The 53,654-nt window shown below is 57.9% G+C and carries 63 protein-coding genes (1 of these 63 running past the window's edge); 26 read left to right on the top strand and 37 right to left on the bottom strand.

The annotated features are described in order from the left end of the window. On the bottom strand, positions 1 to 486 hold the 5' portion of the coding sequence (locus AC2FFF_RS16235; RefSeq protein ID WP_281973577.1) for a L,D-transpeptidase. The gene continues 114 nt to the left of window position 1, outside the view; 486 of the gene's 600 nt are visible here — the first part of the coding sequence; its start codon is at positions 484 to 486; its stop codon lies off the left edge, out of view. Positions 487 to 654: 168 nt separating this feature from the next. Between AC2FFF_RS16235 and dalA the strand changes: the two genes are divergently transcribed. Beyond that, entirely contained in the window at positions 655 to 1,170 is a 516-nt protein-coding gene (gene dalA, locus AC2FFF_RS16230; protein ID WP_142638285.1) for a divisome-associated lipoprotein DalA, read from the top strand. A 48-nt stretch (positions 1,171 to 1,218) separates the two neighbouring features. Here the strand turns inward: dalA and AC2FFF_RS16225 are convergent, their stop codons facing one another. The 7 genes from AC2FFF_RS16225 to AC2FFF_RS16195 form a co-directional block, all read right to left on the bottom strand. Then, on the bottom strand, positions 1,219 to 1,683 hold the full coding sequence (locus tag AC2FFF_RS16225; RefSeq protein ID WP_281973576.1) for a PTS sugar transporter subunit IIA: 465 nt from the start codon (positions 1,681 to 1,683) through the stop codon (positions 1,219 to 1,221). 60 nt (positions 1,684 to 1,743) lie between these two features. Then, the gene (gene hpf, locus AC2FFF_RS16220; protein WP_271950796.1) at positions 1,744 to 2,307 is read right to left on the bottom strand and encodes a ribosome hibernation-promoting factor, HPF/YfiA family; all 564 of its coding nucleotides are present in this window, start codon (positions 2,305 to 2,307) and stop codon (positions 1,744 to 1,746) included. Between the two features lie 252 nt (positions 2,308 to 2,559). Then, positions 2,560 to 3,318, bottom strand: a complete 759-nt coding sequence (lptB, locus tag AC2FFF_RS16215; RefSeq protein WP_142638291.1) for an LPS export ABC transporter ATP-binding protein — start codon at positions 3,316 to 3,318, stop codon at positions 2,560 to 2,562. After that, on the bottom strand, positions 3,318 to 3,770 hold the full coding sequence (locus tag AC2FFF_RS16210) for an LptA/OstA family protein (RefSeq protein ID WP_142638458.1): 453 nt from the start codon (positions 3,768 to 3,770) through the stop codon (positions 3,318 to 3,320). Before AC2FFF_RS16210 ends, lptB begins: the two co-directional genes overlap by 1 nt. A gap of 42 nt (positions 3,771 to 3,812) precedes the next feature. Beyond that, a complete protein-coding gene (locus AC2FFF_RS16205; protein ID WP_142638293.1) occupies positions 3,813 to 4,412 on the bottom strand; it encodes an LPS export ABC transporter periplasmic protein LptC in 600 nt (199 codons plus the stop codon). A gap of 11 nt (positions 4,413 to 4,423) precedes the next feature. Beyond that, positions 4,424 to 5,392, bottom strand: coding sequence for a KpsF/GutQ family sugar-phosphate isomerase (locus AC2FFF_RS16200; protein WP_281973575.1), 969 nt, complete (start codon positions 5,390 to 5,392; stop codon positions 4,424 to 4,426). Continuing rightward, positions 5,389 to 6,003, bottom strand: coding sequence for a ribonuclease D (locus AC2FFF_RS16195; RefSeq protein WP_271950800.1), 615 nt, complete (start codon positions 6,001 to 6,003; stop codon positions 5,389 to 5,391). Before AC2FFF_RS16195 ends, AC2FFF_RS16200 begins: the two co-directional genes overlap by 4 nt. Before the next feature lie 161 nt (positions 6,004 to 6,164). Here AC2FFF_RS16195 and AC2FFF_RS16190 point away from each other — a divergent pair, with 161 nt between their 5' ends. From AC2FFF_RS16190 to AC2FFF_RS16160, 7 genes are all read left to right on the top strand, one after another. After that, positions 6,165 to 7,484 (top strand): MFS transporter, encoded by a 1,320-nt coding sequence (locus tag AC2FFF_RS16190; protein ID WP_142638299.1) that lies wholly within the window; start codon positions 6,165 to 6,167, stop codon positions 7,482 to 7,484. A gap of 55 nt (positions 7,485 to 7,539) precedes the next feature. Continuing rightward, positions 7,540 to 7,968, top strand: coding sequence for an Lrp/AsnC family transcriptional regulator (locus AC2FFF_RS16185; RefSeq protein WP_142638301.1), 429 nt, complete (start codon positions 7,540 to 7,542; stop codon positions 7,966 to 7,968). Positions 7,969 to 8,041: 73 nt separating this feature from the next. Further along, positions 8,042 to 8,740, top strand: coding sequence for a lytic transglycosylase domain-containing protein (locus AC2FFF_RS16180; RefSeq protein ID WP_142638303.1), 699 nt, complete (start codon positions 8,042 to 8,044; stop codon positions 8,738 to 8,740). Positions 8,741 to 8,809: 69 nt separating this feature from the next. Continuing rightward, positions 8,810 to 10,837 (top strand): flagellar biosynthesis protein FlhA, encoded by a 2,028-nt coding sequence (flhA, locus tag AC2FFF_RS16175; protein ID WP_496882997.1) that lies wholly within the window; start codon positions 8,810 to 8,812, stop codon positions 10,835 to 10,837. Continuing rightward, positions 10,834 to 11,607 (top strand): flagellar biosynthetic protein FliR, encoded by a 774-nt coding sequence (locus tag AC2FFF_RS16170; protein ID WP_281973573.1) that lies wholly within the window; start codon positions 10,834 to 10,836, stop codon positions 11,605 to 11,607. Before flhA ends, AC2FFF_RS16170 begins: the two co-directional genes overlap by 4 nt. Next, positions 11,604 to 12,689 (top strand): flagellar type III secretion system protein FlhB, encoded by a 1,086-nt coding sequence (flhB, locus tag AC2FFF_RS16165; RefSeq protein WP_281995583.1) that lies wholly within the window; start codon positions 11,604 to 11,606, stop codon positions 12,687 to 12,689. Before AC2FFF_RS16170 ends, flhB begins: the two co-directional genes overlap by 4 nt. After that, positions 12,689 to 13,075 (top strand): hypothetical protein, encoded by a 387-nt coding sequence (locus AC2FFF_RS16160; protein ID WP_281995582.1) that lies wholly within the window; start codon positions 12,689 to 12,691, stop codon positions 13,073 to 13,075. Before flhB ends, AC2FFF_RS16160 begins: the two co-directional genes overlap by 1 nt. A gap of 17 nt (positions 13,076 to 13,092) precedes the next feature. Here the strand turns inward: AC2FFF_RS16160 and AC2FFF_RS16155 are convergent, their stop codons facing one another. Genes AC2FFF_RS16155 through AC2FFF_RS16115 form a run of 9 tightly spaced genes read right to left on the bottom strand, consistent with a single transcriptional unit; the run spans position 13,093 to position 17,643 of the window. Then, positions 13,093 to 13,602, bottom strand: a complete 510-nt coding sequence (locus tag AC2FFF_RS16155; protein WP_282022185.1) for a flagellar basal body-associated protein FliL — start codon at positions 13,600 to 13,602, stop codon at positions 13,093 to 13,095. 12 nt (positions 13,603 to 13,614) lie between these two features. Continuing rightward, positions 13,615 to 14,346 carry a flagellar basal body L-ring protein FlgH gene (gene flgH, locus AC2FFF_RS16150; RefSeq protein ID WP_425595610.1) on the bottom strand — a complete coding sequence of 244 codons (732 nt, stop codon included), beginning with the start codon at positions 14,344 to 14,346 and terminating at the stop codon, positions 13,615 to 13,617. Beyond that, positions 14,346 to 14,762, bottom strand: coding sequence for a flagellar basal body P-ring formation chaperone FlgA (gene flgA, locus AC2FFF_RS16145; RefSeq protein ID WP_281973569.1), 417 nt, complete (start codon positions 14,760 to 14,762; stop codon positions 14,346 to 14,348). Before flgA ends, flgH begins: the two co-directional genes overlap by 1 nt. Beyond that, complete coding sequence (gene flgG / locus AC2FFF_RS16140) at positions 14,762 to 15,547, bottom strand: flagellar basal-body rod protein FlgG (protein WP_142638319.1); 786 nt, start codon at positions 15,545 to 15,547, stop codon at positions 14,762 to 14,764. Before flgG ends, flgA begins: the two co-directional genes overlap by 1 nt. A 21-nt stretch (positions 15,548 to 15,568) precedes the next feature. Then, positions 15,569 to 16,279 (bottom strand): flagellar hook-basal body complex protein, encoded by a 711-nt coding sequence (locus AC2FFF_RS16135; RefSeq protein WP_281973568.1) that lies wholly within the window; start codon positions 16,277 to 16,279, stop codon positions 15,569 to 15,571. Next, complete coding sequence (locus AC2FFF_RS16130; protein WP_142638323.1) at positions 16,279 to 16,551, bottom strand: flagellar biosynthetic protein FliQ; 273 nt, start codon at positions 16,549 to 16,551, stop codon at positions 16,279 to 16,281. The genes AC2FFF_RS16135 and AC2FFF_RS16130 overlap by 1 nt, the downstream gene beginning before the upstream one ends. Before the next feature lie 3 nt (positions 16,552 to 16,554). Next, the gene (fliE, locus tag AC2FFF_RS16125) at positions 16,555 to 16,845 is read right to left on the bottom strand and encodes a flagellar hook-basal body complex protein FliE (RefSeq protein ID WP_142638325.1); all 291 of its coding nucleotides are present in this window, start codon (positions 16,843 to 16,845) and stop codon (positions 16,555 to 16,557) included. A gap of 11 nt (positions 16,846 to 16,856) precedes the next feature. Next, positions 16,857 to 17,243: a flagellar basal body rod protein FlgC gene (gene flgC / locus AC2FFF_RS16120; RefSeq protein ID WP_281973567.1), complete on the bottom strand. Its 387-nt coding sequence runs from the start codon at positions 17,241 to 17,243 to the stop codon at positions 16,857 to 16,859. A 13-nt stretch (positions 17,244 to 17,256) separates the two neighbouring features. Next, positions 17,257 to 17,643: a FlgB family protein gene (locus tag AC2FFF_RS16115; protein ID WP_496678568.1), complete on the bottom strand. Its 387-nt coding sequence runs from the start codon at positions 17,641 to 17,643 to the stop codon at positions 17,257 to 17,259. 87 nt (positions 17,644 to 17,730) lie between these two features. On the opposite strand from AC2FFF_RS16115, the gene AC2FFF_RS16110 reads away from it, so the two are divergent. The 6 genes from AC2FFF_RS16110 (at position 17,731) to AC2FFF_RS16085 (ending at position 24,973) form a co-directional block, all read left to right on the top strand. Next, positions 17,731 to 19,068: a FliI/YscN family ATPase gene (locus AC2FFF_RS16110; RefSeq protein WP_496882995.1), complete on the top strand. Its 1,338-nt coding sequence runs from the start codon at positions 17,731 to 17,733 to the stop codon at positions 19,066 to 19,068. Between the two features lie 85 nt (positions 19,069 to 19,153). Next, positions 19,154 to 19,993: a flagellar motor protein MotB gene (locus tag AC2FFF_RS16105; protein ID WP_496697349.1), complete on the top strand. Its 840-nt coding sequence runs from the start codon at positions 19,154 to 19,156 to the stop codon at positions 19,991 to 19,993. Positions 19,994 to 20,091: 98 nt separating this feature from the next. Next, positions 20,092 to 21,387, top strand: a complete 1,296-nt coding sequence (locus AC2FFF_RS16100; protein WP_282022188.1) for a flagellar hook protein FlgE — start codon at positions 20,092 to 20,094, stop codon at positions 21,385 to 21,387. Positions 21,388 to 21,420: 33 nt separating this feature from the next. Beyond that, complete coding sequence (gene flgK, locus AC2FFF_RS16095) at positions 21,421 to 22,872, top strand: flagellar hook-associated protein FlgK (protein ID WP_281973563.1); 1,452 nt, start codon at positions 21,421 to 21,423, stop codon at positions 22,870 to 22,872. Beyond that, complete coding sequence (locus tag AC2FFF_RS16090; RefSeq protein WP_496751022.1) at positions 22,872 to 23,882, top strand: flagellin; 1,011 nt, start codon at positions 22,872 to 22,874, stop codon at positions 23,880 to 23,882. Before flgK ends, AC2FFF_RS16090 begins: the two co-directional genes overlap by 1 nt. Next, positions 23,879 to 24,973 (top strand): flagellar basal body P-ring protein FlgI, encoded by a 1,095-nt coding sequence (locus AC2FFF_RS16085; protein ID WP_281973561.1) that lies wholly within the window; start codon positions 23,879 to 23,881, stop codon positions 24,971 to 24,973. Before AC2FFF_RS16090 ends, AC2FFF_RS16085 begins: the two co-directional genes overlap by 4 nt. Positions 24,974 to 25,025: 52 nt before the next feature. Here AC2FFF_RS16085 and AC2FFF_RS16080 read toward each other — a convergent pair whose 3' ends face one another. The 9 genes from AC2FFF_RS16080 to AC2FFF_RS16040 form a co-directional block, all read right to left on the bottom strand. Next, positions 25,026 to 25,670, bottom strand: coding sequence for a DUF1523 family protein (locus AC2FFF_RS16080; RefSeq protein ID WP_281995572.1), 645 nt, complete (start codon positions 25,668 to 25,670; stop codon positions 25,026 to 25,028). Between the two features lie 10 nt (positions 25,671 to 25,680). Beyond that, the gene (locus AC2FFF_RS16075; protein ID WP_271950857.1) at positions 25,681 to 25,947 is read right to left on the bottom strand and encodes a hypothetical protein; all 267 of its coding nucleotides are present in this window, start codon (positions 25,945 to 25,947) and stop codon (positions 25,681 to 25,683) included. A 1-nt stretch (position 25,948) separates the two neighbouring features. Continuing rightward, positions 25,949 to 27,286, bottom strand: coding sequence for a DUF6638 family protein (locus AC2FFF_RS16070; protein ID WP_281995571.1), 1,338 nt, complete (start codon positions 27,284 to 27,286; stop codon positions 25,949 to 25,951). Between the two features lie 148 nt (positions 27,287 to 27,434). Continuing rightward, entirely contained in the window at positions 27,435 to 27,767 is a 333-nt protein-coding gene (locus AC2FFF_RS16065) for a hypothetical protein (protein ID WP_496882994.1), read from the bottom strand. After that, a complete protein-coding gene (locus AC2FFF_RS16060) occupies positions 27,764 to 29,692 on the bottom strand; it encodes an AAA family ATPase (RefSeq protein WP_496708157.1) in 1,929 nt (642 codons plus the stop codon). Before AC2FFF_RS16060 ends, AC2FFF_RS16065 begins: the two co-directional genes overlap by 4 nt. A gap of 22 nt (positions 29,693 to 29,714) precedes the next feature. Continuing rightward, on the bottom strand, positions 29,715 to 30,839 hold the full coding sequence (locus tag AC2FFF_RS16055) for a hypothetical protein (protein WP_281973556.1): 1,125 nt from the start codon (positions 30,837 to 30,839) through the stop codon (positions 29,715 to 29,717). After that, positions 30,832 to 31,104 (bottom strand): hypothetical protein, encoded by a 273-nt coding sequence (locus AC2FFF_RS16050; RefSeq protein ID WP_281973555.1) that lies wholly within the window; start codon positions 31,102 to 31,104, stop codon positions 30,832 to 30,834. The genes AC2FFF_RS16055 and AC2FFF_RS16050 overlap by 8 nt, the downstream gene beginning before the upstream one ends. Beyond that, on the bottom strand, positions 31,097 to 31,294 hold the full coding sequence (locus tag AC2FFF_RS16045) for a hypothetical protein (RefSeq protein WP_281973554.1): 198 nt from the start codon (positions 31,292 to 31,294) through the stop codon (positions 31,097 to 31,099). The genes AC2FFF_RS16050 and AC2FFF_RS16045 overlap by 8 nt, the downstream gene beginning before the upstream one ends. Before the next feature lie 2 nt (positions 31,295 to 31,296). Next, on the bottom strand, positions 31,297 to 32,376 hold the full coding sequence (locus AC2FFF_RS16040; protein ID WP_271950875.1) for a coiled-coil domain-containing protein: 1,080 nt from the start codon (positions 32,374 to 32,376) through the stop codon (positions 31,297 to 31,299). Positions 32,377 to 32,634: 258 nt separating this feature from the next. Here AC2FFF_RS16040 and AC2FFF_RS16035 point away from each other — a divergent pair, with 258 nt between their 5' ends. Next, positions 32,635 to 34,110 (top strand): NAD-dependent succinate-semialdehyde dehydrogenase, encoded by a 1,476-nt coding sequence (locus AC2FFF_RS16035; RefSeq protein ID WP_281973553.1) that lies wholly within the window; start codon positions 32,635 to 32,637, stop codon positions 34,108 to 34,110. A 122-nt stretch (positions 34,111 to 34,232) separates the two neighbouring features. Here AC2FFF_RS16035 and AC2FFF_RS16030 read toward each other — a convergent pair whose 3' ends face one another. The 6 genes from AC2FFF_RS16030 to AC2FFF_RS16005 all read right to left on the bottom strand — a co-directional run bounded on the left by AC2FFF_RS16030 (position 34,233) and on the right by AC2FFF_RS16005 (position 40,440). Then, complete coding sequence (locus tag AC2FFF_RS16030) at positions 34,233 to 34,700, bottom strand: Hsp20 family protein (RefSeq protein ID WP_142638359.1); 468 nt, start codon at positions 34,698 to 34,700, stop codon at positions 34,233 to 34,235. Between the two features lie 122 nt (positions 34,701 to 34,822). Next, positions 34,823 to 35,596, bottom strand: a complete 774-nt coding sequence (locus tag AC2FFF_RS16025; protein ID WP_246097254.1) for a trypsin-like serine peptidase — start codon at positions 35,594 to 35,596, stop codon at positions 34,823 to 34,825. A 38-nt stretch (positions 35,597 to 35,634) separates the two neighbouring features. Next, on the bottom strand, positions 35,635 to 36,426 hold the full coding sequence (locus AC2FFF_RS16020; protein WP_281973552.1) for a trypsin-like serine peptidase: 792 nt from the start codon (positions 36,424 to 36,426) through the stop codon (positions 35,635 to 35,637). A 116-nt stretch (positions 36,427 to 36,542) separates the two neighbouring features. Continuing rightward, a complete protein-coding gene (gene glcF, locus AC2FFF_RS16015) occupies positions 36,543 to 37,865 on the bottom strand; it encodes a glycolate oxidase subunit GlcF (RefSeq protein ID WP_281973551.1) in 1,323 nt (440 codons plus the stop codon). Positions 37,866 to 37,869: 4 nt separating this feature from the next. Further along, positions 37,870 to 38,970 carry an FAD-binding protein gene (locus AC2FFF_RS16010; protein WP_281973550.1) on the bottom strand — a complete coding sequence of 367 codons (1,101 nt, stop codon included), beginning with the start codon at positions 38,968 to 38,970 and terminating at the stop codon, positions 37,870 to 37,872. Between the two features lie 21 nt (positions 38,971 to 38,991). Then, positions 38,992 to 40,440 (bottom strand): FAD-linked oxidase C-terminal domain-containing protein, encoded by a 1,449-nt coding sequence (locus AC2FFF_RS16005; protein ID WP_281973549.1) that lies wholly within the window; start codon positions 40,438 to 40,440, stop codon positions 38,992 to 38,994. A gap of 82 nt (positions 40,441 to 40,522) precedes the next feature. Here AC2FFF_RS16005 and AC2FFF_RS16000 point away from each other — a divergent pair, with 82 nt between their 5' ends. The 3 genes from AC2FFF_RS16000 to AC2FFF_RS15990 all read left to right on the top strand — a co-directional run bounded on the left by AC2FFF_RS16000 (position 40,523) and on the right by AC2FFF_RS15990 (position 42,330). Continuing rightward, positions 40,523 to 41,233, top strand: coding sequence for a DUF599 domain-containing protein (locus AC2FFF_RS16000; RefSeq protein WP_142638369.1), 711 nt, complete (start codon positions 40,523 to 40,525; stop codon positions 41,231 to 41,233). Between the two features lie 424 nt (positions 41,234 to 41,657). After that, a complete protein-coding gene (locus AC2FFF_RS15995; RefSeq protein ID WP_271950893.1) occupies positions 41,658 to 41,792 on the top strand; it encodes a hypothetical protein in 135 nt (44 codons plus the stop codon). A 190-nt stretch (positions 41,793 to 41,982) separates the two neighbouring features. Next, positions 41,983 to 42,330 carry a hypothetical protein gene (locus AC2FFF_RS15990; RefSeq protein WP_142638371.1) on the top strand — a complete coding sequence of 116 codons (348 nt, stop codon included), beginning with the start codon at positions 41,983 to 41,985 and terminating at the stop codon, positions 42,328 to 42,330. A gap of 2 nt (positions 42,331 to 42,332) precedes the next feature. Here the strand turns inward: AC2FFF_RS15990 and AC2FFF_RS15985 are convergent, their stop codons facing one another. The 4 genes from AC2FFF_RS15985 to AC2FFF_RS15970 all read right to left on the bottom strand — a co-directional run bounded on the left by AC2FFF_RS15985 (position 42,333) and on the right by AC2FFF_RS15970 (position 45,211). Then, positions 42,333 to 42,818, bottom strand: a complete 486-nt coding sequence (locus tag AC2FFF_RS15985; RefSeq protein WP_271950897.1) for a flavodoxin family protein — start codon at positions 42,816 to 42,818, stop codon at positions 42,333 to 42,335. A 1-nt stretch (position 42,819) separates the two neighbouring features. After that, positions 42,820 to 43,290 carry a 23S rRNA (pseudouridine(1915)-N(3))-methyltransferase RlmH gene (gene rlmH / locus AC2FFF_RS15980; RefSeq protein WP_271950900.1) on the bottom strand — a complete coding sequence of 157 codons (471 nt, stop codon included), beginning with the start codon at positions 43,288 to 43,290 and terminating at the stop codon, positions 42,820 to 42,822. 44 nt (positions 43,291 to 43,334) lie between these two features. Next, positions 43,335 to 43,697, bottom strand: coding sequence for a ribosome silencing factor (gene rsfS / locus AC2FFF_RS15975; protein ID WP_142638376.1), 363 nt, complete (start codon positions 43,695 to 43,697; stop codon positions 43,335 to 43,337). Positions 43,698 to 43,858: 161 nt separating this feature from the next. Next, a complete protein-coding gene (locus AC2FFF_RS15970; protein ID WP_142638378.1) occupies positions 43,859 to 45,211 on the bottom strand; it encodes a mechanosensitive ion channel family protein in 1,353 nt (450 codons plus the stop codon). Positions 45,212 to 45,313: 102 nt separating this feature from the next. On the opposite strand from AC2FFF_RS15970, the gene AC2FFF_RS15965 reads away from it, so the two are divergent. From AC2FFF_RS15965 to AC2FFF_RS15940, 6 genes are all read left to right on the top strand, one after another. Further along, positions 45,314 to 45,412, top strand: coding sequence for an isopropylmalate isomerase (locus AC2FFF_RS15965; RefSeq protein ID WP_271950909.1), 99 nt, complete (start codon positions 45,314 to 45,316; stop codon positions 45,410 to 45,412). A gap of 52 nt (positions 45,413 to 45,464) precedes the next feature. Next, positions 45,465 to 46,868: a 3-isopropylmalate dehydratase large subunit gene (leuC, locus tag AC2FFF_RS15960; RefSeq protein ID WP_496697309.1), complete on the top strand. Its 1,404-nt coding sequence runs from the start codon at positions 45,465 to 45,467 to the stop codon at positions 46,866 to 46,868. Positions 46,869 to 46,905: 37 nt separating this feature from the next. After that, a complete protein-coding gene (locus tag AC2FFF_RS15955) occupies positions 46,906 to 47,460 on the top strand; it encodes an HdeD family acid-resistance protein (RefSeq protein ID WP_271950915.1) in 555 nt (184 codons plus the stop codon). A 42-nt stretch (positions 47,461 to 47,502) separates the two neighbouring features. Then, the gene (gene leuD / locus AC2FFF_RS15950; protein WP_142638386.1) at positions 47,503 to 48,108 is read left to right on the top strand and encodes a 3-isopropylmalate dehydratase small subunit; all 606 of its coding nucleotides are present in this window, start codon (positions 47,503 to 47,505) and stop codon (positions 48,106 to 48,108) included. A gap of 362 nt (positions 48,109 to 48,470) precedes the next feature. Further along, positions 48,471 to 49,301, top strand: a complete 831-nt coding sequence (locus AC2FFF_RS15945) for a hypothetical protein (protein WP_142638388.1) — start codon at positions 48,471 to 48,473, stop codon at positions 49,299 to 49,301. Further along, positions 49,298 to 50,326: an endonuclease/exonuclease/phosphatase family protein gene (locus AC2FFF_RS15940; protein WP_271950918.1), complete on the top strand. Its 1,029-nt coding sequence runs from the start codon at positions 49,298 to 49,300 to the stop codon at positions 50,324 to 50,326. The genes AC2FFF_RS15945 and AC2FFF_RS15940 overlap by 4 nt, the downstream gene beginning before the upstream one ends. A gap of 6 nt (positions 50,327 to 50,332) precedes the next feature. Here the strand turns inward: AC2FFF_RS15940 and AC2FFF_RS15935 are convergent, their stop codons facing one another. Next, positions 50,333 to 51,232 carry a sugar nucleotide-binding protein gene (locus AC2FFF_RS15935; protein ID WP_281973547.1) on the bottom strand — a complete coding sequence of 300 codons (900 nt, stop codon included), beginning with the start codon at positions 51,230 to 51,232 and terminating at the stop codon, positions 50,333 to 50,335. A gap of 86 nt (positions 51,233 to 51,318) precedes the next feature. Between AC2FFF_RS15935 and AC2FFF_RS15930 the strand changes: the two genes are divergently transcribed. Together AC2FFF_RS15930 and leuB are read left to right on the top strand one after the other, a co-directional pair. Beyond that, on the top strand, positions 51,319 to 52,212 hold the full coding sequence (locus AC2FFF_RS15930) for a LysR family transcriptional regulator (protein ID WP_271950922.1): 894 nt from the start codon (positions 51,319 to 51,321) through the stop codon (positions 52,210 to 52,212). A 141-nt stretch (positions 52,213 to 52,353) separates the two neighbouring features. Further along, on the top strand, positions 52,354 to 53,457 hold the full coding sequence (gene leuB / locus AC2FFF_RS15925) for a 3-isopropylmalate dehydrogenase (RefSeq protein WP_142638396.1): 1,104 nt from the start codon (positions 52,354 to 52,356) through the stop codon (positions 53,455 to 53,457). The last annotated feature ends 197 nt before the right edge of the window (positions 53,458 to 53,654 follow it).

The following is a 53,654-nucleotide window of genomic DNA, read 5'->3' as shown; positions in this document are numbered from 1 at the left end:
ATGGGTTCCGTGAATTCGGTAATATTTCCAGCTTAGATATAAAGCATGTGTTCCCAGAGGGTTATCCGGACCCGGCGGGATATAGTCTGGCCATTCCGGATTTCTTTTCTTCATCGAAGGTGTTGGCGACCAGCTTGGGCCCTCGACCTTGCGGATCACACTGGTCCGGCCGCGGCGCGTCAGCTCTTCGGTCAGGGGAACCGACGACGGGTATAGTTTGTACACCGATTGATCGTCAGACCAGTAATGCAGCGCCCGCGACACTGTATCGACAAGGATAGCGCCGTTTTTCGTGTTGGAAAAATAGGGCTGCCAGTCCAGCGCCCTGAAGCCAGAGATGTTACGGCGCACCGCGGGTTCGTCCTCGGGTGCGGGGCGCAGCGGGTCTCCGGGGGTGTATTGGGCAATCGCAGGCGAGGCGACCAGAGCCGAGACACCCGCGACGAATCCGCGTCGGGTTGTATGAGTAATGCTTTTCTTGACCATGATCGCAGGTCCTTTTCACAGAAAATCTAAAAATCCTGTGCATTTTATTGCCAGAATGCTTCAGTCGCAATTGAAACCGGCAGAATCACGCAGAACAAAGCCATTGTGCGTTTGCCCACAGCCTTCTGTCACGCTATGCCGTATGGCAACACAATAATCAGGTCGATCATGACGCGTATCATTTCATTACTGTTTGCTAGCTTTATTGCACTGGCCGCCTGTACGCCGGGTGGATCACCAACCTATGGGGCAGATGGGCGCCCCCTGCCAACGGTGTACAAGATCCGTGGCAATCCAGAAAAGCTGCAATTCCGGATGTTGGATTCGGTTAACGCCCTCCGCCAGGCATCGGGCCTTCAGCCGGTACAACTGAATGCTCAGCTCAATGCCGCGGCCGCCACCCATTCCAAGGATATGGCGCGACAGAATCGGCCCTGGCACTTTGGCTCGGACGGATCTTCGCCGTTGGATCGGGCGACGCGCGTCGGCTATTACGGCACCTTCCTCGGCGAGGCGATCTCGGAAACCTATGAGACCGAGACCGAAACGCTGGCCGCCTGGATGCAGGAACCCGGACCGCGAAATGTCATCATGGATGCCAAAGCCACCCAGATGGGCTTTGCCTGGCACCAGGAGAACGGCGGGAAGATCTGGTGGACCCTGGAAATGGGAACCGGTGGTTAAAACGCAAAAGCCCCCGAAAACCGGGGGCTATTTTTGCCTTTGGGGCAGTTAAGCCGCCTGGACCGACTGCGCCTCGGTCAAAATTGCATAGAGCTTGACCGGATCAGGATTGGCGCGCAGCTTTGCGCAAACCGACGTATTGCGCAGCGTTCTGGACACCAGCGCAAGCGCCTTTAGGTGGTCCACGCCCGCCTCTTCTGGGGCAAACAACGCAAAAGCGACATCAACCGGCTGGCGGTCTACCGCACCGAAATCAATCGGCTTTTCCAGCATTACGAAAACGCCAGCCACTTCGGCCAGATCACCCAGCCGCGCATGTGGCAGGGCGACTCCATGACCAACGCCTGTTGGGCCAAGGCTCTCCCGCTCGAGCAGGCCATCCACAACAACCTGCGCTTCAAGACCAAGGGCCCCCTCGGCAACATCGCCGATTTCCTGAAACAACCGCTTCTTGCTGGAAGCGGCGGACAATACACGTACTGCCTCGGGCTTCAGTATGCTCGAAAGCTCCATGATCACGCTCCATGGCCTTGCCCCTGCTTGCACAGGGGCTTGCCTTGCTATTCTTGCCTGTTACGGATCAATCCAGCCAATGTTGCCGTCCTCACGGCGATACACGACATTCAATCCGTCCTTGTTTTCATTCCGGAACACCAGCACCGGGGCGCCGGCTAGTTCCATCTGCATAACGGCTTCACCAACACTCAACGATGGGATCTTGGTTTCCATCTCAGCCACGATCATCGGCTGCAGCGTTTCAGGTTCATCAGCCGACTCTGATTCGTCAGAGGCGAGGATATAAGAGGAAGCACCAAAGAGTTCAACCGGCTCGGATCGGTCCTTGTGATGGTCCTTGAGGCGGCGCTTATACCGGCGCAACTGCGTTTCCATCTTGTCACAGCAGGCCTCGAATGCTGCGTAGATTTCGATAGCGTGGGCCTTGGCCTGCGCAGTCAGGCCGGTCGAAAGATGCACGGTGGCTTCGCAAACATACTCATGCGCAGAACGGGAAAAGACGACATTGGCGTCGGTCGGGCGCTGGGCATATTTTCCAACAACCTCCCCTAGCTCGGTCTGCACATGGGTCTGCAGTGCCTCGCCGATGTCGATCTGTTTTCCGCTAATTTGGTAACGCATGTGATCTCCTTCACAATTCACACCCATTTTGACGCTGCGTTACGCAGCGCACGTGTTTTTATCGGGTGGGGGATATCGGCATATTCCGCAGTTGCTGAGAAACGTACCCCTTAGCAAAGGTGCACCGCGATCCCGACTGGAACTGAAGAAATGCCATAACCCAATTGAGGCAAGAGACGGCGGCAGAGTCAATCAAAACAGGCGTGTATATACGTGATTTCGGCCATGCGCTGGGCGCAATTCCGCGCAAGCCTATGAAATACGGAAGTTTTCGCCCAAATAAACCCGGCGGACATTTTCGTTCTCGACGACTTCATCCGGCGTGCCCGACATCAGCACCTGACCATCATGCAGGATATAGGCCCGGTCCACGATTTCCAGTGTTTCGCGCACGTTATGGTCAGTGATCAGCACGCCGATGCCGCGCTTTTTCAGGTCCGCTACCAGATGGCGGATATCGCCGACGCTGATCGGGTCCACGCCTGCAAACGGCTCGTCCAGCAACAGATATTTCGGATCAGCCGCAAGACAACGGGCAATTTCGACACGGCGACGCTCGCCACCCGACAATGCCAATGCCGGGGCGCGGCGCAGATGTTCGATCGAAAAATCGGACAACAGCTCTTCCAGCCGCTCTTTCCTGCGATGGCTGTGCTTCACGGTGATGTCCAGAACGGCGGCAATGTTGTCTTCGACACTCATCCCGCGGAAAATCGACATTTCTTGCGGCAGATATCCGATCCCAAGCCGCGCGCGCCTATACATCGGCAGGGTCGTCACGTTTTGGCCGTCAATGGTCACAGTGCCAGCTTCGGGAAAGACAAGCCCGGCGACCGAATAGAACGTTGTGGTCTTGCCTGATCCGTTCGGACCCAACAAGGCAACCACCTCGGACCGGCCCAACGTCATCGAGACTTCGCGTATCACGGTCTTCTTACGGTATGATTTCCGCAGTTTCTCGATCCTGAGGCCGGAACCGCCTTCGGCCACAGACAAATTCGGACGCTCCATCAGTTGCTATCCGGATTCAGAATGGTTTTGACGCGGCCAGTCATCTTTGCCGTTCCGGTCGTCAGATTGGCATTCATCTGATCGCCGCTGATAACGCTGGGGCCTTGCGTCAAAAGCACATTTCCGCGCATCACGATTTCGCCCGAGTCGATTGTGTATTCGGCCCAGTCGCCTTCGGCTGCATCAGGCGGGCTGACAAGAACCACATCATTTGTCGCCTCCATCCGCTCGATTCCGGACCTGTCGGCGTTGTAGATGACCAAGACCCGCTCGGCGGTCAGGCGCATCTCACCCTGCACGATCAGGACGTTACCGATAAACTCGGCCGTGCCGTCTTCTTGATTGACGTTTAGGGATTCCGAGGTGACCTCGACCGGCTGGCTTGGATCCGCCTTGGCTGACCCGAAGGCGACCTGCGTTTCCTGTGCCGACGCCGAAAAGGCACCGACCATCAGCGCAAAACTAACAACAGCAAATCGCAAATCAATCACGGCTTATCTTTCTGTTTTTTCAGGCTCGTATACCAGCTTAACACCATCTGTAAAAAGAATATGGACCGGCCCATCCTTTTTTTCGGTTCCAAATGTCATGCGTCCCGCGGAAAAATCTCCGATGATGCCGGTGCCATCGACCTGACCCGGAGTGTCGCCGCGGATTTCATCCAGAGAGGTATTCAGAAGATCAGTTCTGACCTGAATTCCGTCTGTCGTCGTTATCAGGACGTCCCCAACAAACGTTGCGGAATTCTTGTCCGGGCGGATCATACCGGAATTTGAATCCATCGTTATGACGCCGCCATTCAACAATCCCAACCGCCCTCTAAATTCGGCAGTCGTGGGCAATGACCCTTCGCGCCCCTGGGTCGCTTGGGCCGCCTGAATTTGAACTTCCTCGCCTTTTCTGGTTGTTCCAAGATAATGGGGTTGGGTCACCACTTGGTCGGCCAGACGTTCATCTATGTCTTTTTGGGTAAACGGAACGGACACGCTGGTTTCGATGCTGCGTGACAGCAGGAAAACCGTCGACAGCAGCACAATGGCTGCCAAAGGCAGCAACACCTTCAGAAATTGCACCATCCGGGAATGTCCGTCCATCGAACGCCCCTCTACCCCAAACCAACGCGCAGGCAATCGTGGATATGTAGCACGCCCAGGGCCTGGCGATCACTGCCCTCTTCGACCACAAACAAAGAGGTGATCTTGCGGTCATTCATGATGGCCACCGCCTCTTCGGCCAACGCGCCGGGCGGGATGGTTGTTGGGTTCTGCGTCATCACCTGCTCGGCCGTTTTGCCCAGCAAGCCCTCCATATGACGCCGCAGGTCGCCATCGGTGATGATGCCCACCACCTGACCTTGCGGATCGGTAACCCCGGCAACGCCAAAGCCCTTGCGGCTGATCTCGATCAGCGCATCGCTCATGGGTGTTCCGACCGAAACCAGCGGCAACGCATCGCCCTTGTGCATCAGATCCTGCACCGTGCTCAGCTGTGCACCTAGTTTGCCACCGGGATGAAAGGCGCGGAAATCTTCGGGTTTGAAGTTGCGATACTTCATCAACGCTATCGCCAGCGCGTCGCCCATGGCCAAAGTCAACGTCGTGGAGATCGAAGGCACCATGCCATAGCCGCAGGCCTCGCCCAGTGACGGGATCAAAAGATGCACGTCTGCCTGTTTCATCAGCGTGCTTTCCGGCTTGCTGGACAGGCCAATCAGTGGAATGCCAAAGCGGCGGGTAAAAGCCAGCAGGTTGGCAAGCTCTGGCGCTTCGCCCGAATTCGAGATGGCCAGAACCACATCGCCTTTTGAAACCATGCCCAGATCGCCATGGCTGGCCTCGGCCGGGTGCACGAAATAGGCCGGTGTACCGGTGCTGGCCAGCGTGGCCGCGATCTTGTGCCCGATATGACCCGACTTGCCGATGCCGCTTATGATGATGCGGCCCGAGGCCTGCAAAATCAGCTGAACCGCTTGGGCAAAATGTTCATCCAGACCGTCGGCCAGTACCTCCAGCGCGCGGGCCTCGTCTGTCACCACCTGACGGGCGGTTCTCAGAAATGCTTCGGTATCAGTCATGAGTGCGCAAAAATATCCGTTTCTGGCCATCCGGCTAGATCGAGTTTCGCACGCATCGGCAAGAAGTCAAAACAGGCCTGCGCCATCTCGGTCCGGCTCTCTCGCGCCAGGCGCTTGTTCAACTCCTCCCGCAGGCGGTGCAGATACAGAACATCCGAGGCGGCATAGTCCAGCTGCGCCTCGCTCAACGTTTCGGCGCCCCAATCGCTCATCTGCTGCTGTTTCGAGATATCGACGCCGATCAACTCGTTGCACAGGTTTTTCAGCCCGTGCCGGTCGGTATAGGTGCGCACCAGACGGCTGGCGATCTTGGTGCAATAGACTGGCGCGGCTAACGCACCAAAGGCGTGATACATCGCGGCAATGTCGAAACGGCCAAAATGGAACAGTTTCAGCACATCCGGGTTTTCCAGCATGGCACACAAGTTCGGTGCCTCGGTCTGGCCCTTTTCGACCTGAACGATATGCGAATTGCCATCGCCGCCCGACATCTGGATCACGCAGAGGCGGTCGCGATGCGGGTTTAGACCCATGGTTTCACAGTCAATGGCCACCACCGGCCCCATATCCAACCCGTCCGGCAGGTCGTTTTTGTACAAATAGTTAGCCACCCGAGTATTCCTTTGCGCGGTATCGCCACCGAGATAGGCGCTTTATTCCCTAAACTCAACGCCATCCCTGTACGCCAGCCGGTTGCCGCTGTCGCAGTTGGTCAAGACCTAAATGAAGGTTTGGGGTGACAGAGTCTTTAGACTGCGGCAGATATCAATCAATGTTGAGCGTTCTTAGAAATCGGACCTATCGCCACCTGTTGGCCGCGCAGATCGTAGCCCTGACGGGCACTGGGCTGGCCACGGTCGCGCTGGGTCTGTTGGCCTTTGAACTGGCAGGGGATGCGGCCGGGCTGGTGTTGGGCACCGCGATGACCATCAAAATGGTGGCCTATGTCACGGTTGCGCCATTGGCGGCCGCGTTTGCCGAGCGGCTGGACCGGCGCAAGATGCTGGTAGTGCTTGACCTGATCCGTGCGGCTGTCGCGCTGTGTCTGCCTTTTGTGACCGAGGTCTGGCAGGTCTATGTCCTGATTTTCGTGCTGCAATCCGCCTCGGCCGGATTTACCCCTGCATTTCAGGCTACAATCCCCGATGTACTGACAGATGAGCGCGAATACACCCGCGCCCTGTCCCTATCGCGGATGGCATATGAACTGGAGAGCCTGCTAAGCCCCGTATTCGCCGCAGCCCTGTTATTGTTGGTCAGCTTCAACAGCCTTTTCTGGGGCACCGCCCTGGGATTTGTCGCTTCGGCGCTGCTGGTGGTGTCGGTGGCTTTGCCATCACCCAAACCAAGCAAACCGCGCGGGATATACGAACGGACAACACGTGGCATACGCATCTATTCGAACACACCCCGGCTGCGGGGCCTTCTTGCCCTGAGTTGGAGCGCGGCGGCACTCAGCTCAATGGTGATCGTCAACACTGTGGTCATCGTGCGATCAGATCTGGGGCTGTCGGAAAGCGCCGTTGCCGCTGCGCTGGCCGGTTTTGGTGGCGGCTCTATGCTTGCCGCTTTTATCCTGCCCCGGATGCTGGACCGGATCGAGGATCGAAAGGTCATGTTGGCCGGCGCCCTTCTGTGCTGCACCACCATGGCCGGGGCCGCCGCGATATTTGCGACAACCCCGCTGTCTTTGGGTCTGTTGATCGTTATGTGGGCCCTAGCTGGCTTTGGCTATTCCACCACGCTGACGCCGTCTGGCCGCCTGCTGACCCGCTCGGCCCATCCCGAAGACCGCCCCGCCGTCTTTGCGGCCCAATTCACGCTGTCTCATTGCTGTTGGCTGGTACTGTATCCTCTGGCAGGCGGGCTGATGACCCTGTTTGGGGCCACAACCGCCCTGAGCTTTATGGCGGCGATGTCCTTTCTTGGTATTATAGGTGCGGTCACCCTTTGGCCGCGTTCTGATCTGCATTCGGTGATCCACGACCATCCTGACCTGCCGCGTGATCACCCGCACATGTCCGGCCCGCCACCGCATGCTCACCCCGTCATAATAGACGACCTGCACCCCCGTATCCCGCGTGAGCCTTGAGCCCTGCTGTCGTTTTGCCCTAAACCGGAAAAACCAGACCCGCACCGGAGCGCCAATGGATCAGCTTGACCGCCGCATCATCTCAGTCCTGCAACATAATGCCCGCGAGTCGACCACAAAAATCGCGGCAAAACTGGGCGTTGCCCGGACAACCGTGCATGAACGCATCAGCCGGATGGAAGAACGCGGCATCATTGCCGGCTATTCCGTGATCCTGAACAGCCCCGAAGATGCCCCCCGCGTCCAGGTTGTCGTTCTGCTCGAGGTCCAACAGAAGGAAACCACCCGTATCATCAAGCGGCTCGAGGCCTATCCCGAGGTTAAACTCTGTCTTTCGATCAACGGTGACTTTGACCTGCTGTTGACCGCTGACGCGCCAAGGATCGAGGATCTGGATATTCTCGTTGATGATCTGGCACGAATCCCCGGTGTTCTGCGCACCAATACGAGCGTTGTTTTTGGCCGGCGGATTGATCGAATCTGATTGACTGATAACCCTCTGTAAACCAAGGCAAGGCTAGCGTGGCCCGGATTGATCACAATCCCGGACCGGCAGAATGCCAAATCGCCTATTCATTGTCATAGCATGTGTTGCGTTGCTTCTGGCAGCGCGTCAGAGCTTTGCGGGCGCGGAGGCCCGGATGTCTCAGACATGTGATCAGGCCGCCCGCCGCGCGGCCCTCGCCCAAGACATACCGCTTGATGTTTTGCGCGCCATAACGCGGGTTGAAACTGGCCGCGCGATCAAAGGCCGACTTGAGCCTTGGCCATGGGCAATCAATGTCGAAGGGCGCGGCCATTGGTTCCGATCTGAGCAGGAGGCTAAAGCTTATGTCGCGGATATTTTCCAAGCCGGAAAACGCAGCTTCGATATCGGGTGCTTTCAAATCAACTATCGCTGGCACGGGCAGGCCTTTCAGTCGATCGATGCCATGTTCGACCCCGAGACTAACGCCAGCTACGCGGCCCGGTTTCTGAAACAGCTATATTCCGAACTTGGGTCGTGGCCGGCAGCGGTGGGGGCCTATCACTCGCGAACCCCGGCTTTGGCCAAGACCTATTCCAGCCGCTACCAGATTGTTCATGCTCAGCTTGACCCGGGCACGGCGGTGCAAACTGCCCGCATGTCGCGTGATCCCTTCACACAACCCGCCGCACCGCTGTTCCCGGTGCAAATCACCCAGTTTCCGACGGGTGCGATGGGCTCCTTGATGCCAGCCGCGGACACCCAAACAGCCTTCATCGCCTTCAACTAGGAGAATTACGTGCCCAGACTTGACGTCCGCTCCCTGTTTTCTCCGACTGTTTTGCTGGCGCTTGCGTTGATGACCGTCATCGTGATGATGATCCTGCCCATGCCGTCCTGGGTTCTGGATGTCGGACTGGCCACGTCCTTCGCCCTGGCGATCCTGATTTTCACGCTGACCCTGTTCATCGAACGGCCGCTGGATTTCTCTTCCTTCCCGACCATCCTTCTGGGGTCTTTGATGCTCCGGCTGTCGTTGAACGTCTCATCGACCAAGCTGATTATCGGTCAGGGGCATACCGGCCCCAATGCCGCCGGCGATGTGATCGAGGGATTCGCAAGCTTCGTCATGGGCGGCAGCATATTCCTGGGCCTTGTCGTGTTCGGCGTCCTATTGATCGTGAACTTTATGGTCATCAACAAAGGCGCGGCCCGCATGGCCGAAGTTGGTGCGCGATTTGCCCTGGATGGGATGCCCGGGAAACAGCTGGCCATCGACAGTGACATGTCCGCTGGCGCCATCGATCATCAAGAGGCCAAGGAACGGCGCGAACGGGAACAACAGGAAACCACCTTTTTCGGCTCGCTCGACGGGGCGTCGAAATTCGTCAAAGGAGACGCGGTTGCCGGGCTTTTGATCACCCTGCTGAATCTGGTGATGGGGCTTGTCATGGGCGTGATCGTTCACGGGATGCCGGTGTCATCGGCGTTCGAAACCTACGCCATCCTGACGGTGGGCGATGGTTTGGTCTCGCAGATACCGGCCGTGATCATCTCGATTGCTTCCGCTTTGCTATTGGCACGTGGCGGCACGCAGGGCGCAACTGACACCGCCATCTTATCGCAACTGGGGCGCCACCCGGCCGCGCTGGGCACTGTTGCCGGTCTGATGGTGCTGTTCGCCCTGGTTCCGGGTCTGCCGTTTCTGCCCTTTATTCTAGGGGCCTGCGTTTTGGGCTACGCCGCCTATGCAGTGCACCGAAAACAGCAAAAGCAAGAGACCCAGGTTCAAACTGCGACGGATGAGGCGGACACAGCGGTGTCGCAGGCGATTGGCGATATTCTCGACCTCGATGATGTTCACCTGGAATTCGCACCGGATCTGGTCAGCATGGTCCTGAACCAGGGCACCGGACTGGATGCACGCATTGCGAATATGCGGACCTATGTCGCCTCGACCTTTGGATTGATCCTGCCCGATATCCGTCTGACCGATCGGGCCGAGCTACCGATGGGGACATATGTCATCAAGGTACATGGGGTGGAACAGGCCCGTGGTGCCCTGAACCCCGATCTGATTCTGGCGCTGGTTCAGGACGGGCACGATCTTTTGCCCGAGGGGAGGGATGTCACCGAACCTGTCTATGGTGCGCCTGCACGTTGGATCCTGCCCAAGGATCAAGAGGCCGCAGCAATGAACGGCGCTACGATTGTCTCGCCTCCGGAAATACTGGCAACACATCTGCTGGAAATCATCAAACAGAACTTCTCGCGTCTGTTGACGCTGAAGGCGCTACGCAGGCTGCTATCAGAAATGGCCCGGCTCAGCGACCCGGTCCGGGCCGAGGCAAACAGGAAACTGCTGGACGAGTTGATCCCCGACAAGGTTCCAATCGACACACTTCACGCAGTCCTGCGCCTGTTGCTGGACGAACGGGTTTCGATCCGCAATCTGGCGCATATCCTCGAAAGCATCGCCGAGGCGCGCCTGACCACCACGCTACCCGAAGGGATTTGCGAACTGGTGCGACAGCGGCTTGGGTTCCAGCTTGTGGCCGACATGAAACGCGAAGACGGGTCGATCCCGCTGATCCAGCTTGCACCGGAATGGGAAGACACATTTGCCACCTATCAGGTCGATGCACCCAATGCAGGGCTGGATGTCGCCCTGCCGCCGGACCTGTTCAACAAGCTTGCAGACGGCGTGGTGGACAGTGTCTCACATTCTGCTGACCATGGCATCTTTCCCGCCGTCGTGACCTCGACCCGGCGCCGCAGGCTGCTGCGTACGATCATGCATGCGCGCGGCGTGTCCAATCCGGTCCTGTCATTTGAGGAAATCGGGCTCGAGGCGCGGCCCGCTCTTGTAGGCACGGTACCCGCATGATCGCCCTCCCACCCGAACTCTTGTCGCACCTGGGCTCTGGGGCCTGGCATTTCTTTGGTGTTTTCCTACGCGTTTCGGCAATGGTATCCTTGATGCCCGCATTCGGGGAACGCAGCATCCCCACCCGTGTCAAACTTGGCACTGCCGTTGCCTTTACGTTGATCGTGGCACCGGCAGTGCCGACAAAGGAATTCGATCCCGAATTCCTGTCCATGGTCCAGCTGATCACCACCGAAACTCTTGTCGGAATGGCGCTCGGGATGGCGCTGCGCATCTTTGTTCTGACCCTGCAGACGGCAGGGTCCATCGCCGCACAGGCAACGTCACTCTCGCAAATTCTGGGCGGGGCAGCGGCTGATCCGGTTCCGGCCATGGGCTATCTGCTGACATTGGCCGGGTTGACCCTTGCCGTATTGCTTGGCCTGCACATCCGCTTGGCAGAGTTCCTGGTCCACAGCTACGATCTGTTTCCCACCGGAACCACACCTGCAGCGCCGGATTTGTCGCAATGGGGCGTGGAACGGGTCTCGTACAGTTTCAGCCTGGCAATCGCACTGGCGATACCTTTTGTGATTGCCTCTTTGATCTACAACCTTGCGCTTGGTGTCATCAACCGCGCCATGCCACAGCTGATGGTGGCATTTGTCGGCGCCCCGGCCATCACATTTGCGGGGCTGTTCCTGCTGTTCGCCGGTGCGCCTCTGATCTTGTCGGTCTGGTCCGATGCCCTGTTTGATTTCATGCAGAACCCGCTGAAAGATCCGAGATGAGCGGACAGGACGACGACAGCGACAAGTCATACGACCCGACGCCGCAAAAACTTCTGAAAGCACAGGAAAAGGGTGAGGTCGCCAAGTCAAACGACCTGTCTGTTGTCGCGGCGTATGTCGGGCTGCTGATCGGTTTGCTTTTTGCAGGCCAAATGGGCGTTCAGCATCTGGGCACCTTGTTTGTCGTCCTGATCGACCAATCCGATAAGATCAGCACCATGTTGACGGCTGGCCCGGCCGACGGCCTAGTGGGTGGGATGCTGGGCAAGGCCGCAATCTCGATGGCAACGATATTTGTTCTTCCCGCCACTGCGGTTTTGCTAAGCCTGATCACCCAAAAGGCTCTGATCCTTGCCCCTTGCAAGCTGCAGCCCAAGCTGTCTCGAATTTCGATCCTCTCCAACGCCAAGAACAAATTCGGGCGCGGCGGTCTGTTCGAATTTGCCAAAAGCTTTGCAAAGCTTCTGATCTACGGCATCTGCCTGTTTTTGTTTCTGCGCGTCAACCTGCCCGAGATTTTGACTACCAGCGCCGCGCCACCGCAATCGTCGATCGTCTTGATGATGAACCTTTTATTCCGGTTCCTCTTCATCGTCGTCACCATCGCACTGGCCATCGGAGTCGTCGACTATATGTGGCAATACTCCGAACATATGCGCAAAAACCGGATGTCCCGCAAAGAAATTCAGGACGAGACCAAAGACGCCGAAGGCGACCCGCATGTCAAACAACAGCGCCGCCAGCGCGCGCAGGAAATTGCGGCAAATCAGATGATGGCGGATGTCCCAACTGCGGATGTAGTCATCGTGAACCCGACCCATTATGCGGTGGCTCTTAAATGGCAGCGGACAGCCGGGTCAGCACCGATCTGCGTGGCGAAAGGTGTCGACCAGATTGCCGCCGCCATCCGCGCCTCGGCCGCCGAGGCCGGGGTTCCGATCCACTCGGATCCCCCCACCGCGCGGGTCCTTCATGCGACCGTCGAAATCGGGAATGAGATCGCCCCCGAACACTATCGCCCTGTCGCTGCGGCCATTCGCTTTGCCGAAGCCATGCGCAAGCGTGCGAAGGACAGAATTTGATGCGGTTTACCGGACTTGCCGATCTGAAGCGTTTATCCGACGCGGCCTTCCAAAAAGAGCAACAGACCTTGCGCCCATATATCGAAGCCGAGGCCGAGATTTTGCAAAAACTGAGCCGATTGGACGCACAGCTTCAGCAGACCCGTCAAAACAGCGGCCAAGCTGATGGATATCAGGTCACCGGCACTGATGTTCTGTGGCGTGGATGGGAAGAGGCAACCCGACGAAAACTCAATACAGACCTTGCGCGCGTCCGAGCGCAAAAGCTAACCAAGATGCAAGCCTTGCGGAAAGCGTTCGGACGCAAACAGGCCCTAGGAAAGCTGATTGAAGAACAACAAAAGGCCCGCCGAGACATGCTTATGAAAAAGCGATCGCGGCAATAAGCGGGCCGAAACAGGCTTCAAGTATCCTGACGGTTAACACTCATGATCAGGACTTGCAGCACGTCATCACCCAAATCCTTCTTGGCGACCTGCAGCAAAGCCTTTCGGACCAAATCCAGATTGTCGGATTCCGTAAAGTTGCCGTTGAAACCACCGGTATTTGCGTGATCGAAAAGAACCTGCAGAAACCCATCTCTCAACTTTGGCTCAAACTCATAAATCGTTTCAGCAACGCCGGGTTTGGTTTTCAGGCTCAGCGACATTGTGACCAACGCGGCAATCCGGTCGGACTTCACGACCGGGATCACAAACTGTTTCGTCATCTTCAGATATTCATACTTGCTGGACGTATCCTTTTTGTCCGACTTGGTCTTAGTGGCCTTCTCCTTGGCTTTCTTGGGTTCGGCGGCAGCGGATTTATCCATGTCACCATCTTTGGTTTTTCCAGAAGGAGACATGGCAATTCCCGCACCAATTCCACCGCCTAGGCCAACAAGCAGAAACAATATAGGAAGTAGCTTTTTCATTGTTATACGACCTCAGAACGGCAAAAGTGTATCGAGGACCTGCTGGCCGTAACGAGGCTGCTGCACATCCGTGATCTGGCCTCGGCCACCATAAGACACGCGCGCCGAGGCGATCTTGTCATAGGTGATTTCATTCTTCCGCGAGATGTCCTGTGGCCTCACATATCCCGTGACCAAAAGCTCTCGCAGCTCGAAATTAACGCGCAGCTCTTGCGAGCCGGATATGGCCAGCACGCCATTCGGTAAGGCGTCGATGACGGTCGCCGCAACCCGCAGGGTCAGCTTTTCCTTACGCTTGACCGAGCCCTTGCCTTTACTGACCGAGGATGAGTCGATCCCGACAGCTTCGTCCAGCGTCGCCCCATCGGGCAGCCGTTCCAATGCGCGCTGCGGCAGGCCGAACAGCTCTGGAACCTCAAGGCTTTCGGACCCGCTGCGCGAGCGGTTCGTATCGTTGGAAATCTCGGCTTTCTCGTCCAGCTCGATCACAACTGTCAGGATATCGCCCTTTTTGATCGCGCGCTGATCACCCAAAAGCGATTGCTGCCCCCCGCTCCACAGCGATGACCGATCCACATTGCGTTGCGGCTGCGTGTGCAACGGTAAACCCGGCCACAGCATGGCGACATGTTCAGCAGATTCGTCCGCGGGTGTGAAACTTGGCGGTTTTCCCAAATGATCTATGCGACCGCAGGCGGTCAGAGCCAGGCTTGCCATCATCAACAATTTTAGTTTTCCGGACATCATTTTACCTCGATTTGACCGTCTGGTCGGATAAAGCCAACGACGGTAGTGCGGGACGACAGATTCATGACGCGAATACGATCACCGACAGCCCCACGCCCAAGGGCACGGCCTTCGGCTGTGATCGAAAGGGGCTGGCGGTCAAAGACCAGAACCACCAGATCATTGCGGTCCACCAATGCGGGCGGTCCAACATCGGCAGCGCGCACCGGGCGTCCGGGGTAAAGCGCGACGCGTGCTTCCTGACCGATCAAATCATCGGGGTTTGTAACCGCTCCGAGGACAACCTGATCTTTGATCTCAAGATCGGCGGCCGAGATCACCTCTTTGGCGCGTATGGTCCGGATCGGCACCACGATCTCAGCCAAGGCACAAAGCGGGCTGATCGTCACCAGTGCTATGAATAGGGCGCGCATCACCGCACCTGCGTTGTTGCGCCCATCATCTGATCGACGGCCGAGATGACCTTGGCGTTCATCTCATACCCTCGCTGGGCTTCGATCAGTTCGGTGACTTCGCGCACGGCATCTACCGAGCTGTCCTCGAGATATCCCTGGCGCAATGTGCCCATCCCACCCTCGCCCGGAGTGCCGATAACAGGCGCGCCCGAGGCTTCGGTTTCTTTGAACAGGTTGCTGCCGATCGCCTCCAGCCCCTTGGCATTGGAAAAACTGGCCAGGGTGAATTCACCGAGCAACTGTCCTTCGGCGGTATCATCGAAATAGGCGTAGACCTCACCCGATGCATTGATCGAGATCGACCTTGCATCGTCTGGGATTGTGATCTCTGGCGCGACAGCGAAGCCATCTGAAGTGACGATCAACCCTTCGGCCGAGCGTTTCAGGCTGCCGTCACGGGTAAAGCCAGACTGACCGCTGGGCAACGTCACCTCAAGATAGCCGCGCCCTTCGATTGCGACATCCAAATCGCTGCCAGTGGCCGCCAACGCACCCTGTGCCAGCTGCACGGTGACCGCAGCCGGGCGTACCCCCAGACCCAGTTGGATACCTGTGGGCAAGACGGTGCCGTCATTGGCGTTCACCGTCCCCGCGCGCGCCATTTGTTGATAGTGCAGGTCTGCAAACTCAGCGCGGCGCGCGTTGTAGCCTGTGGTATTCATATTCGCCAGATTGTTCGAGATCGTCTCGACCCGCATCTGCTGCGCGGTCATGCCTGTCGCTGCGATTTTCAGTGCCCGCATATCAATTCCTCCGTTATCAAATCAGCGCATCAGCGCCTTAAGCGCCCCACGCACACGTTCGTCTTCGGTTTCAAGAAAACTCTGCCCCAACTCATAGGCGCGCTGGATTTCGATCATCCGGGTGACCTGTTCGATCGCGTTCACGTTCGATCCTTCGAGGAATCGGTGCACAATGACCGGCTCCTCCACGGGTTCAATCGCTGCATCTGACCGAAATTGCGTGCTGCCTTCGCGCACCAGGCTCGTGGGATCAGCAACGCGGTAGACGCCGATCTGTCCCAGAACCTGCCCTTCAATACTGAGCGTGCCGTCGCTGCCGACATCAATCGACGCGGCATCCGGCGGAATGAAAACAGGGGCGCCGTTGCTGTCCAGAACCCGGTACCCATCCATGGTAACCAGATCACCCTCGGCACTGGGTGAAAACGCACCCGCCCGTGTCAGCCGGTTGCCGCTGGGGGTTTCGATCATGAAAAACCCGTCGCCTTCGATGGCGAAATCAAATTGCCCGCCGGTTTCGGTCAGAACGCCTTGTTGCAACGAGGTATTGCGCGCCTCTGCCCGCACCATGGACAAGGACGGATTGCCCGGCGAGGCTTTCACGAACTCGGAAAACACCAAGCCCTGCTGGCGGTACCCCGTGGTATTGGCGTTGGCGATATTGTTCGCCACCAGCCGCATTTCATTCATCAGCCCCGATTGGCGGGACAAGGTGGTATATGAGGTATCCATCAGCGGCCTCCGGCGATCAGTGGGATGAGGGTTGAGGTGAAGAACGTCACCAGCGTCTGGGTCATGAACCCCATCGAAATCCAGAAAACGATCACAATGGCGATCAGCTTAGGCACAAAGGTCAGCGTCATTTCCTGAACCGAGGTCAGCGCCTGGAACAGACCCACAACCAGACCCGAGACCAGTGCCACCGCCAGGATCGGGACGGATGTGATCACCGCGACCCAAAGCGCCTGGCGGACAATGTCATAATAGAGACCTTCGCTGAGCATCTATCAGACCGGCATCCGCAGGATTTCCTGATAGGCCTCGACCACTTTGTTGCGCACGATGACGGCGGTTTCGACGGCCAGTTCGGTCTGCGCCAACGCCTGAACCAGCGCGTGCGGATCGGCTTGGCCGGTCATCGCCGCGCCGGACATCTGCTCGGACTGTTTCAATGTTGCGGCAAAGTCCTGAAAGGTTGAGCGCAACCCCTGTGCCATTCCGGCAAGGTCGGGGTCGGGCTGCGTAGCGGGCCGCGCTACGGCATAGCTCTGCGCGGCGGTCAGGGATCGGATATCCATTCTGGTGTCCTTTATTTTCTGAGAAGTTCCATAAGGCTCGACGACATTTGTCGTGTCTGGTCGAACATCTTGAGATTGGCTTCGTAGCTGCGCTGCGCTTCACGCGCGTCAGCGATTTCGATCATCAAATCTACATTGGACCCGCGATAATGGCCGGTCTCATCGGCCAACGCATGGCCGGGGTCATAGATGCGCGACAGGTCGCGACGATCAAGCTTAACGCGCCCGGTCTCGACCATTTGCGCACCATCTTTGCTGACCGCTTCAAACGGCACGGTTTTGCGCCGATATCCCGGCGTATCCGCATTCGAGATGTTTTCGGAGACGTGCCGCAAACGGGCTGCCTGCGCGCGCAGAGCGCTGGCCGAGGCGGAAAGGGAATGGGAAAAATCGCTCATCTCTCAGCCCTCCTCACCCGCGACCAAGGCTGGTACGCAGGATGCCAATCGAGGATTTATAGATCGCCAACGCGCGGTCATGTTGACGCTTGACCTCGACCGCTTTGAGCATTTCTTCCTCAAGAGAAACACCATTTCCGTTGGGATCGCCCGAGGGCGCGGCATCGAACTCGGCCCAGGGTTGGACAGCGGCGGCGCCGTTCAGATGCCCGGCCCGCGTGGCGGTCATCGCAACCTCATGCCCGGAATTTTCGAAAGCTTTCTGAAAGGCCTCGATATCGCGGGGCTGATAGCCCGGCGTATCCGCATTTGCCATGTTTCGCGCAATGACAGACTGCCGTTGCCCGGCATGGGTTGCCATTGCGTACGCTGTCTTAAAGACGTTCAGGTCAGAGAACATCGGGGCTTCTCCCTCGATCAATTTCAATCAAGGCTTAACCCCGATTCCTTTAGAAACCGTTTTCAGAAACCCGTTGGAGAACCCACGATGACCGATCTCGACCCGATGCTTCTGAAATGCGAATTCGACCGTCTGTCTGCCATGAGCCATATGGGCCGCGTGGCCAGTGTTGGGCGCGGCGCCATAGAAATAAAGGGGTTGGAGTACGTTGCCCGCATCGGCGACAACCTGACCCTGCGGCGGCGCAGCGGCCCGGATCTGGCAGGTGAAGTTCTGCATGTCGAATCGGATCTGATCCACATGTTACCCACCGCTGCACCCGATGGGGTTTGCTTGGGTGATCGGGTGATTCTAAATCAGACACCGGCATTTTCCCCCGGACTGCACTGGCTGGGTCGGGTCATTGATCCCTTCGGCAAACCGCTGGACGGCAAGCCGTTGCTGTCGGGCACTCAGGAAAGAGATATCCTGCAAAATCCACCACCTGCCGTTGTCCGCAAACCGCTGGGCGCACGGATGGAAACCGGGCTGAGCATTATGAACACCATGTTACCTGTGGTGCAGGGGCAGCGTATCGGCCTGTTCGCCGGGTCAGGGGTCGGCAAGTCGACCCTGTTGGCCACGCTGGCGCGGTCGATGCAGGCAGACGCGGTTGTGGTCGCTCTGGTCGGCGAACGGGGTCGTGAGGTCAATGAGTTCGTTGAACATGCGCTTGGAGCCAAGGGGTTGGCACGATCCGTGGTTGTGGCGGCAACTTCGGATCAGTCGGCGCTGGCCCGAAGGCGCTGTGCATGGTCGGCACTTTCAGTCGCGGAATTCCTGCGGGATCAGGGGCTGAACGTCCTGTTTCTGGCTGATTCGGTCACCCGCTTTGCCGAGGCGCACCGCGAAATCGCTGTTGCGATGGGTGAGGCCCCCTCTTTGCGCGGGTTCCCACCTTCGGTCACGCCCTTGATCGCTGCTCTTTGCGAACGAACCGGGCCGGGCACGGTTGATCAGGGTGATATCACAGCAGTTTTCAGCGTTCTGGTTGCGGGCTCGGACATGGATGAACCGATAGCGGACATTCTGCGTGGCGTTCTGGACGGGCATATCGTCCTGAGCCGCGAAATCGCCGAGCGCGGCCGTTTCCCCGCCATTGACCTTAGCCGGTCAGTTTCACGCAGCCTGCCGGGAGCTGCCTCCGAGGCGGAAAACCGGATGATCTCGGAAACCCGCAGGCTGGTTGGTAGTTACGAGCAATCCGAGGTTATGATCAAAGCCGGGCTTTATGCCGAGGGGGCAGACCCGTTATTGGATCAGGCAGTCCGGGTTCATGACGAGCTTGATGCCTTTTTCGGCAAGGCCGAGCCGGACGGAATCAGCAACAGTTTCAACCACCTGCAACTGATTCTGCGCCGTGCCGGGGCAGCATTACCGCAGTGAGGAATTCAAGACAGTTTTAAGTGTTAAGCCCACCTTAAGACCTGCCCGGCTACCCCTGTAACTGGGTGATAAAAAGGTGGTGGAGATGGGTGCGCAATCCAATGTGGCGCCAATCATCATCAAGAAGAAACGTGTGTCAGGTGGCGATGGTCACCATGGTGGCGCGTGGAAAGTCGCATATGCCGACTTTGTCACGGCCATGATGGCGTTCTTCATGTTGATGTGGCTGCTGAATGCAACAACGGAACAACAACGCAAAGGGCTTGCGGATTATTTCTCGCCGACCATTCCCATAAACCCGGTTTCGGGTGGCGGCGATGGGGCCTTTGGTGGCAATAACATGTTCTCAGAGGAAACTCTGGTCATGGACGGGACCGGCGCCAGCAAACGCAGCCCGACGCCCGCGCGACAAGCGCGTGGATCGGTTGGCGTCAGCTCGGACGGCGGCGGAAAAGAAACGGTCGAAGACTTTTCCTCACTGGAATCAGAGCTTATGGGGCGAACCGGCGAAAGCATGGTGTCCGACAAGGTCCTCAAACATATCGTCACCCGCGTGACGGATGAGGGTCTGGTGGTCGAACTCTTCGCCACCAAGGATCAACCTCTGTTCGAATCAGGGACGAACCAACCAACCAATATGCTGCGTGCTCTGACATTGTTGGTGGCCCGATCCTCTGATCTGGTGACAAATGACATGGCGGTCGGAGGGCATGTCGGTTCCTCGCCGGTGGTTCTGGCCAAAAACCCGGCCTGGGATTTGTCTACCTCGCGCGCTCAGCAAGTTCGCCAAATGCTGCAAGACAAGGGTGTTGCGCCGCTCAGGTTGGACCGTGTAACCGGCCATGCCGACCGAAAATTGTCGGATGAAAACCCGATGGCCGCACGCAACAACAGGATCGAGATCATCTTTCTGCGCGGCACCTGAGAATAAAAGGATAGACGGCATTTTACCTGTTAGCGCGCTGTTAAGGCCCAGCGCGTTAGCTGTTGCATCAAGATTTGACGCAACAGAAGGGCGTGCCAATGACAATTTCCTCTTCGCTGAACGCTGGCGTGGCCGCATTGAAGGCCAACGCAAACCGGCTGGCGACGATCTCGGACAATATCGCGAATTCGTCAACCTTCGGGTATAAACGGGTTGAAACTGATTTCCATTCTATGGTCACCTCCGGCCAGGGCGGCAGCTATTCCGCTGGGGGCGTTCGCACCACCAGCCAACGCCTGATCGACCAGCGCGGTTCGCTGGTGACAACCAACAACTCCACCGACCTTGCGGTGCGTGGGCGCGGCATGATGCCGGTACGACCAAGTTCTCAGATCGCGGCCGGTTCGAATGAGATGTTGCTGACCACGACAGGGTCGTTCCGCACCAATGAAGAAGGATATCTGGTCACCGAGTCAGGGCTTGTTCTGCTGGGTTGGCGTGCGAATGCGGATGGAACCATCCCTGCGGTTCCACGTGACACGCCAGCTGCGCTTGAACCCATTCAGCTCAGTGTTAATCAACTGTCGGGCGCGCCCACGACGCAGATGAATCTGCGCATGAACCTGCCCGCGACCGCTACGGATGCGGGTTCCCCTGGCGACATGCAGCCCTTGTCCGTTGAATATTTCGACAATCTGGGAAAATCCGAAAGCGTTGATATCGAACTTGTCCCTACAGTGCCGGCCACCGGCAGCAGTAACGAATGGACGATGATCATGCGCGATTCAGCCTCGGGCGGCACCATTATCGGTGAATACACCCTGACCTTCACCGATAGCCGAACTGCGGGTGGCACGCTGGCCAGCGTAACTGCGGTCACCGGCGGTGCATATGACCCAGCAACCGGCAGCGTTGTGGTGAACGTGGCCGGCGGCCCAATGGAGATCAATATAGGGGAAATCGGAGATGCCGACGGAATCACGCAACTGTCCGATACATTTGCACCAGTTTCGATCACGCGCGACGGTTCGGCGGTCGGCACCATGACCAGCGTTCAGGTTGACGAAAACGGGTATGTTTATTCGTTCTACGATACCGGTGTCAGCCGACGCATGTACCAAATCCCATTGGCGGATGTTCCGAACCCAAATGGACTGACCGCGCTGGACAGCCAGACCTATGCACCATCCCGGGAAAGCGGGACGTTCTTTCTGTGGAATGCGGGGGACGGGCCAACCGGCGACCTGGTTTCTTTTGCGCGCGAAGAATCCACTACCGATGTGGCGACCGAGCTGACCTCAATGATCCAGACACAGCGGGCTTACTCTTCCAGCGCAAAGGTTATCCAAACGGTGGATGAGATGCTTCAGGAAACAACCAATATCAAACGCTGATCAGGGTTTTGATTCAGGAAAGGGACCTGCAGAATGAATATGTCCACAGCATTGAACAACGCGTTGGGCGGCCTGACCGCCGCCAGTCGCGGTGCGGCGGTTGTGTCCGAAAATATCGCAAACGCATTGACGCCCGGCTACGCGCGCAGGTCACTGGAACTGGCAACCAACACGATTTCCGGTCACGGCGTGCGTACCGTAGGTGTCATTCGTCATCAGGATCCCGTCCTCACGTCCAACCGCCGGGCCACGGATGCCGATCTGGCCTTCCACACCACCATTTCAGACTTTCACACAAGGTTGGAATCTTTGGTAGGGTCCGCCGATGATCCCGCATCGCTTTCGGTTCGGCTGGCTGATTTTGACAGCAGCCTGCTAACAGCGGCAAGCCTGCCGGATTCCAGTGAACGACTGGACCAGGTAGCGCGCACGGCTCAGGATCTGGCACGCGGTCTGAACGCAGCCTCTGAAGGGTTGCGTCAGATGCGATCCGACGCGGACCGGTCCATCGGCAAACAGGTCGACACCCTGAATCAGACCCTCAAGGATATTGAAGAGCTGAATGCCAAGATCCCGGCCATTAAGTATTCCGGCGCCGATATTGGTGGGATACTGGATCAACGACAGGTCCTGATTGATCAGGTCAACGAACTGGTTCCTGTAAATGTGATTCAAAGGGACAATGATCAGGTCTCGCTTTATTCTGATGGCGGCTTGATATTGCTGGAAAACACTGCGGCCGAGTTCTCCTTTTCGACAACCGGCGACACCAAGCCCCATATGACCCTGGCAAACGGGTTGTTGTCCGGGCTTGAGATGAACGGAAACACTGTCCGCACCAGTGGCGATTTTGCCCAAATTCGCGGCGGTGCCTTGATGGCCCAATTCCAGATTCGGGATGAAATCGCGGTTGAGGCTCAGGTCGATCTGGATGCTGTTGCGCGCGATCTTATCGAAAGGTTCGAAACGCCGGGGCTGGATCCGACCGCGCTGGCCACGGATCCGGGCGTGTTCACCGATGACGGCAACCGGTTTGATCCGGCATCGGTGACGGGATTGGCCTCGCGCATCAGCTTGAACGCAATCGTCGACCCGGACGCCGGAGGAGAGAGCTGGAAACTTCGCGCCGGGCTGGGTGCGGCCACACCCGGCAGCGCCGGAGATGCCAGCCAGCTGCGCGCCTTCAGCTCAATTCTGAACGACGAACGCCCTGTTTCCGGCGCTGTTTTCGGGGCCGGAAACATGCCTGCCGCAGACATCTCAGAGGCGCTGTTGTCACGGATTGGGTCGGACGCACATGTGGCCGATGGGCGGCGGGTGTTTGCAAACAGCGCCAATCTGGAAATGATGGCCATTGAGGCCGAACAGGGCGTCGATACCGATCAGGAATTGCAGCGGCTAATGCAAATCGAACAAGCCTATGCGGCAAATGCCAGACTGGTTTCGGTCGTCGATGAACTTATGGATACGTTGTTGAGGCTGTGATGATGAATGTAACCTCTATGGGCGACCTCGCGCGCGGATTGACCCTGAAATCGCGGGCGACTGATATCAAAAATCAGATCGAATCCCTGTCTTATGAGATGTCTTCAGGCAAAGTGCAGGATGTCTCCGGCCATCTGGACGGGGATTATTCCTATCTTCTGGATATGGATCGAAACCTGTCACGCCTGGATGCCTTTCAGGTGGCCACAGCCGAAGCTGGCCTGTTCACCGACGCCATGCAGCTTAGCCTGACAACAATCGATGACGCGGTGGGGCGCCTGACGTCGTCCTTGCTGGCATATGGGACATCCAATCAGGCGGTCACCCATGAACATGCCTCTGTTCAGGCCAGAAATGAGCTGGATACGGTCATGTCTGCTTTGAATACCCGTGCGGGTGGCCGAAACCTGTTTTCCGGCGTGGATACTGATGTATCGCCTCTGTCATCTGCGGATACCTTGTTGACAGCGTTAGAGGCTGAGTTGACGGGGCTGACAACACTCACGGACATCACACAAGCTGCGGAAGACTGGTTCAATGATCCTGCGGGTTTCGATGCGGTTATCTATCAGGGCGCAGACACAACTCTGGCACCGATGAGCATTTCGGAAAACGAAAGTGTCTCCATTCCGATCACTGCGACCGATCCAACACTCAAAGCGGCGTTAAGGGACATCGCCGTCGCCGCTCTGGTTTCGGACGATAATCTGGGACTGCCCAATGATCTGCGGACGTCCCTATTCACCCAGCTGGGGGTCGAGCTTGCCAATACGCAGGATGGCACAGTGAACCTGCGGGCGGATGTTGGCGCCGCCGAGGCCAGGATTGAACAAGCCGCCACGCGTAATGCGGCGGCGCGTACAAGCCTGGAATACAGCCGAAACTCTCTGATCGCCGCGGACCCGTATCAAACCGCAGTGCAACTGCAGACTGTCCAATTTCAATTGGAAAGCCTGTATTCTGTCACCGTTCGCAACGCGAACCTATCGTTGGTGAATTTCCTGAGATGAGAATACTTGCCCTTCTCCTGATTCTGCTTCCGAGCCTGTCTTTTGCCGGGGCAATCCGGCTGAAGGACCTTGTCGATTTCGACGGGGTGCGCGGCAATGATCTGGTTGGTTATGGTCTTGTGGTCGGATTGAATGGAACCGGCGATGGGCTCAGGAATTCTCCGTTCACCGAAGAGATCATGTCCAACATTCTGGAACGGCTTGGTGTGAACGTGAATGGTGAAGATTTTCGCCCCAAGAACGTCGCCGCTGTTCTTGTGACAGCCAGCCTACCCCCCTTTTCGCGGGTCGGTGGCCAGATTGATGTCACCGTTTCGGCCATCGGCGATTCCAAAAGCTTGCTGGGCGGGACGCTTATTATGACACCGCTGAATGCGGCAGATGGTCAGATCTATGCGGTGGCACAGGGGTCAGTTCTTGCAGGTGGCGCCGTTGCCGAAGGCGATGCGGCTTCGGTCACCCAAGGGGTGCCGACATCCGGTGTGATCCCATCCGGAGCTCGGGTCGAACGCGAAATCGACTTTGAGCTTTCCGATCTGACCCAAATGCGCCTGGCTCTGCGTGAACCGGATTTCACAACCGCCGGTCGGATCGAGCAGGCAATCAATACCGAATTCAACCGGGCCGTAGCGATCATGCGCGATTCCGGGACGGTCGAACTGAATATTGCAGCGACACAGGCGATCTCGACCGCGCATGCGCTTGGGCGCATTGAAAATATCCTAGTAGAGCCAGAAACAAAGGCGCGAGTAGTAGTCGATCAGCGTTCGGGCACGATTGTCATGGGTCAGGAAGTGCGGATCTCACGCGTGGCAGTCTCTCAGGGCAATCTGACACTGACGGTCGAAGAGGCCCCTATCGCGGTTCAGCCGAACCCGTTCGCCCGAGGCGAAACCGTCGTGGTTCCGCGTACCGTAGCCGGTATCGAAGAAGAGGAAGGCACCGGTCTGGCGGAAATTCCCGAGGCCACGACCTTGTCCGAAGTCGTCGCAGGGCTTAACGCTTTGGGTGTTTCACCCCGCGACATGATCGACATCCTGAAAACGATCAAAGCGGCCGGAGCATTACACGCCGAGTTCATCGTTCGATGAAGGGCTATCCCGGCGGTAGGCGCACAGCCCCAAGACCCGCCGGGAATTCACGTCACTTTGCTTTCCAACTGTCCAACCATTTGCGGAATCGGTTGCGATGCTCGCCGATGGCGTCGCTGGTTGCATACAACCCATCCTCGACACTCTCGATCATCGGATCGATCCGCGCCTGGCGGAACCTGCGCCAGCGCACCCAGATTGCCCAGACAATCGCAAAGAAGACCGTCAGGAAGACGATGTTGAACCAAGGGATCAGACGCGCATCCGGACCATCGACATGTTTGATAAAGACAGCGTTTGGAAAGATCGACATGAACTCATTCCGCCAGCCATAATGCGTCACGGCAACCCAGTCCGGGTCGTTTTTGTCCGAGATCGCGTCATTGGCTTCGGTATACAAATTGGCAGTGTCGAATTTGAAATAGGGCGGCCAACCCCAGCTGGTATCTTCGTTGCGATACACAATCGGTTTGCCATTGGCACGTACGGCCTGAATGAACTGTACATCCCGGTTCGACAGACTGGCCGACTGATCATCGGGCTCGGACCAGAAGATCCGGGTCCAGTCGTTCAGGTCCTGCCGTTCTTCATAGGTGTTGACGATCCGAACCACATCCCGTTGCGGCAGAGAATACTGAAGGACTACGGCGACCGTTCCCCAGAAAATCAGAATGAATGCCCATTTCAAATAGGCCATGCTTTACCTCTCACATGTAGTTCACAATGTAGATCAGCGACCCGATCGCTACCCAAGGCACAACATAGACACCCAGGATCAATTTGCGCCGGAACGAATTGTCATAGACGTGCAGCCCCCGTGCGACAAAGGCTGCCTTGTCTCCGGTTTTGCCCTTTTCGTCCCACCAATGCTCTAGCCTGCGGCGACGCACACTGCGTGAATACAGCGACAGGGCAAAATAGGCCACGGTCTGGATGACTAGCAGGACCAGAAACAGGCGCATCGCTCCGAACATTTCAATCCTTTCCTAACGCGCCCCAGGGACCAACGCGGGCGATAACGGTCTCGTTGATCCTGTCTCGACCGCTCATATCCGGCTCATGTCCGAACAGGGCAGCGCGGGCACCCGCCTTGTCCACCTGATACTCACGCGCGAGGAAATCAGCAACATAGGCCTTCTTGGCCTCGGACCAGGATTTGTAGGTGCTATAGAACAGCTCTTTGTGGCAGATGAACATCTGGCGCGGGTCCAGTGGGGCCAATTCGGCCAGCAGCATGTTCACCAGATCACGGTTCGGCGTATCGGCGGCCCGCAGCGTATAGAAATACGCCGAATGATCCGAGGTGATCCGGGGCCACCGCCCGCCATCCGTCGCCCAACGCAATAGCTGCGCCAGCCCATGATAGGCCTCTGGCAACCGATCCGCGTGGGTGCGCGCCAGCCGACGCATATCACTGCGGTTCAGGCCAGTCAGATCGACCCCGGCATCAGCGGCCGCGTCGACGGTCAGGAAGTCCATCTTTTGCTGCAGGATCGCAGCAGCATCCACGCCGCGCGCCTTGACGATGGGTTCGACCAGGTCGTTATAGTCCAGGAACTTGGCGATCTGGTTCCGCTGCGACGGGTCAAACGTGTATTTGATGTTCAGATCGTCGGGCTTTTCGCCCATGCAGATAGCCGCCGGATGATCCAGATCCGGGAACAGATAGAGCCCGCCGAAATGCGCCGTCCAGAAATTTTGCTGCTCAAACGCCGTATGGCGCAGACGGACCGGGTTGCGGGTGACGTCACCGGTTTCCTTCGAGGTTTCGATCATTTTGGCGATCAGGACATCGTCGAACCATGCATCCTCTTCGGTCTTGAAGCGTTCGACCATACCTGCCAGTTGCTCGGCCTTGCGCAGGGTGCCGCCTGCGGTGTCGGCCTCAATCTCGATCTTGCGCAGGTTGAACAGATCGCGGGGATTGCTGAGTTTGAAGACCGAGTTCACCAGTTCTCCGGCCACCGCATCGGTGGCGGTCAGGGCAAACAGTTGCGCCTCGTTCATCTCGATAAATTCGCGCAGGATATCGCGCGAGGTCGAGAATTTGACGTTCAGCAGAGGCGCACGTTTCTGTTCGGTCGTCAGCAGGATGAACTGCCGGTTGACCCCGTTGGGGTTGAGGTAGAGCTCATCCTCCAGCTCAATCCCCACCTCAGGCGAGTAGCCCGAGATATCGACATGGAAATCCGTCAACGCCGTGGTCCTGCCCGCCAGATGCTGCAACGCGCGGTTATACCGCTCGACCAGAGCCGGGCTGGAGATGTGGACGAGGTTGCCGAACATCAGGCCTTTTTCGATGAGGCGGATCATGACGTTTGCCTTCCCGCGCAACGGTAGCGATGCTCCCGGCCCGAGGGTGGGTGCGGAACGCGCCCGCCCTGGGGAGCGGGTCGGGCGCGTCGCGGCTTCGCCGCGATATCACGCTCAACCAGAACCACGATTTTCTCTAACTCAAAACTCATGCGCGCAATCCTCTTGCGAAGGCAAAAATGATCGCGAATCCAACGGGTATTGCTATCAACCAGAACTGTTGCTGAAAATAGACCATAACATCTGCGGGATTTGCGTTGCCAGCGTCCACAGCAAAGCGGTCGACAAAAACATCCGTTAAAGCATAGCTGGCAAGAATTGTTAGAGGTGCGCAAGCCGCACCGTAGGCCAACAATGGAAGAAGCCATTCCTTTCCATTCTCTTTGGTCGCACGAGCCGTGTGATAGGCTCGTAAACCTATTAGTATAGCAACCGCAGTACTCACCAGTAGCGGTAGACCTATGGCGATCAGATAGGTCACTTCCCCTCCAGATACCGCCGCTTGGCCTCTTCCATCCGGCCCATCTCACGCACCGCGTTGTCGATGGCGACCTCGTCGCTCTTGTCGGCATAGCGGAACTCGCTGTCGGCGTAGCGATTGATCTCTTGCATCACCATTTCCACCGTGATCGGCTGGCGCAGGTCCTCGATCATGGCCTTCTTGGTGACGTAGTCGCGGAACAGGAACAGGTCGGGGTTCTCCATCCATTCGTCGGGCAGTTCGAAATCCATCGCGCGGACCTTGACCGCATCGGTGATGTTCTTGATCGCGCGGCCGGTGAACCGTTCATCCGCCTGTTGGATCGCCTTCAGGTAGGTGCCCATCTTGGCAATCGTGTCCAACTGCCCGATCTGCCCTGAAACCCGGTCATAGACCTGCAAGAGAGCCTCTTCATGCGGCCGGGAGTGGCTTTCGAAACTGGCAGCGACGGCCTTCTTGATCTCTTGCGCGGCATAGGCTTCGTGCTCGCCCAGCGGGATGTCATGGTTGCGGCCCATCAGCAGGTGCAGGATGTCGATGTAATCCTCGCGTGTTTGCGGCCCGTCCACCAGAAACCGTGCGCCCGCCCTCTGGCGCAGGGCGTCGTCCACATTCTCGGGGTAGTTCGAGAACATGCCAAAGGTACAGTTGCCGCGCACGACGGTGTTGGCGCCCGCAAAGCTTTCCATCAGCACTGCGGTGATTTCCAACTGCCCGGCCGAGGACTGCCGGTCGCCGCGTTTGCCCGCCAGTTGGTCGATGTCGTCGATGGTGCCGAACCCGATGACCGAAGGGTCGAGGATCGTGTTGATAAACGCTTTGGCGTTCTGGCCGGATTTGCCCTGATAGCTGTCGATATTGTCGGTGCTCAGGTTCTGATAGCGGAACGGATAACCCGCGTTGTGGCAATAGTCATTGATCAGCCCGGCCATCATCTGGATCAGGGTGGTCTTGCCGGTGCCCGGTTTACCGTCGCCCATGAAGGTAAAGATGAACCCGCCAAGCTCGGCAAATGGGTTCAGGCGGCGGTCGAAATCATAGGCCATCACCATCTTGGCCAGCTTCATCGCCTGATACTTGGCGATATGGTTGCCGACCACCTCGTTCGGTTTCTTGAACGTCATGGTCAGGGTGGTGGATTTGGCTTTGGACGCTGGCTCAAACCCTCGGATCGTCAGATCATCAGCCTCTATATGCCAGGCGGCGTTCTGGAATGGGGCCAGATGGCCGGCGGATTGGGCGCGTAGGGCAGCCTTGTCCATCAGTTGCTCGGCATAGGCGCTGGTGGCCGCGATCAAATGCGCATCATCGGGCGCGTGTTTGGCGAGGGTTTGGTCCAGCTCCCAAAGCGCGCCGTGCAGGGCAAGCTGGCCATTGTCGGCCAGAACTTCTTCGATTTCCCCGACATCAACTGTGGTCTCGCCCAGATGTGAGGACATCAAATAGGCCAGTGCATTGCCGAAACTGTGCGAGGTGATCAGCGCCTCGGCTGTCAGCAGTTCCGAGAATTCGGTCTTGCGCGCGGCGGGCAAATCCCCGGCCAAATTCGCACGTTTTAGATCGGCCAGAGGGGTTTGTTCGGCATAGGCCTCAGACACGGCCAGAGCGATGGCGACGGCGCGACGAATAGCCTGTTGCGTGGTGGCCTGCGGCGGAGAAACCAGCGTATCGCCATCATCAGACGCCTCAATCCGTTCCACCAGATGCACCCCGTCGGCCCGCACAGTGCGCCGTGTCACCAGACCCGGCGTGGTAGACCGAAACCGCCGACCCGTGGAGACGCCCGGCGACCTCTCAACCGCGGCCTCAACCGCTTTGGCAATCCGCGGCGCGTGCTCGAACCCGTTCAGCAAGGCGGTGGCCGCAGTGTAGTGCTTGCGGATATCGTCTTCGCGCAATTCCATCTGGTCTGACGTCAAACTCATCTCAAAATAGCCTTTACTGTCTTCAATATCTCAACACCTGCCCGGTCTTGCTGACGACGAACTTGCGCACGTCGGCAAAACCCGGCGGGTTGCGCTCGGCCAGTACCTGGAACGGGCGTTGTGGCAGAATGATCGAGCGCTCGGTTTGCGTCGCCCCCGTCTCGGCCCCCTGCCCGCCGAATGGGTCCAGCGCAAACACCTCGCGGTCGACAGTCCCGAACCAGCCTGAGCGTTCCTGAATCACATCCTCGCTTCGCAGCGCTTCAGTGGTCCAGGCCAAGGCCCAATCCTGACCCGCAGGGGATTTCGCATCCTCCAGCACCTGCCGCAGCGGGCCGGATTGCTCGGTAAAGGCCGAGGAATACATTGGCCCCACATGAATGCGGCGCAGGTGTTTGGGATGCAGGTCGTCGAAATCCTGATCAAAGCCTTTGGCGATGGTCACCAGTTTCAGACCACCCAAGGATTGCGCCATCAGATGCGCCTGCACTTCGGGCCAGCGGCGTTGATCTTTGGGCAGGGCCGTGCGCCCCGAATCCTCCAACTCCATCAGGTAGATGACCGGCAGGTTTATTTGGCTGTCATAGACGGCCCAGTGGATCAGGAATTTTCGCCGCTCGCCCTCATTGCCAATCCAGTGACATTCGGGATCGTTGCGGGCCCAGAACAGCTCACCCTTCAGCAATTCCTCGTAATAGAGCCTTTGGGACAGCGCGAATTGCAGCTTGGTCGGGATCTCCCGGTCGCTGATGATGGTGCGAACCATGTCGGTTTTCAGCTCATCCTCGGACGGCATATTCGCCAGATGCACCTGCGCCTGCTGCGCGTCATTGGCCATGGTCAGCAGCTCGGCCGCCACCGGAAAGCCGCTGTCGCGCTTGTCCATGGCGAGGCTGCCAAAGAACCGCCCCGTATCGCGCCCGACCAGCAGGTATTTCATGGACAGCGCACGGAAGGTGTAGAGCAGCCCCGAGAGATAGCTCGACACGATCCGCACCTCTTGTTTTGAGATCGCGCCCTCCGCCTCCATCGTCGCGGCCACGCGCAGAAGGTGGACGGTGATTACCTCGAATTTGCGAAAGTAACGACGCGAGGCGAAGGTATCGGTCAGGCCGACATGGTCTTGGGTGAGGTTAAGGTCACTCATTCACGTTTGCCTGCGATTGACGCTTCTGTTTTCTTAATAGAACGAGAGCCCACATTACGGCCACGACGCCCGCCAGCATACTGGGAGTGCCCAGCAAAAACGCCAAATGGTAGGATACACGAGCTATGAACATTCCAAAGCTGCCCTGTGCAAACAAAAGCCCGGACAATAACGCCGCCAAAATAGGCCAAAAAATCATCGCTATACCGAACCAGAGTATTCTGAAGCCGACGACCTTGGGTCTTTGTTGAATTTGTTCAGTCAACGGTTCCGTTCCACAAACGATGAGCCGAATGAGAAAGGCTGGCGACCACAAGAACGACGGCCACCCATCCAAACGGTCCGCCTAGAACGGCGTACATCACTGAGAACACAAGCCAGAAACTGCCGAGAACGATCCACCAAAACCAGTTCTCTGGAGCCACCAGAAATGTAAAAAACTCCAGCAGTTCCAAGATCAACCCCCATACAAATTCTTATCATGCTTCTCGACAATCGACGCAAACCGGCGGGCAAAGCGTTCATCTGCCTTGGCCTTTTTCTCCAGCACGTCGCGGGCAAAGACCATGTGGTCCTCATGCGCCTCAAGCATGTCGGCCATTTTCTGGTTGGTCGCGGTGCCGATCGAGGCCATGGCGGTTTGCGCCTCTTGGTCGGTCTGCACGCCGATCTCGTTGATGCGGTGGGCCACGTCCTGCTGCTGCGCGGTTTTCAGCGATTTGGTCAGGGCGTCATACAGCACCACGCGCTGTTGCGTGTCTGTCTGCAGCTTGTTGATCAGCACCATCTGCGTCGCCGCCTGGTTCTGCAGGGAATCGACCCAGGTCTTGCCCTTTTCGATATAGCGCTCAAGCGTTTGGCTTTTGGCCAGCTTGACCTGCTCTTCCTGAACCTTGGCGTTGTATTGCTTGTTCAGCTCGGCCAGCTCAGTTTCCAGCTGGGTGCGCGCGGCGGCGTCCTGTTCGACGCTGATCTTGTTCTCCAGCGTGATGATCGTCGGGTCCATGCCCTGAATTTCGGCGCGCAATGCCTCCAGCTCGGCCACGGTGGCCTCACGGTCGTCCAGCGTGCCGGTCAGGTTGTTTTCAACCTTCACGCGCTGCTCTTCCAGCACCGACAGCTGCCCTTCCAGCAGTTTCACGATCACGTCGGATTTGGCGATCAGGTCCTGCAGCTTGTCATCGATACTGGCTGTGCGCATCCGCTCCTGCCGCATCGATTCAGATTTACCCTTCGAGAAGATGCCAACAAACGTCTCCCACCCGGATTTTGAACGCATCTCGTCAAAATCCTTAGAGAATGCGCTGGTGACGTCATCCAGACCCATGATCAGCTCGGCGATATTGGCGTTCATGACTTCGGTATGGGCGTGCACATCTTCCAAAGTGGCGTTCTCGATATCGATATCCGCCTCGGCCGTGCCAATCTTGGCCCGTGCAGCCTCAATCCGCGAGGTCAGTCCTTGGATCTGCGACTGGCTTTCGCGCACTTTCGTCTGTGTTTCTTCAATCAACGCTTCGAATTGCTGGTTCGACATCTCTGCTGTCCCCTGTTTTCTATATTTACCCAATAAGATAGGGAATGTTATGTTCATTTACATCCCCTTGAGCCCTCAAATCACCGAGACTTTTACAATTTCGTATCGAAAAAGATAGGCCACGCAGGCGAGATATCTGCACTCTGCAACGATGAATTTGATCAAATCTGGATTGATCCTGCCCGCCGAGTGGACATAGACAAATGCGACGCCACCTGTTTGGGTGCGCGCAAACCCTTTTCTGCCGGAGTCCGACCCATGCTGGATACTACGACCGACCTGAAATCCATTCTGAAAAACCCCGATCTGCTGGTGACCAAGGCCTATATCGGCGGCCAGTGGGTCGATGGTGACAATGGGACGTTTTCCGTCACCAACCCTGCGCGGGGCGACGTGATCGCCGAGGTCGCCGATCTGAGCCGTGCACAGGTTGCAGGTGCCATCGCTCAGGCTGAGGCCGCGCAAAAGGAATGGGCCAAGCTGACCGGCAAGGAACGTGCGGTGATCCTGCGCCGCTGGTACGATCTGATGATGGAAAACGCCGAGGATCTGGGCAAGATCCTGACCGCCGAACAGGGCAAGCCGCTGGCCGAAGCCGTGGGTGAGATCGGCTATGGTGCCTCGTTCATCGAGTTTTTCGGCGAAGAGGCCAAGCGCATCTATGGCGAGACTATTCCAGGTCATCAGCGCGACAAACGCATCATGGTGCTGAAACAGCCCATCGGCGTTGCGGCCTCGATCACGCCCTGGAACTTCCCCAATGCGATGATCACTCGAAAGGCCGGACCGGCGCTTGCAGCCGGATGCGCCTTTGTCGCCCGGCCTGCCGCCGAGACACCCTTGTCGGCGCTGGTTCTGGGCGCATTGGCCCAGCAGGCAGGCATCCCCGCCGGTGTGTTCAACGTGGTGCCCTCGTCGCACGCCAGCGAAATCGGCAAGGAATTCTGCGAAAACCCCGGCGTGCGCAAGCTGACCTTTACCGGCTCAACCGAAGTCGGGCGCATCCTGCTGCGGCAGGCGGCGGAACAGGTGATGAAATGCTCGATGGAACTGGGCGGCAATGCGCCGTTCATCGTGTTTGACGATGCCGATCTGGATGCCGCCGTCGAAGGCGCGATGATGTGCAAGTTCCGCAATAACGGCCAGACCTGTGTCTGTGCCAACCGCATCTATGTGCAGGCCGGTGTCTATGACGCGTTTGCTGCCAAGTTGAAGGCTGCGGTCGAGGCTCTGAACGTCGGCGACGGCCTGAACGAAGGCATCACCACCGGACCGCTGATCAATGATGACGCCGTTGCAAAGGTGCAGGAACACATCAAGGATGTAACCGACAAAGGCGGCCAAATCCTGACCGGTGGCCTGCCGCACGATCTGGGCGGCACCTTCTTTGAGCCGACCATTGTCACCGGTGTGACGCAGGACATGCTGGTGGCGCAGGACGAAACCTTTGGCCCGCTGGCACCGCTGTTCAAGTTCGAGGATGAAGACGACGTGATCGCCATGGCCAATGACACGATCTTTGGTCTGGCCTCGTATTTCTATGCCAAGGATCTCAGCCGCGTTTACAAAGTGGCCGAAGCGCTGGAATACGGGATCGTTGGTGTGAACACCGGCATCATCTCAACCGAGTTGGGCCCGTTTGGCGGCGTCAAACAATCCGGCTTGGGCCGCGAAGGCAGCCATCATGGCATGGAAGACTATCTGGAGATGAAATACATCTGCCTGTCGGTCTGATCCGCCCAAACCTTCGCTGTACAGATGGCCGTAAAGGCAACGCCCCGCGTCTGGAGGAACGCGGGGCGCATGGTGCGGTAATCCAGAGAGGAACGATTACCGCGGCGTGGTGACTGACTGCCTCAGTTTACGGCTTTGGCGTCAACCACATCCTTTTCGATGGCCTTGCTGGACGAAATCTCGATCCGGCGGGCTTTCAGGGCTTCGGGCACCTCGCGCTTGAGATCGATATTCAGCATGCCGTTCTCATGGCTGGCACCGGTAACACGAACGTGGTCGGCAAGGGCAAAACGGCGCTCGAACGCGCGGGTGGCGATGCCGCGGTGCAGATAGCTGCGATCTTTGTCTTCCGCAGTTTTCTTACCGGCGACGACCAACGAATTCTCTTTCACTTCGACCGAAAGATCGGCCTCGGAAAAACCGGCAACAGCAACCGAGATACGATAGGTGTCGACATCGGTTTTTTCGATGTTGTAGGGCGGATAGCTGGGTTGAGCCACATCATTGGTCAGAACGCGATCCATCATGTCAGCGATCTGGTCAAAACCTACAGTGGCGCGGTGCAGCGGTGCAAAGTCAAATGTACGCATATGTCGTATCCTCATGTTTGAGCGATGAACGTAATGCCCTCCGATCGGACGGGCGTTCGATTGTCTCAGGCCCCGTTTGCGGCGACCCGATACATTTGACATGGGAAACGTTCTGGCCGAGTTCAACCCCCTCCGGAGCTGATGAATTTCGCACCGGTATCCGACTTGCCTGATCCCACCTGCAATCGCTTTATTGTCGCCTTTGGTTTAGGGGCATCCCGGCGCAGAGTCGCCTTCAGATCGGCCACAATTTCCTGCAATTCCATGCCGAATCCCACTTTCTGCCGACCATCCGTACCAACTGCAGAGACTACTGAAAGTATTTGCCAGCGCGGACCGTTTCGCGCCAACAGGGCCGAACCCGAGGACCCAAAGGTAATGTCGCAGTTGAATGTGATCAGGCCCTGATAGCGCTGCAGGATTTTGCAGGACCGTTCCCGCGTAATCGCATTCGATCGGCCCCGACCATACGATGCAAGACTGACCTCATCCCCCGCCACGCGCCCGTTATGCAACGCAAAGGGATCGGCCACGGAATAGGGGATCGGTTGATCCAGCCGCATCAACGCGACATCAACGCGCACGGCATCGGGCGACAGTTGAGCGAAACGTGTGTAATCCGGATGTGCCGCGATCTGCACCACCTTGCGATCTGCCAACGCAGTTCCGTCGCTTAGCCCTGCCCGAAAGGTTACCTGCCCCGGCCCATAGGGTTGACCGGTTCTTTTGTCCAAGGCGCAATGGGCCGCGGTCAGTACCAGATCCTGTGCGATCAACGTACCCGTACAAAACCCCTCGGCGCCGATATCCAGGCGGCCGACGGCCTCCCAGCCATATAGGTCATCGCGGTCGGTGAGTTTGCGTTTTGCACTTTGCGCCTGGGACATCGTTGTCATCATAGCCAGGCATAAAAACAGGCTTGCCCAAAATCGGATCATGGCCGGACGAACCTGGCGCCAATATGACGGCTTGCCGAATCGCCGGTTTCCGAGCCGCTGAATCCGCGCCCGGCGGACAGTTCACTCCGCAGCAAAGGCAGCGAAACCTCGACCGCGGTACCTATGGCCACAGGCTCGCCATTGAATTCCGCCTTGGCCGCCACGACCGAGACGATCCGAGGTCTTTCGCCCTCGAACGCAAATACCGGGGCGCCGGAGGATCCAAACTCGACATCACAGGACAGGACAAGAACCTCGGAAACGCCGGTCACGACCGAGCAGACCTCCTGCAATGATGGCGCCTCGGCGCGGTCCTTCGCATAGGACACAACCCCAACTTCCTGTCCGCGAACGGGCCGATCGCCAGTATCAAATGGAATGACCGAGGTACTGCGGATTGGCTGCCATAGCTCGATCAGCGCAATATCGCTACCGATCCGGTTGGTCGGGGTTTCGTCGTCGTAAAAGTAATCGGGGTGAATCACTGCCCTGCGCGCCGCACGATAGGCTGATGCCCGACCCAGACGCCAGGCGGCAAGAAATTCGACCTTAGACAGGTCAATGCGTTGGCCTGTGGCCTTATCATAAAGACAATGCGCTGCCGTCAGCACCTGGTTCTGCGCAATCAGCGTCGCGGTGCAGAATGCTTCGCCGTCAATATTCAAGCGCCCGACAGCCATCCAGGCCCGCCCGGCATCGGTGGTGTCCAGACTCTTCAGCCCACTATCCTGCGCCGTTGCAGCCATCGGTATGAGTGCCAGCGCCAAAGCCTTGATCCAGTTTCTCAAGCGGTTCTCCGGCGTTGCTTTCGGCATATGTTCATAGCTGTCAGGTACGGCGAAAATAGGGCATCGACAGTATAGCACGTTTCCCGTTCTATCTGATGCAGCCCTGCATCAGGCAGCTAACGCAGGATCGGCACGGCCGTTCCCATCTCATGACCCTGCTGCATCGCACGCGGCAACGGCCCGCCTGTGGACCAATCCAACAGCTCGACCGTATGCAAAATAGGTATCTGCGTGGCCGAACCGATCTGCATCATGCAACCAATATTGCCTGCAGCGATAACATCAGGGTTCTTAGCCTCAAGCGTCCGAACCTTGCGTTGCTTTAACAAACCCGAGATTTCGGGCTGCATCAGGTTATAGGTCCCGGCGCTGCCACAGCACAGATGGCTGTCTGAAGGCTCTAACACGGTGAAACCCGCATTCTTCAACAGGTCTTTGGGATGGTTTTTGATCTTTTGCCCATGCTGCAAAGAACAAGCGGCATGATAGGCGACGGTCATGCCCTTGTGCTGGCCTCCGGGCAGGTCCAGTTGCACCAGCAATTCGCTGATATCCATGGCAATCGCCGAAACCCGCGCGGCATCTGCCGCCAAAGCCTCGTTTCGGAACATGTGCCCGTAATCCTTGACGGTCGTACCACAACCTGAGGTGTTGATGACGATGGCATCCAGCCCCTGGCCATCGATCTCTCTGGTCCAGGCCTGTATATTGGCCGCCGCCGCTTTATGGCTGTCAGCCACCTTGCCCATGTGATGGGTCAGCGCACCACAGCATCCCGCGCCTTTGGCCACAACGACTTCGCAGCCCAGTCGGGTCAGCAGGCGAATCGTGGCGTCGTTGATATCCGTGTTCAGCGCCTTTTGGGCGCAGCCTGTCATCAGTGCCACGCGCTTTTTCGGCGCTCCTTTAGGGGCAAAGCGTTGCGGGTCATCGTTGCGGCTGACCGGAGGGATATGTTTTGGTGCCATCTCCAGCATCGCCCGCAGCCGCGCATCCGGCATCAGAAACCGGAAGGGACGGCCCAGCTTGGCCCCGATCAGGGCCCAGCGAAACCGCATCGGATAGGGCAGAATCTGCGCCAGAACCCAACGCAGAAGGCGATCGGTCAGCGGGCGTTTGTAATTCTGCTCGATATACTCGCGCGCGTGATCGACCAGATGCATATAGTGAACGCCCGACGGACAGGTGGTCATGCAGGCCAGACAGGACAGGCAGCGGTCGATATGTTTGACGGTTTTCTCATCCGGGACACGCTCATTCTCAAGCATGTCCTTGATCAGGTAGATCCGTCCGCGCGGGCTGTCGAGCTCATCCCCCAGCACCTGATAAGTCGGGCAAGTGGCGGTACAAAAGCCGCAATGAACACAGCTGCGCAGGATCTGGTTCGAGCGTTGGATCGCCGGATCCTGCAGCTGTTTTTCGGTGAAATCTGTCTGCATTACCCTACCCCATCAGCCCCGGGTTAAACAGCCCTCGGGGATCAAATTTCGCCCGAATGCCTTTTATTAGAGCCTGTATAGCTACACTCTCAGGCTGGAACCGGCCCAGCCGCTCGACCGTTTCCGCATCGCCGCGCACAAGGGTTGCATGACCAGAAAAAGTGCCAAGTCGCGCCCGCAAATCGGTCCCCGCAGGAAGGCGCAGCCAGATCAGACCGCCGCCCCAGTCGTAGAACACCTGTTCAGCCTCGGCCCGCGCCGCGATCATCGGGGCGTCACCGGGCGTGACAGACAGACGCCACACGTCGCCAGCCTTGCCCCGGAACGCGTGAACATCGCGGGTCGCCGTCCACAGCGTTGCCGGTTCATCGACATTTGCGATCTGGCCGAACCCAGACAGTTCGGATGTCAGCCTCTCGGTTCTGTAAGCGACGGAGTCCGCAAATCCTTCGACCCTAACAAAGGCTTTTTCGCACTCCGGGTCATAAGCTGCGCCAGTGACCTCGAACGGAGATCTAAGCGCTGCGGACAGCGTTTTTATCGCTGCTTCTGCATTAGATACGGTCACTGACAGCGTTGCTGTGTGTTCCGGCTTGGGCAGGACTTTCAGCGACACTTCGGTCAGCACGCCCAACCTTCCCCAGGACCCACAGATCAGCTTGACCAGATCATAGCCAGTGACATTCTTCATCACCCGCCCGCCATTTTTGATCACCTGCCCGGTGCCATCGACATATCGCACCCCCAGTAAGAAATCGCGACATGCGCCTGCCTGAATGCGGCGCGGCCCCGAGATGTTGGCGGCAACCACACCGCCGATGGTCGGCTCGCCTTGGGTGCCCAACAGGCTGCGATGGTCCATCGGCTCAAAGGCCAGTTGCTGGCCCTCGGCGTCCAATGCGGCCTCAACCTCGGCTAGCGGTGTTCCGGCCTGCGCAACCAGCGTTAAGGCGCCGGGTTCATACAGTGTGATGCCTGTCATCCCGCAGGTTTCAATCACTTGGCCGGAACCCGCAATGCCACGAGTGCCGCCGCCTGTGATACGCACGGCGCCTGTAAGTCCGGCAACCATCTGGGCCAGTTCAGTTTCGGACGTGGGTTTCATCATATATCTCTTTGTTAGAGCCTATTTTTCGGCTATTTGCGGGTTGCGACGCGGTTCGGAGGCGTCCAGCGGGAACACTTTAGCCGGGTTCAGCAACCATCCTGGATCGAACACATCTTTAACCGCCATCTGCGCCTCAAGATCGGCAGGGGCATATTGATGATGCATCAGATCGCGCTTTTCGATTCCCACACCGTGCTCGCCGGTCAGGCAACCGCCCTCATCCACACAAAGTTTCAGGATTTCCGCACCGAACGCCTCACATTTTTCGAGGTCGCCGGGTTTGTTGGCATCAAACAGGATCAAAGGGTGCATGTTCCCGTCGCCGGCATGGAATACATTTCCAACCGGCAGGCCGAACTCATCGCTCAGCTCACCAATCCGGCGCAATACGGCGGGCAGCGCCGATACCGGGATGGTCCCATCTAGGCACATATAGTCGTTCATCTGCCCCATGGCGCCAAAGGCCGATTTGCGGCCCAACCAGATCCGGGCGCTTTCATCCGCCGACTGGCTCTCGCGCAGCTCGACCGGATCGTGGCGTTTTGCAATCTCGACAATCTTGGCCAGCTGGCTGTCGATCTCGGCCTCCGAGCCTTCGACCTCGACAATCAACAATGCTTCGCATTCCGGATACCCGGCATGCGCAAAGTTTTCGCAGGTCTGAATGCACAGGCGATCCATGAACTCAATCGCGACAGGCAAGATACCGGACTTGATGATGTCCGAAACGCATTGGCCTGCGATTTCATTGTCATCAAACCCCATCAGGACGGGCCGTGCGCCTTCTGGCTTGCGCAGGATGCGCAAGGTCGCTTCGGTGACAACGCCCAGTTGCCCTTCGGACCCGCAGATCACCCCCAGCAGGTCAAGACCCGGCGCGTCCAGATGAGCGCCACCGATTTCGACTACGCTGCCATCCATCATTACCAGGGTCACACCCAGCAGGTTGTTCGTGGTCACCCCGTATTTCAGGCAATGCGCCCCGCCGGAATTCATCGCGATATTGCCCGCAATCGCGCAAGCCAGTTGCGACGATGGATCGGGGGCATAAAAGAAATCCTCTTCCTCGACCGCGCCGGTGACGCTCAGGTTGGTGCGCCCAGTCTGGACCTTGATGAATCGGTTGTCATAATCAACCTCCAGCACGTCGTTCATCCGGGCCACGCCCAGTATGACGCAATCAGCTGTTGGCAGCGCGCCCCCGGCCAGCGACGTACCTGCACCGCGCGGTACCACCGGTACGCCTTCGTCATGGCAAATGCGCAAGATATCCGAGACCTGCTGCGTTGTCGAAGGCAAAACCGCCAGCATCGGCGGGCATCTATAGGCGGTCAAAGCATCGCATTCATAGGCGCGTGTCTCGGCCGGGTCATAAATGATCGCGTCGTCCGGCAGAACCCCCGACAGGCGCGCCACCACCGCATCTTTGCGACGCAGGACATCAGGGCTTGGCTTTGGCATTTCCATGGCAGGCTCCTTGGTTTGGTAAAATAATATTACCAATTTGTCAGTATGGCAAGTTCCGACTTCCGGAAGTACTGTCACGGCCATGACCTGGATTGACCGCGCCGCTCTGTTTGCCCCTTTGGATTTTGCCGCCATAACGCTGATGATGGGGGCCTGGCTGTGCCTTGGGTGGATGATCGAAAACCCGTCGCCAAAGAAGCGGTCAGTGGCCTTGATGATGGATGAGTATCGCCGCGACTGGATGCGCGAGATGGTCACACGCCAGCCAAGGATGTTTGACGCGCAGGTCGTGGCCACGATGCGGCAAGGCAGTACCTTCTTTGCCTCGACCACGATGATTGCCATCGGTGGTGGCCTGGCCCTGCTGGGCAATACCGAGCGTCTGGCCGGTGTCGCCAGTGATCTGGCCATCGGCAGCTTTCCAGCCCTGGTGTGGGAGATCAAGATACTCGCCGTCGTCCTGCTGCTGGCCAATGCCTTTCTGAAATATGTCTGGGCGCATCGTCTGTTCGGCTATTGCGCGGTACTGATGGCCGCGGTCCCGAATGAGCCCGAAAATCCCATCGCCTATCCCCGCGCCACGCAATCGGCCGAGATCTGTGTCACCGCCGCCCGCAGCTTTAACCGCGGGCTGCGCTCTACCTATTTCGCACTGGCCTTGCTTGCATGGTTTCTGGGGCCACTCGCGTTGATCGTCGGCACAGTTATCACTGCAGGCCTGCTTTACCGACGCGAATTCGCCTCGCAATCCCGCGCGATCTTGATGGCGCAGGTTGGCAACACGCAGTCGTGACCCCATGCCATCGCCGTGGCGTTGACGCCCGGCTCTTGGTTCTTACTTTTTGCCAGCAGGTTTTCATGTGGGTCGAAGCGAGCTTTTGGTCAACACGCAACGATTGTCCGATCTGAGTCCTGAGCAGCCGAGTAGCATTATCCTTGCCGACAAGATTTGACAGTTAACTCAAATCTGCCAAGATGCTTCAAATTTTTTAAAGAAAGATAGTTCCAGGAAAAAAGTGTTCGTAGGCATAGCAATAACTTTGTTGACTTCGATGTCACCGGCCTTGGCTCAGGATATCGCGGCAGGGTCCAGACTTACGGTAACTTCCGACTGGCACTCAAAGAACGGAGGGCCTTACAGTCCGCAGATCGTATCTTGTAAATCCAACAGTGGTTTGTGCTTGCGAGACACTAATACTTCGCCGGCAAACAATCCGATGACAAAGACCAAGAACGGTCTGCAGGTCGTCTTCAAGGAATTCGGGGTCGTTTATTTGTTCAAGCCCAGTGGAAAGGGTACTTTTCACGACATGAACGGTAAACAAACTGGCAAGTTCAAGTGGTCTCAGTAGCTTGAGAATCGAACGCTCAATTCGTGCTCTAGACACGCTCCGATAACTGTCTGTTTCACCTTGCATAGCTTGCATTAAAAATATGCTTCCAAATATAAGCCTTGCTGCAGTGGGCAATTCCATAGACTTCGGCCGGGAGCTGATTCTATTAGAGCGAAGCTCTATACCGCCAAGAGTTTAGGGTCGAAACATGCGATATGTGATTCTCTGCACCTTTCTGGCCAGCCCCACCCTAGCCGATCCGCCAACGATCGAGCAGGTCAACGCCTCGTCCAGCGGTGGCAGTTGGCGTTTCGACGTGACGATCCGGCATCCGGACACCGGATGGGATCACTATGCCGATGGCTGGCGTGTGCTGGATATGGACGGGAATGAGCTGGGGATGCGTGTGTTGCATCACCCGCATGAGACGGAACAGCCCTTTACCCGCTCGCTGGGCGGGGTGGCAATTCCTGATGGTACATCTCAGGTCCAGATACAGGCCCGTTGCAGCGTGGATGGCTGGGCAGACGAAACCATTGTTGTGCCGCTGAACTGACCTCAGAATACGCCCAACGCCAGCCCTGCGGCCATCGCCTGCCCCAAGTCGCGGCATGTCTGCAGCGCGTCTTGGGGGATGCGCTTTTCGGCTAGGATTGCTTCGGGCGTTTGTGCGTGGGTGCATATGATCAGAGGGGGCTGGACCTCTTTCAGCCGCCAACCGGTTGCGATCCGGGCCGTCTGGCGCGCGGCGTTTTCGCCGTCTGACCCGGCACAGATCATCTGGGCATAGGGGCGACCTTCGATGCGACCAAGAACCGGATAATAACAGCGGTCGTAAAACTCTTTCATCACGCCCGAAATCGCCGCCAGGTTTTCGGGTGCGCAGAAGATATAGCCATCTGCGGCCAGCAGATCTTGGGGTCCGGCCCGCTCTGCGGGCTTCAAAACGGTGTCGGCCTCATCGTGCGCACCTTCGGCAGCAGCTTCGGCCATCTGCCGGGCGCCGCTGGTGCGTGAATGGTAAACGATCAATAGCTGCGCCATGTCAGACCCGGTGATAGGGACCGCCCGACAGGATGGTTGCGGCCCGATAAAGTTGCTCGGCCAGCATCACACGGACCAGCATGTGGGGCCAGACCATGGACCCGAAAGAGATGGAGAAATCCGCTTCGGCGCGCAGATCAGGGGCTATTCCGTCGGCACCGCCAATGATCAGCGCCAGATCCTGCCGCCCCGCATCGCGCCAACCGCCCAGCTTTTGGGCAAAATCGGGCGAGGACATCACCCGCCCCCGTTCATCAAGCGTGCAGATTACGGTGCCTTTGGGCAGCGCCTTGCGCAGCAATGTGGCCTCGGCCCCAATCCCTGCGTTTTTCTTGTCTTCGACCTCGATCACCCGCGCAGGCCCAAGGCCCAGCGCGCGGCCGGTCCGATCAAATCGGGTCAGGTAATCATCAAGCAGGGACTTTTCGGGTCCGGCGCGCAATCGCCCGACCGCAACTATGCTGATCCGCATATCTCTCTCGCCGCCGACCCGTTAATGCAGGCCGGGATAGCGCCTCAGTTCGCCGAGGCGCTGCCGCCCGCAGGCTGCCACATCTTTTCCAGCTGATAGAATTCACGCACTTCGGGGCGGAAGATATGAACGACCACGTCGCCCGTATCGATCAGCACCCAGTCGCCAGCATCCTTGCCTTCGACCTTCGAGGTGAATCCGAATTCCTGCTTGATGCGATCCGTCAGCTTTTCCGCCATGGCCGAGACCTGACGGGTCGACCGACCCGAGGCAATGACCATGTGATCCGCGACGGACGACTTGCCCTGCAGGTTGATCTGCACGACGTCTTCGGCCTTGTCATCGGAAAGTGAGGAAAGGATACGTTCAAGCAGCTTGTCGCTGATTGACTGAGAGTGGGCCATCATATTGGCCCCATCTTCGGCGGGCAAACCCGCCTGAGTGTGTAGAGACAGGACATAGTCCTCCTTTGCTGCGCGCCATGATATCCCGGCGCCGGGGTACTAATAAGGTAGCAAGGAGATTGCAACATTTCAATGAACACAGACCAAAGGGTCGCAACGATTGCTTAGTCGGTGGCAAGCTGTTGCGCATCCGTGTCGTCATTCAGCACGCGCACCTCTCGCTGCGGGAATGGGATCGAGATGCCTTCGGCCTGAAACGCGTCCCACAGCGCCAGATAGACATTGCCCCGTATATTGGTCAGCCCTTTGGTCGGATCGCTGATCCAGAATCGCAGCACGTAATCCACGCTGCTGTCGCCGAACCCCGTAATGTGGCAGACCGCGTCATGTCCGCTGCCACTGAGCACACGCTCGACAGATTTAACCGCATGGATGGCCGTTGCCCGCACATTATGGGGGTCATCCGTGTAACTTGTGCCAAATGTCAGATCCAGCCGTACGAACCGGTCCGAATGCGACCAGTTCACCACCTGATTGGTGATCAAATCCTCGTTCGGGATCAGGTATTCGCGCCCATCCCGCGTTACCACCGAGACATAGCGCGCGCCCAGCGCGTTGATCCAGCCAAACGTGTCGCCCAGCGAAATCACATCACCCGGTTTGATCGACCGATCCATCAGGATGATGATGCCCGAGATCAGATTCGACACCACTTTCTGCAAACCAAAGCCGATGCCGACACCAATGGCCCCCGACAACAGCGCAATACCCGTCAAATCAAAGCCCAGCGTCCGAATGGCGGCCATGAAGACGGCGCCATAGATGACGACCTGTAATCCCTTGGCCAACAAGACCTGCATTGACGGCGAGATATCGTCATTGCGTTTGAGGCCACGTTCAGCAGCACCGGTGCCAAGACGGGCCAGCGTCAACAACACGCCAATCAGCAAAAGCGCCTTGAGGATGCCCAGCGCCGAGAGGTGCAGATCCCCGATCGAGATCGCCACCCCATCCAGAAACCCAGCGACGTCATCGGTCAAGTTCAGCGCAATCAGCGTCGCATAAGCCCACATTGCCCATTTGAAAATTCGCCGCAACGTCCGGTTTCGGACCAGACGGGCCACTAGCGCAATCGCCAGCCAGGCGGTCGCCAATGTTGCCACCACCCCGATGATATAGCTGCGCGATGGCCACGTGATCTGCTGCATCACCAGATACAGCATCCAGGACAGCGTGACGAAATAGACAAGCGTCAGACGTTGCATCAGCTGGATCAGCGTGCGCAACCGCCATTTGGGCCAACCAGAGCGGGCACGGGCCCAGGCCTCCCATCGGCCCTGCGTAACCAGCTTCAACACATAGGCCAGCGCCCAGAGACCCAGGATGATGACCAGCTGATGTTGACGCCAGCCCGGTGTAATGACCAGATCGACCAGTCTATCGAATTGCAGGGAAAAGGCCTCGATCATGGTCTGATACAGATCAGACAGCGAACTGGGTATCAGGTCTGGGTTCATGCACGTCTCCTGCTTGCCAGCTTGGACAGCGTTGACGCATGATGCAAGCCCGTCGCCGGATTGCGCCTTGATTGACGGACTGACGCGATATATCTGATGCGCATGAGACTCAATCTGACCCCAGCACCTACGTTGCAAGACCGCACGCGACTGCGTGAGCGGTTCTTTGGGGCCGCCCGCACGGTTCTGGCCCGCCTATAAGCGGCGTCCAGCCACTCGCCAGCTAAATCTCAATACATACGGGAGAGGACCGATGTCCCCCAAAACACTCTATGACAAGATCTGGGATGCCCATGTCGCGCACGAAGCCGATGATGGCACCTGCCTGCTGTATATCGACCGTCATCTGGTTCACGAAGTGACCAGTCCGCAGGCCTTTGAAGGGCTGCGCATGGCCGGCCGCCCGGTGCGCGCACCGGAAAAGACCATCGCGGTACCGGATCACAACGTGCCCACCACGCCGGATCGCGTGAACGGCATCGAAAACCCCGAATCGCGCATTCAGGTCGAGGCACTGGACAAGAACGCCAAGGATTTCGGCATTCACTATTACCCGGTGAATGACGTTCGCCAGGGCATCGTACATATCGTTGGCCCGGAACAGGGCTGGACCCTGCCCGGCATGACCGTTGTTTGCGGCGACAGCCACACCGCTACCCATGGCGCGTTTGGTGCTCTGGCCCATGGCATCGGCACCTCTGAGGTCGAGCATGTTCTGGCCACGCAGACCCTGATCCAGAAGAAATCCAAGAACATGAAGGTGGAAATCACCGGCACACTGCAGCCGGGCGTGACCGCCAAGGATATCACTCTGGCCGTGATTGGCGAGACCGGTACCGCCGGCGGCACCGGCTATGTCATCGAATATTGCGGCGAAGCGATCCGCAATCTGTCGATGGAAGGCCGCATGACCGTCTGCAACATGGCCATCGAAGGCGGCGCCCGCGCCGGCCTGATCGCCCCGGATGAGACCACGTTCGAATATGTCAAAGGCCGCCCACACGCGCCGAAAGGGGCCCAGTGGGAAGCGGCGATGGACTGGTGGAAAACGCTGTTCACCGACGAAGACGCGCATTTCGACAAGGTCATCACCCTGCGCGGCGAAGACATCGCGCCGGTCGTCACCTGGGGCACCAGCCCCGAGGACGTGCTGCCGATCACTGCATCCGTGCCTCACCCCGAGGATTTCGAAGGCGGCAAAGTCGACGCGGCCCGCCGGTCGATCGAATATATGGGTCTGGAAGCCGGTCAGAAGCTCAGCGACGTCGAAATCGACACCGTCTTTATCGGGTCCTGCACGAACGGCCGCATCGAGGACCTGCGCGCCGCTGCCGAGATTCTGAAGGGCAAAAAGATCAAGGACGGGATGCGGGCGATGGTTGTGCCCGGTTCAGGCCTTGTCCGCGCGCAGGCCGAGGAAGAAGGTCTGGCCGAGATCTTCAAAGAGGCCGGGTTCGAATGGCGTCTGGCGGGATGTTCCATGTGCCTTGCGATGAACCCCGACCAGTTGCAACCGGGCGAGCGCTGCGCCGCGACCTCGAACCGCAACTTCGAAGGCCGTCAGGGCCGCGGCGGGCGCACCCACCTGCTGAGCCCCGCAATGGCTGCCGCGGCGGCAATCACAGGACGGCTGACAGACGTCCGCGAGTTGATGTAAGCTGCCCTCGTAACTGGATATTTGAGGGATTTAAGACATGAGTGACTGGATCAAATGGCTCCTGATGGGGCTTCTGTCCATAGTGTTCGGCCTTTTTGTGCTGGGCGCGCCTGCAGTGGCGTCGATTGCCGTAACGGTGGTGACCGGCGTACTGCTGCTGATTTCAGGGGCATTGCAGGTGGTCGGTGGGTTCACCGTCGAGGGCACCGGCAACAAAATCCTGTCGCTTATTATGGGTGCGGTGATGCTGTTTCTGGGCTGGTCCTTCCTGGATCACCCGCTGCAGGGCACCGTGACGCTGGCGACGGTCTGCCTGATCCTGTTCATGGCAGGCGGTATCGCGCGGGTCATTTTGTCGTTCCAGATGAAAGGTACGCAGTATTTCTGGGCGACACTGATCTCGGGCGTGATGTCGATTGTTCTGGCGATGCTCATCTGGCGGTTCGCAGCAACCGATCCTGTCGTGCTGTTGCAACTGCTCGGCATCCTGCTGGGGATCGAGATGGTGTTCAACGGTCTGGGCCTGGTGTTCATGGCGCTCTTCATCAAAGACGCACCCAAAGGCGAAACAACTGAAGCGAAACAAGCTTAAACGCGGGGCATGGGCGCGGCTCTCCCCCGCAGGAGTGTAGACATGGAAAAGTTTGACAAAGTCCACGGGGTGGCCGCCCCGATGCCATTGATCAATATCGACACCGATATGATCATTCCGAAAGTGCACCTGAAAACGATCAAACGATCCGGCCTTGGCGTCGTACTGTTTGACGAGATGCGCTATCATGATCACGGCGGTGAGAATGAAGAGTTCATTCTGAACAAACCCGCTTATCGGCAAACCGAGATTCTGGTGGCCGGCGACAATTTCGGCTGCGGCTCATCGCGCGAACACGCGCCCTGGGCGATCAAGGATTTCGGCATCAAGGTTGTGATCTCGACCAGCTTTGCCGACATCTTCTTCAACAACTGCTTCAAGAACGGCATCCTGCCCATCGTGGTCGAGGAAGAACATCATGCGGTTCTGATGGAAGACGCGCATAGAGGCGAAAACGCCCGCATGACCGTGCATCTGGAAGATCAGCAGATCACCACATCCGATGGTGTCGTGATCGAATTCGAGGTGGATTCTCATCGTAAGCACTGCCTGCTGAACGGTCTGGACGATATTGGCCTGACGATGGAAAAAGACCATCACATCGAGAAGTTCGAGGATCATGCGGGCCAGGCACGCCCCTGGGTGTGATTCTGGGAACGAATCTGTTGATACTCAACTTTATGGGGACGCCACGGCGTCCCCATTCGCCTTCTTGGGGTTCTGAACGGCGAAACCACTACATATAGGTCTCGACTTGAAACACACGTCGGATTTGCGTCAAAAATGATGCAATCCCGCACCAGTTGCGCCATCATTTTGCCCAAAATTGAGTGTTTTCTGCCACCTGGCTTGAGCGAAATGTCGCTTATCGCCAATGTCGGCGGGTACAGGCACCCACCAAGGCAAAACATTGGTGAGAGATGACATCTGCTGCAACGGTAACGTGGCAGGCACAAGTTGGAATGAAGTCGGCAAAGAATCGGCTAATCCTGTTTGAAAGGGTTCGGATAGTGATTGCGCGCACAACAGGGGCGGCAATTCGGGGAATATTGGTTGCACTTTTGGTGCTGACACCCGCGTTGTACTTGCCCGTATCATCAACGAATGGGACCGAGATTGTCGTCTTTCTCGCCATTCTCGCGTTTTTCCTGACCTTCGCCGAATATAATTCGGCCTTCCCAAGCTTTATTGAATTTCGCGACGCACCACCGGTGAACCGCCTGCGCTTTGTTGGGCTGGTTTCGATGGTCGCTTTCCTGACGCTGATCTGCAAAAACGCCTATTCGCCGACAGAATTAACCTCAGGTTTTTATGTGATCGGGTTGGGCGTCGCCAATGTGGTCGATTTCCCCTATTCACCCGTGCGTCTGATCGTGTTGATGCTGCCTGTCAACGCAAGCGCGCCGCTGATCGAACTTGTTCGTATCGCTGCCAGTGTGGCCTATGTCGCAGCTATGGTCACAATCGCCAGTTTCTACTACGCGGTGAAAATGCGTGGTTGGCCCACCGGAAACGGAGCCTTCAACGTCTGGACCAATCTGCCGCTGTTCGATCCGACCAAGGGTGGCGATGTCGTTACCCGTCTGCAGCGTGATGGACGGTTGAACATCTCGATCGGCGTCCTGCTGCCGTTTGTAATCCCGGCTCTGATCAAGATCCTGACCGATTATGTGAGCCCGATCTCGCTGAACAGCCCCCAGACGCTGATCTGGACGTTGAGCGCTTGGGCCTTTCTGCCTGCTAGCATGATCATGCGAGGAATGGCGACACTGCGCATTGCAAACCTGATTGTCGAAAAACGCCGCGCCTATTCTACGACTGAATCAACACAGACCGCATGATTCGCATTTTTCTGCTGCTTTTGCTGCCATTCGCGGCACAGGCAGAGACGATACGCATAGCCACCTTCAACACCGAACTCAGCCGTAAAGGACCGGGCATTCTGCTGCGCGATATCCGGCGCGGGGATGCACAGGTTCGCGCTGTGATGCGGGTGTTGTTGGAAACCCAACCCGATATCGTTGCCTTGCAGGGCATCGACTGGGATCTCAATGGCGAAACGCTGACCGCATTCGGTGAGGCGCTGCGCAACGAGGGGCTGGACTATCCCTATCACTTTACCGCCAAGCCTAATTCAGGAATGGAAACCAGCCTGGATCTGGACGGGGACGGGCAGGCCAATGGACCAAGAGATTCCCAGGGCTATGGCGAGTTCACCGGTCAGGGCGGGCTGGCCATTCTGTCCCGGTTTCCCATAGGCCATGACGACATGCAGGATTTCTCGGGAGTACTGTGGCGCGACCTGCCGGGGGCTGATCTGCCGACGGTCGATGGCACGCCATTTCCCTCTGAAGCCGCCCAGCGCATTCAGCGACTGTCCTCGGTGGCACATTGGATCGTACCAATCGAGTCCCCGATCGGCCACCTGAACCTGATGACATTTCACGCGACCCCGCCCGTTTTCGACGGACCCGAGGACCGGAACGGGTTGCGCAATCGTGACGAAATTCGCTTGTGGAACGCTGTGCTGGACGGTGCTCTAGGCCCTGCCCCACTCGGGCCTTTCGTGATTGCTGGGGATGCAAATCTGGATCCCACGCGCGGGGAAGGCCGGAAAGAGGCTATCCAGGGCTTGCTGGCAGACCCGCGGTTGCAGGATGCAAAGCCTGCCACCCCCTCGGGGGCATTGGCCACGGTTGAGTGGAAAGCCGTCGGAGAAATGCGGGTAGATTACGTTCTGCCCTCGGCAGATCTACGCGTTGTGGATGCGGGCATCTTTTGGCCCGACACGGGCGCAGACCTGCGCGCAATCGCCGAACAGGCCAGCCGGCACCGGCTTGTCTGGGTGGACCTGGGACATCGCTAACGCTGGTCAGGCCCGGGCAGTTCTGACCAAAGTCGCTTTCTGCTTGGCTGTTTTCGGGATCGCAGAAGCCATCGCCGCGTCCAAGTCGGTCGTCTGAAATCCAGGAATAAGTTCGTCAAAGAATGCGCCGTCCAAACTATGCGGCAGATCCCATAGATAGCGCATCTCAACCAGATGTGGCGCCAACTTCCAGAAAGGCCGCAGTGCCTGAATCGGCCACCATTTCATGGGGCTGACGGCTATTTCGGCACCGGTCACCCGCGACAAGGATTGCGCAATATCCCGGCCGGTCAGGGTAAACCCGGCATAAGGAACCTCGCAGAACCGGGGAAGGTCCTGGCGGATATCAGCCAACGCAACGGCCGCTCGGGTGAGGTCGGGCAGATAGGCCCAGGCGTGTGGGATATCCGGGCGACCGGGATAAACCATCTTGCCGCGTGCCAAAGGCTTGATCATGACCTGATCGAACCAGTTCCCCGAGACGCAAGTGTCAATGAAATCACCTGCCCTGAGAAGAATCGTTCTTACCGAGGATTTTCGATAGGCTTCTTCCATCTCAACCCGGATCCTGCCCAGGGGATTTTGCGCCGCATGCGGTGTTGCACCCGACCATGGCCCCGGCGTTTGCGCGCCAAAAACATAGACATTGCCGGGAAGGATCACAGTTGCACCGTGATCCGCTGCCGCATTGATCACGTCACGATGCAGTTCGGGGACTTGTCGCGCCCAGTCCGGATAGGCCGGATTCCAGGCATTGACGACAACATCCACCCCTTCGACAGATCGCTTCAGGTCCTGCGTCTTGCGATCAAAGCAGTGTACGGTCCAGCCCGCCTCGCGAAAAGCTATTGCGGCATTGCGTCCAAACCGACCCGTCGCACCCAGAATAAGGACTGTTCCCGTCATATAAGCCTCCTCTTGTCCATCTAATATGAGCCATTCAGTTCAATTCAGGAATTGCCGCCAAACGCAGAACGTGTATTCATTTTTGAATGGACAAATCTATCACCCACTCTGACTGGTCTCTGATCCAGAGCTTTCTGGCCGTAGCGGAAACCGGATCTTTGTCTGCCGCTGCCCGGCAGTTGAACCGCAGCCAGCCCACGCTGGGTCGCCAGATCCACGCACTTGAGGATGAGCTTGGCGTCTCGCTGTTTGACAGGCATGCGCGGGGCTTGAAGCTAAGTGAAGTCGGAGCGCAGCTTTTCCCGATGGCGCAACAGATGCACGTAGCCATGAACGCGTTCAGCCTAACGGCCGCAGGCCAGTCTCAGGAATTGGAAGGGTCGGTGCGCATCACCGCGTCGGTCTTTGCCTCTCATCACCTGCTGCCGCCGATTCTGGCCCAAATACGGGCAGCAGAACCCGCGATACAACTGGAACTGGTCGCCACCGATGCCACCGAGAACCTGCTCTACCGCGAGGCCGATATCGCAGTGCGGATGTTTCGGCCGGAACAGATGGACATCATCACGAAACATCTGGGTGAAATCAGACTGTGCTTCTGCGCAAGCAGGTCCTATCTGGATCGTGCCGGCCGCCCCAATTCTAGCGACGATCTGTTGAGTCATGACCTTGTCGGGTTTGATGCGAACGAGCAGATCATTATCGGCATGCGCGAAATGGGCTGGCCCGTGAACCGGGACAACTTTGCCACACGCTGCGACTTTCAGACTGCCTATTGGGAACTGGTCCGCGCGGGCTGCGGTATCGGTTTTAGCGCCGTGAGAGTTGCCGAGGCCGACCCAGAGGTAGAGGTTTTGGACATAAACGTCGAAATCCCTGCGCTGCCGGTTTGGCTTGCCGCACCGCAGGCGATGCGGCAAACGACACGAATCCGACGAGTCTGGGATATGTTGGCCGAAGGGATAAAGGCCGATCTCTGACTGATTCACACTATCCGTGACGTAGCAAGGGCACGGAAACCCGATTTCCCGTGCAGAACCTGCGTTTAGGCCGGTTCGTCTCATTGACCCGATGCGGCGCAGGCGCTAGGGCCTTTGCTGTCAAACGCAAGGAGATCCTTCATGTCCAACCCCTCGCTCCTCATCCTGCCCGGAGACGGAATTGGCCCCGAAGTCATGGCCGAAGTGCGCCGTATCATCGACTGGTTCGGTGCGAAACGCGGCCTGGAATTCGACGTGAGCGAGGATCTGGTCGGCGGTGCCGCCTATGACGCCCATGGCAAACCGCTCTCGGACGAAACCATGGCCAAGGCGCAGGAGGCGGACGCAGTTCTGCTGGGTGCTGTTGGTGGACCCAAATACGACGATCTGGATTTCAGTCTCAAGCCCGAGCGCGGCTTGCTGCGGCTGCGCAAAGAGATGGACCTGTATTCGAACCTGCGCCCGGCACAATGCTTTGACGCGCTGGCGGATTTCTCGTCGCTGAAGAAAGACATCGTTGCCGGTCTGGATATCATGATCGTGCGCGAGCTGACCTCGGGCGTCTATTTCGGTGAGCCGCGCGGCATCTTCGAGGAAGGCAATGAACGCGTCGGCATCAACACCCAGCGCTATACCGAATCTGAGATCGAACGCGCCGCACGCTCGGCTTTTGAGCTGGCGATGCGCCGGAACAAGAAACTATGCTCGATGGAAAAGGCCAATGTCATGGAATCCGGCATTCTATGGCGCGAAGTCGTAAACCGGGTCGCTCAGGACTATCCCGAGGTCGAGCTGAGCCACATGTATGCCGACAATGGCGCGATGCAGCTGGTGCGTGCGCCCAAGCAGTTTGATGTGATCGTCACCGACAACTTGTTTGGCGACATCTTGTCCGACTGTGCCGCGATGCTGACCGGTTCACTGGGCATGCTGCCGTCCGCCTCCCTGGGCTCACCAATGGCCAACGGCCGCCCCAAGGCGATGTACGAGCCGGTCCACGGTTCCGCACCCGATATCGCCGGTCAGGGCAAGGCCAACCCCATCGCCTGTATCCTGAGCTTTGCCATGGCACTGCGCTACAGCTTCGATCAGGGGGCCGAGGCTGACCGACTGGAAGCCGCGATCGAAAAAGTCCTGGCCGATGGTGTCCGCACCGGCGACCTGCTGGCCGACGAAGGGGTCACGCCGGTATCCACCACGGAAATGGGCGACGCGATTCTGGCGGCGCTGGACGACAGCCTCTGATCAGAGGTCACACCCGAAAATAGAGGCGGCGCCAGATGCGCCGCCCATCTATAGCCGAAGGTGTGGATCACTGGCACGTAGTTTGCTCGGGCCCTTGCCACGGACGACGTTAGTCTGCTTTGAGCTGATTTCGTTGAAAAAGTCGTTGATTTCGGCAGGCTTGTTTGAGGTATCGGTTTGATTTCGTTCAGATGTCT

This window comes from Ruegeria sp. YTSA226, from assembly GCF_059609905.1.
This window is presented reverse-complemented; position numbering and strand designations above follow the sequence as displayed.

What these genes read in the sequence shown, in the direction of transcription:
- fliE (WP_142638325.1), bottom strand. Translation starts at nt 16,845, where the DNA reads ATGGATATCCGATCCCTGACCGCCGCGCAGAGCTATGCCGTAGCGCGG.
- rlmH (WP_271950900.1), bottom strand. Translation starts at nt 43,290, where the DNA reads ATGCGGATCAGCATAGTTGCGGTCGGGCGATTGCGCGCCGGACCCGAA.
- AC2FFF_RS15970 (WP_142638378.1), bottom strand. Translation starts at nt 45,211, where the DNA reads ATGAACCCAGACCTGATACCCAGTTCGCTGTCTGATCTGTATCAGACC.
- leuB (WP_142638396.1), top strand. Translation starts at nt 52,354, where the DNA reads ATGTCCAACCCCTCGCTCCTCATCCTGCCCGGAGACGGAATTGGCCCC.
- AC2FFF_RS16005 (WP_281973549.1), bottom strand. Translation starts at nt 40,440, where the DNA reads ATGGAAATGCCAAAGCCAAGCCCTGATGTCCTGCGTCGCAAAGATGCG.
- AC2FFF_RS15955 (WP_271950915.1), top strand. Translation starts at nt 46,906, where the DNA reads ATGAGTGACTGGATCAAATGGCTCCTGATGGGGCTTCTGTCCATAGTG.
- glcF (WP_281973551.1), bottom strand. Translation starts at nt 37,865, where the DNA reads ATGCAGACAGATTTCACCGAAAAACAGCTGCAGGATCCGGCGATCCAA.
- AC2FFF_RS15940 (WP_271950918.1), top strand. Translation starts at nt 49,298, where the DNA reads ATGATTCGCATTTTTCTGCTGCTTTTGCTGCCATTCGCGGCACAGGCA.
- AC2FFF_RS16030 (WP_142638359.1), bottom strand. Translation starts at nt 34,700, where the DNA reads ATGCGTACATTTGACTTTGCACCGCTGCACCGCGCCACTGTAGGTTTT.
- flhB (WP_281995583.1), top strand. Translation starts at nt 11,604, where the DNA reads ATGAGCGGACAGGACGACGACAGCGACAAGTCATACGACCCGACGCCG.
- AC2FFF_RS16115 (WP_496678568.1), bottom strand. Translation starts at nt 17,643, where the DNA reads ATGTTCTCTGACCTGAACGTCTTTAAGACAGCGTACGCAATGGCAACC.
- AC2FFF_RS16225 (WP_281973576.1), bottom strand. Translation starts at nt 1,683, where the DNA reads ATGGAGCTTTCGAGCATACTGAAGCCCGAGGCAGTACGTGTATTGTCC.
- AC2FFF_RS16135 (WP_281973568.1), bottom strand. Translation starts at nt 16,279, where the DNA reads ATGGATACCTCATATACCACCTTGTCCCGCCAATCGGGGCTGATGAAT.
- AC2FFF_RS16075 (WP_271950857.1), bottom strand. Translation starts at nt 25,947, where the DNA reads ATGTTCGGAGCGATGCGCCTGTTTCTGGTCCTGCTAGTCATCCAGACC.
- AC2FFF_RS16060 (WP_496708157.1), bottom strand. Translation starts at nt 29,692, where the DNA reads ATGAGTTTGACGTCAGACCAGATGGAATTGCGCGAAGACGATATCCGC.
- AC2FFF_RS16010 (WP_281973550.1), bottom strand. Translation starts at nt 38,970, where the DNA reads ATGAAACCCACGTCCGAAACTGAACTGGCCCAGATGGTTGCCGGACTT.
- AC2FFF_RS16200 (WP_281973575.1), bottom strand. Translation starts at nt 5,392, where the DNA reads ATGACTGATACCGAAGCATTTCTGAGAACCGCCCGTCAGGTGGTGACA.
- AC2FFF_RS16110 (WP_496882995.1), top strand. Translation starts at nt 17,731, where the DNA reads ATGACCGATCTCGACCCGATGCTTCTGAAATGCGAATTCGACCGTCTG.
- AC2FFF_RS16085 (WP_281973561.1), top strand. Translation starts at nt 23,879, where the DNA reads ATGAGAATACTTGCCCTTCTCCTGATTCTGCTTCCGAGCCTGTCTTTT.
- AC2FFF_RS16100 (WP_282022188.1), top strand. Translation starts at nt 20,092, where the DNA reads ATGACAATTTCCTCTTCGCTGAACGCTGGCGTGGCCGCATTGAAGGCC.
- AC2FFF_RS16190 (WP_142638299.1), top strand. Translation starts at nt 6,165, where the DNA reads ATGTTGAGCGTTCTTAGAAATCGGACCTATCGCCACCTGTTGGCCGCG.
- leuC (WP_496697309.1), top strand. Translation starts at nt 45,465, where the DNA reads ATGTCCCCCAAAACACTCTATGACAAGATCTGGGATGCCCATGTCGCG.
- AC2FFF_RS16070 (WP_281995571.1), bottom strand. Translation starts at nt 27,286, where the DNA reads ATGATCCGCCTCATCGAAAAAGGCCTGATGTTCGGCAACCTCGTCCAC.
- AC2FFF_RS16105 (WP_496697349.1), top strand. Translation starts at nt 19,154, where the DNA reads ATGGGTGCGCAATCCAATGTGGCGCCAATCATCATCAAGAAGAAACGT.
- rsfS (WP_142638376.1), bottom strand. Translation starts at nt 43,697, where the DNA reads ATGATGGCCCACTCTCAGTCAATCAGCGACAAGCTGCTTGAACGTATC.
- flgK (WP_281973563.1), top strand. Translation starts at nt 21,421, where the DNA reads ATGAATATGTCCACAGCATTGAACAACGCGTTGGGCGGCCTGACCGCC.
- AC2FFF_RS16130 (WP_142638323.1), bottom strand. Translation starts at nt 16,551, where the DNA reads ATGCTCAGCGAAGGTCTCTATTATGACATTGTCCGCCAGGCGCTTTGG.
- AC2FFF_RS16160 (WP_281995582.1), top strand. Translation starts at nt 12,689, where the DNA reads ATGCGGTTTACCGGACTTGCCGATCTGAAGCGTTTATCCGACGCGGCC.
- AC2FFF_RS16035 (WP_281973553.1), top strand. Translation starts at nt 32,635, where the DNA reads ATGCTGGATACTACGACCGACCTGAAATCCATTCTGAAAAACCCCGAT.
- AC2FFF_RS15985 (WP_271950897.1), bottom strand. Translation starts at nt 42,818, where the DNA reads ATGGCGCAGCTATTGATCGTTTACCATTCACGCACCAGCGGCGCCCGG.
- AC2FFF_RS15990 (WP_142638371.1), top strand. Translation starts at nt 41,983, where the DNA reads ATGCGATATGTGATTCTCTGCACCTTTCTGGCCAGCCCCACCCTAGCC.
- AC2FFF_RS16090 (WP_496751022.1), top strand. Translation starts at nt 22,872, where the DNA reads ATGATGAATGTAACCTCTATGGGCGACCTCGCGCGCGGATTGACCCTG.
- flhA (WP_496882997.1), top strand. Translation starts at nt 8,810, where the DNA reads ATGACCGTCATCGTGATGATGATCCTGCCCATGCCGTCCTGGGTTCTG.
- AC2FFF_RS16170 (WP_281973573.1), top strand. Translation starts at nt 10,834, where the DNA reads ATGATCGCCCTCCCACCCGAACTCTTGTCGCACCTGGGCTCTGGGGCC.
- flgA (WP_281973569.1), bottom strand. Translation starts at nt 14,762, where the DNA reads ATGCGCGCCCTATTCATAGCACTGGTGACGATCAGCCCGCTTTGTGCC.
- AC2FFF_RS16180 (WP_142638303.1), top strand. Translation starts at nt 8,042, where the DNA reads ATGCCAAATCGCCTATTCATTGTCATAGCATGTGTTGCGTTGCTTCTG.
- AC2FFF_RS16185 (WP_142638301.1), top strand. Translation starts at nt 7,540, where the DNA reads ATGGATCAGCTTGACCGCCGCATCATCTCAGTCCTGCAACATAATGCC.
- AC2FFF_RS16210 (WP_142638458.1), bottom strand. Translation starts at nt 3,770, where the DNA reads ATGGTCGGTGCCTTTTCGGCGTCGGCACAGGAAACGCAGGTCGCCTTC.
- leuD (WP_142638386.1), top strand. Translation starts at nt 47,503, where the DNA reads ATGGAAAAGTTTGACAAAGTCCACGGGGTGGCCGCCCCGATGCCATTG.
- flgC (WP_281973567.1), bottom strand. Translation starts at nt 17,243, where the DNA reads ATGAGCGATTTTTCCCATTCCCTTTCCGCCTCGGCCAGCGCTCTGCGC.
- AC2FFF_RS16055 (WP_281973556.1), bottom strand. Translation starts at nt 30,839, where the DNA reads ATGAGTGACCTTAACCTCACCCAAGACCATGTCGGCCTGACCGATACC.
- AC2FFF_RS16000 (WP_142638369.1), top strand. Translation starts at nt 40,523, where the DNA reads ATGACCTGGATTGACCGCGCCGCTCTGTTTGCCCCTTTGGATTTTGCC.
- AC2FFF_RS16155 (WP_282022185.1), bottom strand. Translation starts at nt 13,602, where the DNA reads ATGAAAAAGCTACTTCCTATATTGTTTCTGCTTGTTGGCCTAGGCGGT.
- dalA (WP_142638285.1), top strand. Translation starts at nt 655, where the DNA reads ATGACGCGTATCATTTCATTACTGTTTGCTAGCTTTATTGCACTGGCC.
- AC2FFF_RS16080 (WP_281995572.1), bottom strand. Translation starts at nt 25,670, where the DNA reads ATGGCCTATTTGAAATGGGCATTCATTCTGATTTTCTGGGGAACGGTC.
- AC2FFF_RS15930 (WP_271950922.1), top strand. Translation starts at nt 51,319, where the DNA reads ATGGACAAATCTATCACCCACTCTGACTGGTCTCTGATCCAGAGCTTT.
- AC2FFF_RS16205 (WP_142638293.1), bottom strand. Translation starts at nt 4,412, where the DNA reads ATGGACGGACATTCCCGGATGGTGCAATTTCTGAAGGTGTTGCTGCCT.
- hpf (WP_271950796.1), bottom strand. Translation starts at nt 2,307, where the DNA reads ATGCGTTACCAAATTAGCGGAAAACAGATCGACATCGGCGAGGCACTG.
- lptB (WP_142638291.1), bottom strand. Translation starts at nt 3,318, where the DNA reads ATGGAGCGTCCGAATTTGTCTGTGGCCGAAGGCGGTTCCGGCCTCAGG.
- AC2FFF_RS15995 (WP_271950893.1), top strand. Translation starts at nt 41,658, where the DNA reads ATGACAAAGACCAAGAACGGTCTGCAGGTCGTCTTCAAGGAATTCGGG.
- AC2FFF_RS16040 (WP_271950875.1), bottom strand. Translation starts at nt 32,376, where the DNA reads ATGTCGAACCAGCAATTCGAAGCGTTGATTGAAGAAACACAGACGAAA.
- flgH (WP_425595610.1), bottom strand. Translation starts at nt 14,346, where the DNA reads ATGTCCGGAAAACTAAAATTGTTGATGATGGCAAGCCTGGCTCTGACC.
- flgG (WP_142638319.1), bottom strand. Translation starts at nt 15,547, where the DNA reads ATGCGGGCACTGAAAATCGCAGCGACAGGCATGACCGCGCAGCAGATG.
- AC2FFF_RS15935 (WP_281973547.1), bottom strand. Translation starts at nt 51,232, where the DNA reads ATGACGGGAACAGTCCTTATTCTGGGTGCGACGGGTCGGTTTGGACGC.
- AC2FFF_RS16025 (WP_246097254.1), bottom strand. Translation starts at nt 35,596, where the DNA reads ATGACAACGATGTCCCAGGCGCAAAGTGCAAAACGCAAACTCACCGAC.
- AC2FFF_RS15965 (WP_271950909.1), top strand. Translation starts at nt 45,314, where the DNA reads ATGAGACTCAATCTGACCCCAGCACCTACGTTGCAAGACCGCACGCGA.